This window comes from Bacteroides uniformis (genome assembly GCF_025147485.1).
Lineage (GTDB): Bacteria > Bacteroidota > Bacteroidia > Bacteroidales > Bacteroidaceae > Bacteroides > Bacteroides uniformis.
On the sequence record NZ_CP102263.1, the window covers coordinates 1,312,573 to 1,370,243 of the forward strand.

Below are 57,671 nucleotides of genomic sequence, written 5' to 3' on the forward strand. Positions count from 1 at the left end.
TTCGGGTACGAATATAGGTTTCTCGCTGCTTGATAGCTTGAATTGTTCGGTGGCTACCTCGTAGTCGGCTTTTGCCCATTCGGTATCTCTTTTTTGGCAGAAACTGAAATTGATAAAGTATTCTGCTCCGGGTACCTTCGTTGCGGGTATGTCTGGCAGGGTGATGACTTTGCTTGCCTGTGCTTCCAGCTTCAAATCTTCCAGATTGCCTGAGCAGACGGTCCTTCCATCTTCCGTTATTTCGTATCTCCCGTAGAGGTCTTCCATATTGGCATGGAATCGCTTGTTGCTGATTCTATATTTGCCATTCCCTAATGCTTCTATGCGGATGGGTTGATGTATCTTCTTCATTTCATAGGATTTGGCAGATAATGTACGGTCGGAGAAGATGACGCCGTTGGTACAGAAGTTACCGTCGTTGGGCTTGTCACCAAAGTCACCGCCTACGGCCATGTAGAAGCCTTTGCCGTCGGGAGTGGGCATACGCAGGCTTTGGTCCACCCAATCCCAAATGAAACCTCCGATGAGTGCCGGATAGCGTTCGTAGGTTTCCCAGTATTCCTTGAAGTTTCCTATGGAATTTCCCATGGCATGGGCATACTCGCATACTACGTGAGGTTTCACGATCTCGCCCTTTTGTATTTTCTCCAATCGTTCACGGCCTACGTTTTCCAGCCAGTCCACACTTGGGTACATGCAACTGGTCACGTCGCAGAAGGAACTGTTTCCCTCGTAGTGGGTGGGGCGGGTAGTATCCAAACGTTTGATGGCCTTTTCAGCAGTGGAGAAGTTGTTTCCGTTTCCCGATTCGTTGCCCATGGACCACATTACGATGGAAGCGTGGTTACGGAAACGTTTCACTTGGTTCTCGTTGCGCTCGGTGAATGATTTTTCCCACTGTGGCTCGTGTGAGAGACGCATTTCGCCGTGGCACTCTACATTGGCTTCTGCCAATACATAGATGCCATAGCGGTCGCATAGGTCGTAAAAGTAAGGGTTGTTGGGGTAATGGGAGGTACGGACAGCATTTACGTTCAGCGCTTTCATTAGTTGTACGTCCTTTTCCATCTCTTCTTTGGAGACGGTACGGCCATTCAATGGGCTGTGATCGTGGCGGTTGACACCTTTGAAAAGAGTGGGTTTGCCGTTAATCAGCAGTTGTCCGTTTTTGGCAAACTCTATTTCGCGGAAGCCTACCTTTACACTACGTAGGTCTGTCACTTTTCCCTTCTGTTTTAGGGTCAGGGTCAGGTTGTAGAGGCTGGGTGTTTCGGCTGTCCATTTCAGTGGGTTCTTCACATCGAATTCCAGATGGGTACTACCTATTTTTGTGGCGTGGATAGTGCGTGATAGCACTTCCTTTCCTTCTGTGTCGGAGAGCTTCACTATGAGTTCGGCAGAACTTTTCTTACCGGTGATTTCCACGTCCAAAAAAACTGTAGCATTACGATAATCTCCGTCCAAGTCGGTTCGGAAGAAGAAGTCCCTAATTTGCGTGCGTGGTGCTGACCATAGGAATACATCGCGGAAGATACCGCTGAACCGCCAGAAATCTTGACATTCAAGAAAACTTCCATCGGTGAAACGGTACACTTCAACTGCCAATGTGTTTTTTCCTTCTTGTAAATAGGGAGTCAGATTGAACTCGGCAGGTAAGTAGCTGTCTTCTGAATAGCCCACTTTTTTACCGTTCAACCAAAGATAGAAACCTGCTTCCACTCCATTGAAGCGAATAAATACATCTCTGCCCTTCCAAGATGTGGGCAAAGTGAATTCACGTCGGTAACTGCCTACGGGATTGGGCATGTTGGCGAAAGTATAGTCTGCCGGGCGAGGTTGGATGACGTTGGGCCATTGTACTCCTTTACTGTAATCACAGAAAGGGTAAATGGTATTGCAATACAAAGGCTTGTCCCAGGGCTTGTTATGGCGTACAGCCTCTATCTGCCATGTGGCAGGCACTTTGATGTTGTCCCAGTCACTTACGTCGTAGTCGGGCTTGAAGAAATCCTTCGGCCGTTTTTCGGGGTCGGCCACCCAATGGAATTTCCATGTACCGTTCAGAGTTTGATAATAGGGGGATTCCTCGATGCTCAGGCGTAGGGCTTGTCCTTCGTCGGCAAAGGGAATGGCGGTTTGGCATGCCGTTTCTTTGTTCACTCCCGAAATGTTCAGGTCATTTCATTCGGGCTGTTCGTGAGTTTGTGCTGTTGCGGCTGCGGTAGCAAGCAGCCCGGTGAATGCGATACTCAAAAAAGAGCTTCTTTTCATAAATGCAGATGGTATAAGATGATTAAGTATTAGTGATTTCCTGTCCTTCCCTCACGTTCTTCTTTTGCCGTTCGCAGTATTGACGGGGCGGCATTCCGTAACGTTGTGAAAAAGCTTTATAGAAAGTGCTTCGGTTGGTGAATCCCGTGCGGTCCATCAGCTCTTCGATGGTGAAGTTGCTGGAGACTAACAAGCGTTCCGCCGTGGAGAGGCGGTATTCTTTGATGATGTCGGCAGGCGATTTGTCAGTAAGTGGTTTCAGTTTGCGGTAGAACTGCCGGCTGCTGTAGCCCATTTCCTTACTCAAAAGTTCTACTTGCAGGTCTGGATTGGCTAAGTTCTTTTCAATGACTTCTGTCATTTTCTCTAAGAATTCTTGTTCTTCTTTGTGCAAGCAGCTTCCTTCTTTCCAGGTAAAGGTGCTGAGTGCCGAACTATAATATTCCTTCAGGTTTTCTTCGCGGCGGATGAGATGATAGACCATCTTTTCCAAATATTTCACATTGAAAGGCTTGGTGACATAGGCATCCGCCCCCGATTCCAGTCCTTTTACTTGGTCGTCTTCGTGATGCAGTGCTGAGAGCAGGATTAGGGGGATATGGCTCCACAGCTTGTGTTGCTTGATGGTGGAGGTGAAGGATAGCCCGTCTATATCGGGCATCATCACGTCTGAGATGATGAGGTCTGGCTGTCGTTGTTCCAAGCTGTCTAATGCCTTTTGGGCATTATTGAAGGAGAGTACGTTGTATTTCTCTGTGAATATTTCGGATACGAACCACAGCATGGAAGGGTCATCATCTATCACCATGACCGTCTGCTTGTTTGCGTCGAATTCTTGGGTGTATTTTTCGGGCAATTCTTGCACCTCTTCGGTGGGAATGCTTGGAGAAGCCGCTTCGTATGCAGTTTGCGGTACTTCTTGTCCGTTGGGGGGGAGCGAGGGAAGGCTTACAGTGAAGGTGGTCAGTTCGCCCGGTGTGCTTTCGATGTTTATGTCTCCTTCCAACAGTGTCACCATGTTTTTGCAGATGGCCAACCCCAGTCCGTTTCTTGAGTTTTTGCCGTTCATCTCCACGGAGTCGAGAATCTTATAGCGGTCGAATATCTTTCCGAGATTTTCCGGTGTGATGCCTTTGCCGGTATTGGCTATCTTCAAAATAAGACGTTCGTTTTTCGTGTACAATGTTACGCTGATGTTCCCCTTGTCGGGTGTGTACTTGAAAGCGTTGGATATGAGGTTTCCGGCTATTTTGTTGAAGCAGCTCAGGTCGGTGTTCCATGTCAGTTCGGGGGCGATGTCAAGGCAGTAGTTCATTTCTCTGTTTTCCGCCATGTCACCGAAGGATTCGGCGATGTCCCTTAACTTTTCGGAAACAGGCTGCGGCTGTATGGAGAGCATTTTGTTTTCCGTTTCCAGTCTTCTGAACTCCAGCAACTCCACGATGAGACCATTCAGCTTTTCCACATTTTGCTGAATCATTTTGGCGTAGCGGTGCGTGTAGATATCTGTCTCCTTGTGGGTGAGTATCTTCTCGCACGGTCCCTGAATCAGGGTGAGGGGGGTGCAAAACTCGTGGGTGATGTTGGTGAAGAAGCGTAGTTTTGATTCATAGACTTCCTCTTTTTTCTGTCGTTCCATTTTCTTCATCATGTGCTGCCGCTTCAGGCGGTAGGTATAGAATGCATAGGCGACTATGCCTGTACATAATAGTAACCCTAACAAAAAGTAGCCCACATAGGCCCAGGTACTGAGATACCAGGGAGGAGCGATGTAAATGGTGAAGGCTTGCGGATGGCTTTCTTTACCGTTGATGTTGTTGCGGTATTTCACAAACAGCGTATATTCTCCGGGGGAAAGGTTGGAGAAGATGGCATTGGGTGAAACTCCGTTTTCTATCCATTGGTCGCTTGCTTCCTTTAGTTTATAGGAGTAGAAATAGTCGTTTCCGTTAATGTAGTCTGTTATCCGGAAGTTGAGCTGGAAGAAGTTGTGTTTGTAGTCCAGTTGTAGCACGGGCTTCCCGTCTTTGTAATGTAGAAAATCATGCAGGTTGTATTCCTTACCGAAGATGGAAAGTCCTTTCAGGCTGATTTCGGGCATATAGTCCGTGGTGATGTAAGAATCGGGCTTCACGGTGACGAAGCCGTTTACACCTCCAAAGAAAAGGATTCCCGTAGCATTGTCTTTGTAGAAGGCTCCATCACTAAATTCGGTCACGGCCAGTCCGTTTCCGTTGTTGTAGGTCTGCTTGGTCTGTTCTTGGGGATTGAGTCTCATCAATCCTTGATTGGTACTCACCCAGAGATTGCCTCGGTTGTCCTCCAAGATACCATGTACGGTGCTGTTGGTGTAGAGCTTTGCACTGATGCTGTCTGGGTTTCCGTCTTCGTTTGAGTAGAAGCGGAGAAGCCCTGATCCAGTGCCCAGCCAGTAGCCTTGCTCGTTTTTGTGTATGGCGAACACATCGTTGGCGGTTTGGCTGTTTACCAAGTTGTTGAAGCGGAACTGTGCCATTTCTCCAGTACGTACATCAATGCGGTAGGCTCCGAGCCCTCTGTTCCCGAACCACAGCGTAGAGCTGCTTTCACGGTAGGAGGTGAAAAAATAGTTTGATGCCATATGTCCGTTACTCACCAAAGTCCGTGTAGCATGCTTCACAATAGGATCTTTTCTCTGATTTTCTAGTGTCACCTTTACGATTCCTTCGCCCACGGTGGAAATCCAAAGTGTACTGTCATTGGTTTGATCAATGGAGTGCACATATTTCACTTTGGTTCCATTGGCTTGTACCGCCAGTTCTTTCAATTGGTGGGTAGAGTAGGAATAATAATTGATTCCGTTTTCCGTACCTATCCAAAGTCGGTCTTTTCCACCGGGTGCAAAACAGTAGACGGAGTTGTCGGTCAATGTGCTGTTACCGGTGATGAGACGATCATGTTTTTCGGGTGTATTGTTGACAAGATAATTCGGTATACGCAATATGCCACTGCCTTTGGTTCCTATCCATAAGGTTTGCTGTGGGTCGAGGTAAAGGCTGCGTACCGGGTTGTTCACCTGATATGCGGGAGTGTTGAGCAGGGTGTTGGTCATGGTGAATGTGTCATTGTAAAGCATGTATAACCCTTCTCCGTCGGTAGCTACCCATACGATATCTTGAAATTTGTCTTTCATCAGACAGAAGATGCCCGACTGTATTTCAGTGTATTCTATACGGTATTTAATCTTTTGGTTTGCTTCATATTTCAGTACTATCAAGCCGCTGCTTTTGAAACCGATACAGAAGTCATTTTCTCGTTTGATGATGGAAGATACTTCACCTCGTTTTTCTATTTCGTCTTTCAGGTCGGCAATGTAGTAACACTGTCGGTTGCTGAAACTATATTCGTAGAGGGCATAGGTTTCATCAATGAAGTAGGCTGAATCTTCTCCGATGAAGGCATGCTTCAAGCCGTGATGTCCAAATGGCTTTTCCGGAATCAGTGTCACGCTTTTTCCCGTGTGGTTCAGACGATAGCAACGAGTGTTGTTTCCAGTTGCGAATATCCAAAGCAGGTTGTTGGAATCAATGGTCATGGACAGTACTTTATTAAAATCCATGGAAGAGATGTTTAACTGGAGAAATTTCTGGTTCTCTTGTTGGTAGTGATACAGATTTCCGTCATCTTTCAGCACTAACATGCACTTGTTTTTGCTTCGTGCCAAGAAGATGTTGTCCTTGAATTCGGTAAAGGTCCGGCAGGTCTGTCGGTATGTATCCAATCTGTCTAACCCGTAGTTGGTTTGTAACCACAGTATGCCTGGCTCTGATTCTACGATCTGGCTGATAATGTTGCCTGACAATAGGTTGCGTGACACATCAACGGGCGTATATAGGTGGATATTGTTGCCGTCAAACACGTTCAGTCCGTCGCATGTTCCTATCCATAGTACACCTTGGCTATCTTGGTAAAGGGATTGGATGGCACTATTGGAAAGACCGTTTTTATTGGAGAATTGCCGTAGGCTGTAAGCGTACACAAAATCCGGAAAACAGCATAAGAGGCTGATAAGCAATAAAATCGTATGGCCTTTCCAGTATATGTCTTTCATGTGGCTTGTTGTATTGATTTTAAGTTGCAAAGATATATTTTAAGGTGGAAACAGTCAATATTTGCAATATATTTCTTTAGTTGTAGGCTTACAGTTTGCTTTGTATCTGCTCCGTATCCTTAGAAATGTATTTGTACGGAGCAGATAGGTATGGATATGATTAGCGAATGACCGCAGCGAATCCACCGTTGCGTGCCAAACGGACTGTGATATGGTTGCCTTTCTTCAAGGATTGTTCTTGCTTGCGATAGTCCATGGCTTGGTGGTCAGCGTTGATGCCGTCTTCAAAAGAGGTCATGAGATAATTTTTTCCTTCTTGCAGGAAATCAAGGGAGATGTTAAAGACCCGTTCACGTTCGCGGTTGTTGGTCATGCCTCCTATATACCATTGTTCTCCTTTGCGTTTGGCCACGATGGCATATTCTCCTGCTTTGGCTTCGAGAGCGATGGTTTCGTCCCATGTTTGGGGTACTTGGGTGATGAAACGTGTACACTCGTCGTTGCGATAATAGAGGGTAGGATTGTCTGCCATCATCTGCAGGCCGGTTTCAAAAAGAACAAAGAGTGCCATCTGATAGGCACGTGTGCCGATGCTGGCAGAATTGGGACGTTCGGAATGGTAGACTTCAGGCTGCATGCTAAGCATGGCGCCGGGAGTATAGTCCATGGCTCCTACTGCGTTGCGTATGAAGGGGAAATAGACACTGTTGTCGGGACGGCATCCGCCCATTTGCTCCATACCTCTTACGCCTTCGTAGGAGAGTACGTTTGGGTATTTGTATTCTAATCCGGCAGGTTTGAAAGCACCGTGAAAGTCAACGAAGAGATGGTGTTTGGCGGCTTCATGTGCTACGCGTTCATAGAAGTTTACCATCCATTGGTCGCTACGATCCATGAAATCTATCTTTACGCCTTTCACACCCCACTTTTCGAAAGTTTCGAATAGGTCAAAGTGGTTTTCTACCGTAAGCCAAGTGAGCCATAACACAATGCCTACGTTTTTTTCTTTGCCGTAGCGGATGAGTTCGTGTATGTCTACCGAGGGATTGGGTTTATAGGGGTTGCGGGTGTTCATGGCCCAGCCTTCGTCCATTACTATATATTCTACGCCGTAGTGGGATGCGAAGTCGATGAAGTATTTGTAGGTGTCAAGGTTGCAACCTGCTTTGAAGTCCACGTCGGGGCCGTAGGGTGTGGCTCCGTTCCACCATTCCCAGCTGGCTAGTCCTGGTTTAATCCAAGAGGTGTTTTCTATGACATTCTTTTCAGCGAGGCGATAGGATAGAGTGTTTTCTATAAGTTTGCGGTCATCGTCGGTAATGACGAAGTAACGCCATGGATAACTGCGCTTGCCTGCGGTACGGGCTATGCAGTTGGCTTCTTTCAGAATCTTGAGACTGCGGTCACCGTCTTCTCCGAATTCAAGAGGCAGACGGGGGAAGACGGCGGTAATGCCGCCTTGTCCATCGTTTTTCAGAAACATGGCGGGATAGTCTGTCAGATTGGTTTCACTCATGAGGATTTTGTCACCTTTGGGTGTGCTGGCTAAAAGGGGAAGCAGAGCCATGCGATTGGAGTTTTTCCACTCGCTGCTTGTTTGGTGGCGATATTCTTCTTCATAGGAAGTCTTAAAGCCGTCAGGTTGCTGAAGATGTAGCAGGCAATCATCCACAAAGTTCAGGCGGAGGATTTCATTCATTATTTCTTGCTCGCCTTTCAGGTCAGTAAGGAAGCGGTAGGCGAATCCGTCATCAAAGGCACGGAACTCTACTGAATAGCCTCCTTTAAACTTCAGTAGCAATTGGTTGTAGCGGTTGGTTATAGTAGAGAATTTCAGGGGTACGATGGGAGTCAGTTCCTCGTTTACATTTTGGCGTACTACTTTGTTTAGTTTAGGATGGATGCCCAGCTGGTGGTTGGCAGTTTCCAGACCAATGACACAGTTGTCCATCAGTGTTTGATTTCCTTGGGTTACATCATATTGGATTTGATCGGTCAGCTCCACCGAGATGCGGATGTTTCCGCTGGGTGAGGCCAGTTGATGTACTTTCTGTCCGAAAGCGGTCAGTGAGAGGCAGAGAACTGCCGAGAGTAGGAATTGTTTTTTCATGTTCTTAGCTTTTGGATTTTTACAATATACAAAAGTAGTTTGTATTCTGTAGGAAATGTATGCTATTTATGACATAAATATATAAAATCATGCCACAGACGACTTTTTACATATCTATGTCGCGAATCTGTACAGTATGAGAGTGAAGGATGGGCTATTTTTGTTACCAACATTCCACATGTCAGAAAACTATTGTTGCCGGATGGAGGCTAAAGAGAGAAGGTGAAAGAGCGGTTTGCGGTTAGAGGAGGCAGCACATTTATAACAAAGAATGCGGTGGTTTATATCGAATTGACATTATCTTTTACGAAAAAACAATAATAACAAAACCATGAAAAAGAGACGAATACTGATGGGGAAGACCCATCTGATAGCGGGAGCCGTGATGTTGGCCGTTGCAGGAGGACAATTATCGGCTCAGACCGTTGCACCGAAGAAAGCAAAAGCGTACATGGTGGCAGATGCCCACTTGGACACGCAGTGGAACTGGGACATTCAGACTACTATTAAGGATTATGTTTGGAATACCTTGAATCAGAACCTTTTCCTTTTGAACCAGTACCCCGACTATATCTTTAATTTTGAAGGTGGAGTGAAATATGCTTGGATGAAGGAATATTATCCTCGTGAATACGAACTGATGAAGGCTTTTGTAAAGGCAGGTCGATGGCATGTGAGTGGGGCCAGTTGGGATGCTACCGACACTTTGGTGCCGTCTGTTGAATCGTTTATTCGCAACATTATGCTGGGGCAGGAGTTCTATCGTAAGGAGCTGGGGGTAGAAAGTACCGACATCTTCCTTCCCGATTGCTTCGGATTCGGTTGGACATTGCCTACTGTTGCTGCCCATTGTGGACTGATAGGTTTCTCTTCACAGAAGCTGGATTGGCGTAACAATCCTTTCTACGGTAAGAGCAAGCATCCCTTTACCATCGGACTGTGGAAAGGAGTGGATGGAGCGTCCGTCATGCTGGCTCACGGATATGATTACGGTCGTCGTTGGGATAATGAAGACCTTTCAGAAAATAGATATTTGATGGAACTCTCCAAATGCACTCCCCTGAATACCGTTTACCGCTACTATGGAACAGGTGATGTGGGCGGTTCACCTACCATCGCTTCTGTGGCTTCCGTGGAGAAAGGTATCAAGGGAGACGGTCCGTTGAAGATTATCAGTGCAGCCAGTGACCAGTTGTTCAAGGATTACCAGCCCTATGGCAGCCATCCCGAGCTCCCCGTATTTGACGGTGAATTGCTGATGGACGTTCATGGAACCGGCTGCTACACTTCACAGGCTGCTATGAAACTCTATAATCGTCAAAATGAACTTTTGGGTGATGCCGCTGAACGTGCTTCTGTGGCTGCTGCCCTTTTGGGGGTTGCCGAATATCCTGGCAAGAGTCTGACGGAGTCTTGGCAGCGCTTCATATTCCACCAATTCCACGATGATTTGACTGGTACCAGCATTCCCCGTGCCTATGAATTTTCTTGGAACGATGAACTTCTCTCTCTGAAACAGTTCTCCAGTATCCTGACTCATTCTGTGGGAAGTGTGGCAGGCAAGCTTGATACTCGTGTCAAGGGGATTCCCGTAGTGCTCTATAACGCTTCGGGCTTCAAGGCTACAGATGTGGTGACCATCGAAGTGGAGGCTTCCCGTTTTCCCAAAAGTGTGGCTGTATATAACGAACAAGGCAAGTTGGTGGTTTCTCAGTTGGTTTCATATACTGATGGAAAGGTCCGCTTGTTAGTAGAAGCCACTGTACCCGCCAATGGATACGCAGTTTACGATGTCCGCCTCTCCGGCGAAGGAAAAGAGATGTCTGCTGTTGAAGCTGCAAGTGTTGAAAATTCGTTCTACAAACTGACATTGAATGAGAACGGTGACATTACTTCACTGTTCGACAAGAGAATCAACAAGGAATTGGTAAAGGCTGGTAAGGCTATTCGTTTAGCCCTCTTCACTGAAAACAAGTCATTCGAATGGCCGGCATGGGAGATATTGAAAGAGACTGTGGACGCTACTCCTATCTCCATCACCGAGGATGTGAAAGTGACTCTTTGCGAAAACGGTGCATTACGTAAGACTCTCTGCGTGGAGAAACGTCACGATGATTCTTTTTTCCGCCAGTACATCCATTTGTATGAAGGTGTATTGGCCCACCGCATTGACTTTACTAACGAAGTGGACTGGCAGTCTACCAACGCTCTGTTGAAGGCTGAGTTTCCCCTCAATTTGAATAATGAGGTGGCCACTTACGACTTGGGCGTAGGCAGCGTGCAGAGAGGAAACAACATCTTGACCGCTTACGAAGTATATGCTCAATATTGGGCAGATTTAACGGACGCTAACGGTTCTTATGGCGTTTCCATCATGAACGACAGCAAATATGGCTGGGACAAGCCTGATAACAACACCCTGCGTCTCACTTTGCTGCACACTCCGAAGACAAAAAAGAACTATGCTTATCAAGATCGTCAGGACTTCGGTCACCATACCTTTACTTACAGCTTGGTAGGTCATGTGGGCGCTTTGGACGTAGTTCAAACCCGCGAGAATGCTGAGTTGCTGAACCAGCGCATCAAGGCGTTCGTTGTTGGAAAGCATCGCGGCGAATTAGGTAAGAGCTATTCATTGGCTTTTTCCGATAACCGGAATGTACTTATTAAAGCCTTAAAGAAAGCCGAAAGTTCAGATGAATATGTGGTACGCGTGTATGAAGCCGCAGGCAAGCAGGCGCAGAAAGCCTCGATTGTCTTTGCCGACAACCTTGTGGCTGCTGTAGAAGCAGATGGTACGGAAAAGACCATCGGTAAGGCTACATTCAGTGGAAATCGCTTGGAAGTGTCAGTCAATCCAAACAGCATTAAGACCTACAAGGTACGTTTTGCTTCCAATAAAAAGGTGCAGACGGTGGCCGAACCATTGCCCCTTGTTTATGATAAGAAGTGCTTCAGTTGGAACGAGTTCAAGGCTGCTGCCAACTTTGAGTCTGGTTATTCTTATGCTGCTGAATTGATACCTGCCGAGATGAATGTGCATGGAGTGCCTTTCAAATTGGAGACACGTGAAGAGCTGAATGGTATGGCTTGCAAGGGCAATGTACTGAAACTGCCCGCCGACTGTACTTATAACAGACTCTATATCCTTGCTGCTGCCGCTTCTGATAAAGATGTGAAGGGGATATTCCGCGTAGGCAAGTATGTGCAGGAAGTCATTGTTCCTTCTTATACTGGCTTCATCGGTCAGTGGGGGCACACCGGACATACGGAAGGTTATCTGAAAGATGCTGAAGTTGCCTATGTGGGTACGCACCGCCATTCCGGTGAAGGCGATCAGCCGTATGAGTTCACTTACATGTTTAAGTTCGCAATAGACCTGCCAGAAAAGGCTACTGAGGTGGTATTGCCCGATAATAAGGATATTGTTATTTTTGCCGCCACTTTGACTGATGTTGCTGCTACTTCTGTTTGTCCCGCTTCCGAACTGTTCCGTACGGCAAACAAGTGCAATCGCTATCAGACGGAAAGCTCCACAGAGAGAGTGAACATTCTGAAGCAGGACATGGTAATGGGCTATTCAAGCTATGTGAACGAGAAAGAGAAGCCGGCTTTCATGGTAGATGGCGACGAAAACACAAAGTGGTGTGCTATTGCTGAAATGCCCCACTACGTAGACTTTGATTTGGGCGGTGAAAGAAGCATTAATGGCTGGAAGTTACTGAACGCTGCCGGCGAAAACCATTCCTACGTCACTTCCTCCTGCTTTCTGCAAGGTAAGAGCGACAAGAATGGTGAATGGCGCACACTGGACTATGTTTCTGGTAATGGTAAGAATGTACTGAATCGCACGCTAAATAAGTCTGAAAGTGTTCGCTACCTGCGTCTTTTAGTGACACAGCCCATGCAATCGGCTTCTGGTAAAGATGTGCGCATTTATGAAATGGAAGTATACGAATAAACAGTTATTATATTCCCATTTTTCAGATCCTTGTGTCTGTCACCACAGACACAAGGATCTGATGATTCTCAGGTGTAAGTGCTTAATGTGAGTAAGTTAACAACTCTATTGAAGTAAATTTATTGGAAATAACAAATACCTTGAAAAATGAAAATTAAAATATTTGCTGTTGTATGTTTATTAGCTGCTAATCTCTTTACAATATCTGCTCAAAAGTGGTTTACGCCTGAGGCGGAGAAACAAGTGGATGCTCTTTTGAGCCAGGTAGTAGAAGGAAACTACAAGAATAATCGCTATCCTCTACTCCGTAAGCCCTTAATGGAACTTCCTTTAGGCAGTATCAAACCTAAAGGCTGGTTGCACGAAATGCTGGTTCGTCAGAAAAATGGCGCCAGTGGTCAGATGGATGTTCTTTACCCTTCGGTTATGGGCAAACGCAATGGTTGGTTAGGTGGTGATGGAGACCAGTGGGAACGCGGTCCATACTGGATAGACGGTCTACTTCCTTTGGCGTATATACTGGATGATGATGTCTTGAAAGCCAAAGTGCAACCTTGGATAGAATGGGCTTTGCAGAGCCAGCGTGAGGACGGATTCTTCGGTCCTGAAAAAGATTATCCGGGAGAGCCTGGACTGCAACGTGATAACTCGCAAGACTGGTGGCCGCGTATGGTCGTGCTGAAAATCCTACAGCAGTATTATTCGGCAACGAACGATAAGAGAGTCGTCGCTTTTATGACAAAATATTTCCGTTATCAACTGAATACCTTGCCGCAAAAACCTTTAGGACACTGGAGCAGTTGGGCAGAATTCCGTGCTTGTGACAATTTGCAAGCTGTATATTGGCTTTATAATCTTACGGGGGAGGATTTTTTGCTTGAATTGGGGCATTTGCTGCACCGGCAGAGTTTCAGTTTCATAGATATGGTAGATAGGGGAGACTTGCGCAGACCCTGCACTATACACTGTGTTAATTTGGCACAAGGCATCAAAGAACCGATTATTTATTATCAGCAAGATACCGACCGGAAATATATTGATGCTGTCAAGGAAGGCTTTCGAGATATTCGCCGGTTCCACGGACAGCCGCAAGGCATGTATGGAGGCGATGAGGCTTTGCATGGAAACAATCCTACACAAGGCTCGGAGTTGTGTTCGGCCGTAGAGTTGATGTACTCGCTGGAAAAAATGGTGGAGATTACAGGAGACATAGACTTTGCCGACCATTTGGAACGCATTGCTTTTAATGCTTTACCAGCCCAAATATCCGATGACTTTATGACTAAGCAATATTTCCAGCAACCGAATCAGGTGATGGTAACACGCCATCGTCGCAACTTCGACCAGGATCATGAAGGGACAGACCTTGCTTTTGGCACTCTGACCGGATACCCATGTTGTTTTTCGAATATGCACCAAGGTTGGCCAAAATTTACACAGCACCTATGGTATGCCACACCTGATAACGGCATTGCAGCCATTGTCTATTCTCCGTCGGAAGTAACAGCCAATGTGGGTGATAATGTACCGGTGGTTATCAGTGAAGATACTTACTATCCGATGGATCATCAGATAACTTTTACCATTAAAGAGGTGAGGAATAAGGTGAAACAAGTGAAATTTCCATTTCACCTGCGTGTTCCGAAGTGGTGCAAGCAAGCTGAAATACGGGTAAATGGAAAGATGGAGCAAACTGTCAAAGGTGGGAAAATAGCTATCGTAGACCGTATATGGAAGCGGAATGATAAGATTGAACTGTATCTGCCCATGGAGGTCTTTACTAGCACTTGGTATGAAAACGCAGTATCTATTGAAAGAGGTCCGTTGGTATATGCCCTGAAAATGGAAGAAAATTGGGAAAAGAAAGAGTTTAAGGATAGTTGGTATGGTTCTTATTATTATCAGGTGACTTCTTCGGATCCATGGAACTACGGATTGGTGGATTTTGACCGTAACAGAATGAACGAGGTGGCCCAAGTAAGTATCAATAGCCAAAAACAGCAATTGGACTTTCCTTGGAATCAGGAAAATGCACCGGTTGAAATAAAGATGAAGGCTCGTCTTATCCCTACTTGGACAGTATATAATGAAATGGCAGGGCCCCAGCCTTTCTCTTTCTGTGGCAGTGCCGAAGGAGGAGAGCAAGAAATCACGCTGATACCCTACGGTTGTACAACCCTGCGTATTTCAGAATTTCCAGTTGTTGGGAAATGATGTTTCCGAAGTATGGGGGAAACGGTGTGTCTGTTTTGTGACAAACTTGTTTTAGAATTCTGCCATGTCCGGAATGTGGACGGTTATGTCACGGATTTATAGTTGGCTTTTAACCTTACTGTCTATTTTTGCAATCGTTTTTAATAGGGTTTATATATTATATAAAAGAAGACTCCTGCAACGGAGTGAAAAACAAGTCGAACAATTTAATGCCGTAGAAAAAAGATGAAAAATTCCAAGAAAGCACTCCTCTGCCTATTGGCATGCGCCTTGGCAGTAACCGGATGCAAGACACAGAAAGAACCGGCTGTGGCAGACAACGCAATGCTGGTCAGATCTACACAAACACTTGATTCCTTATATGCTCACTATTCCGCACCGGGCACTTGTCTGTTGCGTGAGAATTATCCTTCGGACGTGGAAGGCTATACCGCTACTTATCTGGCTTCCGAGGAACAGAAGAACCGTCCCAATCTCTACTCTTATTTGTGGCCTTATTCCGGTACCTTCTCCGCAGTGAATGCGTTGATGGAGGCCACTAAAGATAACAAGAAAGATTTCGGGAACTATCAGAAGTTGCTTGATGAGAAAGTGCTTCCGGGACTTGCTGAATATTTCGATACTCGTCGTATGCCCAAAGCGTATGCTTCTTACATCAAGGACGCTCCGTTGTCCGACCGCTTTTACGATGACAACGTGTGGCTCGGCATTGACTTCACAGACGTCTATCTGATGACTAGCCAAGAGAACTATCTGCAGAGCGCCAAGCTTATCTGGAAGTTTATAGAAAGCGGTATGGACGATTGTTTGGGAGGAGGTATCTATTGGTGCGAACAGAAGAAGGAATCAAAGAACACTTGTTCCAACGCCCCTGGTTCCGTCTTTGCCCTGAAACTTTTCAAGGCTACGCAAGACAGCTCCTATTTTGAGAAAGGGAAGAGTTTGTACGAGTGGACTAAAGCAACATTGCAGGACACAACAGACTGCCTTTACTTCGACAACATGCGTTTGGACGGTGAGATAGGACGTGCCAAATTTGCCTATAACAGCGGTCAGATGATGCAGTCGGCTGCTTTGCTCTATCAGCTTACCGGTAATGGGCAGTATCTGAAGGATGCGCAAGCGATTGCTGCTGCTTGTCATAATTATTTCTTCATGGAATTCACCCCCGGACAAGGAGAACCGTTCCATATGCTGAAGAAGGGTGATGTGTGGTTCACCGCCGTTATGTTGCGTGGTTTTATGGAACTCTATCAGGTGGACGGTAACAAGGTTTATCTTGATTCCTTTGCCCGCAGTCTGGACTATGCTTGGACGCATGCCCGTGAAGATAACGGCCTTTTCAATACTGATTTCACCGGCAAGAGCCGCGACAATCGTAAATGGCTGCTGACACAAGCCGCCATGGTAGAGATGTACGCGCGTTTGGCCGTGTTCGCTAATCAGTCTTTATAATTAAAACGAATCAGACCAAATGAAAAAGAGAAACATTACCTTGTGCGCTGTTGCCATGCTCTGTATGCAAGGCTATGCTAAGGCAGACACTTTTATCCTGAAAGGTGACAACACTTGTGTGGAGAACTATGCTCAGATGACTGCTGCTTACAAGAGCAATCGTCCAAAAATGAAGAAACGCCTTTTCACCTCAAAAGCGGTGGAAGCTGAGATTGTTCGCGTGAAGAAACTGCTTACCAATCCTAAGTTGGCGTGGATGTTTGAGAATTGCTTTCCTAATACGCTTGACACTACTGTACACTTTCGCATGCTGGACGGTAAACCCGATACTTTTGTTTATACCGGTGACATCCATGCTATGTGGCTGCGTGACTCCGGTGCGCAGGTGTGGCCATATGTGCAGTTAGCCAACAATGATGCGCAATTGAAAGAGATGCTCGAAGGTGTCATTCGCCGTCAGTTCCTTTGCATCAACATTGATCCGTACGCCAATGCTTTCAACGACGGACCTACGGGTGGCAACTGGATGACTGACTTGACAGATATGAAGCCCGAACTGCACGAGCGCAAATGGGAGATAGACTCTCTTTGTTACCCGCTTCGTCTGGCTTACCAGTATTGGAAAGTAACTGGTGACAGCAGTATCTTCGACGGTGAATGGATGAAGGCAATTACTGCTATCCTGAAGACTTTCAAGGAACAGCAGCGTAAGGACGGTGTAGGCCCTTACCGTTTCCAACGTAAGACGGAACGTGCTCTGGATACGCTGAATAACGACGGCTTGGGTGCTCCGGTCAAACCGGTGGGACTGATTGTTTCCGCTTTCCGCCCATCGGACGATGCCACTACGCTTCAGTACCTGGTCCCTTCCAACTTTTTCGCTGTCTCTTCTCTGAGAAAGGCTGCTGAAATTCTGACGGAAGTAAACAAGGAAACATCCTTGGCCAAAGAATGCACCGATTTGGCAGCCGAAGTGGAGGCAGCCCTGAAGAAATATGCCACTTACAATCATCCTGAGTTTGGGACAATCTATGCATTTGAAGTAGATGGATTCGGCAATCATCTGTTAATGGACGATGCCAATGTACCCAGCCTTCTTGCTATGCCTTATTTGGGTGATGTGGACGTAAACGATCCTATCTATCAGAATACACGCCGCTTTGTGTGGAGTGGCAGCAACCCTTACTTTTTTAAAGGTAAAGCCGGTGAAGGTATCGGAGGTCCGCACATTGGTTATGATATGGTATGGCCTATGAGTATCATGATGAAGGCATTCACCAGCCAGAATGATGAGGAGATAAAGATTTGTATCAAAATGCTGATGGATACGGATGCCGGTACGGGATTCATGCACGAGTCTTTCCACAAGGATGACCCCACTAACTTTACCCGTGCATGGTTTGCTTGGCAGAATACGCTGTTTGGAGAATTGATTTTGAAATTAGTGAACGAGGGTAAAGTGGATTTGCTGAACAGCTTGTAAAAACAGGAATTATTTAAAATCAATAAAGTGCGCTGGAAGGAGGATTAGGATACAAATTGCATGAATTGGTTGTTAGTTGGTATTATTTGTGTTCTTTTCCTTTTTTTATCGTGATTTATTATAATGTTTAATCTTAAAGAATATGAAAAAGAATCGAGTGTACACAGTAAATTCATTGCTGGCTCGGATAGGTGGGAACTATAAGTTCTGGCTTATTGCCTTGCCTGCTGTGACTATGCTGGCGCAGGCTCCTGCGGTTTATGCACATGCGGAGACTATTACTGTGGTGCAGCAAAACAATGCCACGGTGAGAGGTTCCGTTAAGGATGCCACAGGTGAAAGCCTGATTGGAGTGAGTGTTACTGTTAAGGGTAAAGAAGGTGTGGGTACCATTACAGATGTGGATGGAAACTATTCCATTGTTTGTAGTGCCCAAGATGTTCTCGTCTTTTCCTATGTGGGATATGCCACTCAGGAAATTGCTGTGAAAAATCAAAAACAATTGAATGTTGTCTTAAAGGAGGATACCAAGGTGCTGGATGAAGTTATTGTCATCGGTTATGGTACTACTACCCGCAAGAGTGCCGTAGGTGCTGTAGACCAGGTAAAGGCTTCCATGATCGAAGACCGTCCCGTGGCTAACATGACAGATGCTTTGCAAGGGGCTGCGCCCAACGTGGTTATCCAGCAGCGCAGTAGCAATCCTAATGATCGTAAGACTAACTTTAATATTCGTGGTATCAGCACTGTGAATGACAATAGTCCGCTTTTTGTCATAGACGGATTGGTAGCTGATGGCGGTAGTTTCGATAAATTGAATCCCAATGATATTGAGAACATTTCCATCTTGAAAGATGCCGGTACAGCTGCTATTTATGGTTCACGTTCTTCCAATGGTGTAGTTTTGGTTACTACTAAGAAAGGTAAGAAGAACCAGCGTGCGACAGTTCGGTTAAGTGGTATGATGGGATGGCAGAATCCGGATATCTTGTTTTCTCCGGTGAAAGGCTATCAGAACGCTACTTTGCGCAATTTAGCTGCCACCAATGCTGGAGAGGCTCCTTTGTATACACCCGATCAAATCCGTGACCTGGCTGCCCATCAAAATGAAGAAAGCTGGTTTTTTGATCAGATAGTCCGCACAGCCTTACAGCAGAATTACAATCTAAGCGTATCTGGAGGTAGTGATAAAACTACTTACATGGTGTCCATGGGTTATTATGACCAGGAAAGTAATTATGTGGGCAACAGTGATTTTGGCGTGCAGCGTTATAATTTTCGTACCAATGTTAGCACGGAAGTGGGACGTTTGAAACTGAATGCTATTTTGGCTTATACACGTAATAATAGTGTAAGTACCACCGGTGGGAGTTTGGAAGTGGATGCCGCCCGTGTACCTACTTATTATTATTACAAAATGAAATCGGAAGATGGAAGATATTTGTTAAATGATGTATTGACTGAATTTAACCCATTGGGAGCATTGGAAGCTGGTGGCCGTAACAAGTATCGTAACAATTATCTGAACGCTAATGTCAATGCTGAATTCCGGCTTATTGACGGATTGAAGTTGCGTGGAGTGTTGGGTGCGGATGTGATAAACGACATGCGTTCTACCCGCAATTTGGGCGTATCCTATTACTTGAATGAAGAGGCTACCGAACCACGTCCAGTGAAAGATACTGACTATCGGACCAGTAACTGGAATCATACGGCTTACCTTATTAATAGCCAACTTTTGTTGGATTACAACAAGACATTCGGTAAACACAATGTCAGCGGGCTTTTTGGAGTAACCAATGAATCGTTTACTTCGTCTAGCAATGAGATTGAGAAGAAGGGGGTAGATCCCGACTTGGGTATCGGTACAGACATTACCAATAGTACTGTGGGAAACATCACAGGAAAAACATTTGTAGATGAATCCAACCGTACCAGTCTGACTTCTCTGTTGGGACGTGTGGGGTATTCTTACGCTGACAGATATTATACAGAATTCAGCTTCCGTTATGACGCTTCTTCCAAGTTTCATAAAGACTACCGATGGGGTTTCTTCCCTTCTGTTTCATTAGGCTGGCGTTTGAGCGAGGAGAACTTTATGCAGGCTTACAAGGAACGTGTGGGTGACTTGAAACTGCGTACTTCTTTTGGTATCTTGGGTAACCAGTCTATTGGTACTTATGACCGTTTTACTGTTTACGAACTGTACAACAACTCTTACGCATACAACAACCAGACAGTATCGGGCGCAGGTTTTAAGTTAGGTAAGGATAATTTGACTTGGGAAAAGACCAAAACCTTCAACGTGGGTGTAGACGCTTCGTTCTTCAATAACGCTTTGAATGTGACGTTCGACTATTTCTACAAGCGTACGAGCGACATTTTAATGAAGCCCCTTGTGCCTTCGGTATTCGGTACGGATATGGCGATGGACAACATTGGTGAGATGCAGAATCAAGGTTGGGACCTCTCTATCAACTATCGTTTGAAAACGGGAGCTGCAAATCATAACTTCAACTTCAATCTTGGTGACTCTTGGAATGAAGTGCTGAAGTACCCTGGTCACGAAAGAATCTCACAAATAGAGGAGTTGAGCCGTATCACCCGTGAAGGATGTCCGTTGGAGTCTTACTACGGTTACAAGATGGACGGCTTTTTCCAAAGCTACGAGGAGATTGAGGCATCGGCTATTCCTGTAGGTGGAAAGGTACAGCCGGGTGACGTGAAGTTTGTAGACCGTAACGAAGATGGTGTCATCGACTCGAAGGATAAGTTTATCTTGGGTAATGCCTTCCCTCGTCTTACTTTCGGTTTCAACTACAATGTAGAATGGAAAGGATTCGATTTCGGTATGTTCTGGCAGGGTGTGGGCAAGCGTGACATGATGCTTCGTGGTGAATTGATTGAACCGTTCCACGCCAATTACTCTTATAATATCTATAAGCATCAACTGGATTTCTGGACTCCTACCAACACCGATGCACGTTGGCCGAGACTTACTGCTCCGGGTTCTACTTCCAACAGAAACAACTACGGAAACGGACAAGGTTCCGACCTATTCTTGATGGATGGAAAATACCTGCGTCTGAAGAACTTGCAGATTGGTTACACATTCCCCAAAACATGGAGCCGCAAGGTGGGCATGGAAAAGGCACGTATCTATGTCAACGGACAAAACTTGCTGACTTTCAGTAATAACTCGTTTATTGACCCTGAATCTTCTGAGTTCGACTCTAAGATGGGTAATAGTGGCGCCAATTCTGGTAGAAACTACCCGACGCTCCGTTACTATGGTTTCGGTATAGACATTGAATTCTAAAAACAACAGATAACTATGAGACTAAGAAAATATATAGCTTTTGCCGGAATGGCTGTTCTGATGCTTTGCAGTTGCAACGAGATGGAGAACGCACCGACAAACAAATTTACGGATAACTCTTATTGGACTTCCACCACCAAAGCCCAGTATGTGGTGAACATGGCTTACAGCCAGATGTACAATGCAGGCCGTATGTGGAGCGATGAAAGTTTGAGTGACAATGCTTACGACGGTCGCAGTGTGGACGACCAACGTGCCATTCGCAAAGGTATGGCTACTCCCTCGCTCGACATCTTCAAGAATGAATGGAAAGACCTTTACGGAGGCATAAAGACCTGCCACGTGTTCCTTGAAAAGGTGGATCTGGTACCCAACATGGACGCATCTGTTAAAGCACGTATGATTGCCGAGATACGCTATATCCGTGCAAGCCTCTACTTCCGTCTGACTAACCTTTATGGTGCAGTACCTTTCTTTACGGAGGACATCACGCTGGAAGAATCGCGGAGTGTAAGTCGTACAGACCGCGAAACCATTATCAGCTTCATTCACCAAGAATTGGAAGACATCAAGGATGCGCTTCCCACTCGCGACCAATTGCCCGAAGAAGACAAGGGCAAAATTACTAAAGGTGCCGTTTGTGCTTTGCAGGCTCGTGTCTACTTGATGGATAGCGACTGGAACAATGTGATGCTTTATTGCGACAATCTGATGAACAAACAGGGCGAATATGGTACTTATGCCTTATTTCCTGATTATGCCGGGCTTTTTGATGAAGCCAATGAGTATAATGAAGAGATTATCATGGACCGTTCTTATGTACCCAATTTGATTACTTGGGGTGAGATGGTAGACATGATTCCTTTGTCAAGAGGCGGACGTGCCGTGAACCGTGTGCCGCAACAATCATTGGTAGATACTTATCTGATGCTTAGTGGAAAGACTATCAGTGAAGCCGGGACAGATTATAACCCTGCTTATCCTTACGACAACCGTGACCCACGTCTCACCGCTACTATCATTTATGATGGCTATGACTGGAGTGGCAATGTGGACGATGGCAGTAAAGACGTAGTCATCAACATTCGTCCGGGTTCGGGAACCGATGCCTACGATGGTGGTGGAAACGGCACTTCTACCGGTTATTTCACCCGTAAGTATTATAATCCGCAGGCTTCCGGTGATCAGAATTCCGGTATGAACATCATCACTATGCGCTATGCTGACATCTTGCTGATGTATGCTGAGGCTGTTCACGAAACAAGCGGTATGACTGAAGCGGTATGGAACAAGACCATCCGTCCCATCCGCGAACGTGCCGGATTCACTGCCGATGCAGCCTTGAACTTTCCTGCCGGAAAGAGCAAGGAAGAGATGAGGCAGATTATTCGCGACGAACGTCGTGTAGAAATGGCGATGGAAGGTTTGCGCTGGTATGATATTAAGCGTTGGAAGGCTGGCAACGAATACTTGTCGGGCAAGGTGCGCGGTGCAAGCTTCGTGGACGAGAATAAGCTTGACACTCGCAAGTTCGAAGAGGCAAGAGATTACCTTTGGGCAGTTCCTATCAGTGAAATCAATTTGAATCCCAATCTGGCGCCTAACAATCCAGGATATGGAAATTAACGTGTATCTAAACTCATTAAAAACAATAGAACAATGAAAACAATATTCTCAACAATAGCTCTTTTTTCGGCAGTCCTCTTTGCTACGTCTTGTACGGAAGACATGGAATACAAGGATTCCAAAGTTTCCTCAGTAAATCAGTTGTATGAACCCACTGACGGCAAGGAAGTAGTCTTGCAATCGTCGGCCAGCGCCAGCCTGTTCTTTGAATGGGAGTCGGCCAAGGCTGAAGATAGCGGTGCCCCTCTTTATGAAGTGGTATTCGATAAAGAAGGTGGAGATTTTTCTAAGCCTATTTACAAAGTGCTTTCTGACAATGGCGGTTCTTTGAGCTATGCTACCATCAGCCACAAGACATTGAACAAGGTTGGTGCGGCTGCCGGATTGAACAGTGGTGAGACGGGTACACTTGTTTGGACAGTAATGGCTTCCAGAGGTTTGAATTCTGTAATGGCAAAGGAAAGCAAGAAGCTCACCATCACTCGCTTGGTGGGATTTGAAGAGATTCCGGCACAGCTTTACTTGACCGGAAGTGCTACTGAAGGTGGTATGGATGCTTCTAAGGCTGTGGCGTGTGCTTCACCCGAAAAGGATAAGTTCGAAGTCTTTACGAAGTTGGAAGGCGGAAAGACTTACAAACTGGTAGATAGAGCAGCCGAAGGTGCCAAGGTGTTTTATATCAATGGCAATAAGATTATGGAAGGCGAAGGCGAGACAACCGTAGAAAAGACGGGAGTTTACCGCATTGAGATGGATTTCTCCATTGCATCTGTAACCGTCAGGGAAGTAAGTAAGATGGAATTCTACTTCTGTCCGAGTGGTGCCGCAACTTTTGAATTGCCTTATGTTGGAAACGGTGTGTTCTGCGGTCAGGATAAAATTGAGTTCAAGCAAGAAGGATGGGGGCGCGACCAACGCTATAAGTTCTTGATGACTTATGCTGATGGTAGTATACAGTATTGGGGAACCAAGAATACTACAGACTCTAATCCTGGTGCGGCTACTCCCGAAGATCCTTATTTCTACATTATGGAGACTCCTGATAACCAATGGGATCAGAAGTGGAAACTGAACGATGAATTCGATGGTGCGGCCGATGGCCACAATCCGGGTGCCATCACCAAGATTAGTGTGATATTCAATGTGGAGAACTATACTCATAAAGTGGAATTGGCCAACTAATTTAAGGAGAGATTATGAAAAAAATATTATTTTGTCTGCCCCTGCTTCTTTTGGCACTTCAATCGTGCGAGATAGAAGATGAGTATATGTATGATAAGGGGCTTTACACCATAGATTGGGATGCGGCTGCCGATAGCAGTTCTGTGACCCTGATAGATCGTTTCTGGAATACGGAAGAGAATTATTTCAACTACGGGAATGACGGTTCAATCAAGGATTTCCATTATTGGCCGCAGGCTCATGCTATGGATGTGATGATAGATGCTTACAATCGTACCGGAGATAGCAAGTACAGCGACTTGTTCGACAAATGGTATGTCGGTATCAAGGCAAAGAACGGTGGCAGTTATTGGAACAACTTTTATGATGATATGGAGTGGATTGCTCTCACCATGATTCGCTTGTACGAAGTTACTGATGAAAACAAGTATCTGGAAACTTCTCAAGAGATGTGGAATGAAATCAAGACCGGTTGGAACGATTACGCAGGTGGTGGCATTGCTTGGACTCACGACCAGCTATGGAGCAAAAATGCTTGTTCCAACGGCCCTGCTGCTTTGATTGCTGCTCGTCTTTACCGTATTAACGGGAATCAGGAGGATTTGGATTGGGCTGTCAATATTTATAAATGGGAGCGTGAAAATTTATTTAACCCTGCTACCGGCGCCATCTATGATAATGTGAACGGTGAGACGGGTGAGTTGAGTACACTTTCTCTTTCTTATAACCAAGGTACATTCTTGGGTGCTGCTTATGAACTGTATAAGATCACAGGAGAAGAGTCCTATTTGAAAGATGCTCGTAAGGCTGCCAATTTCGCTATCAGTAATAGCAGCATGATAGATACTGGAAATAATTTACTTCGTGATGAAGGCGATGGTGACGGAGGTTTGTTTAAGGGTATTTTCATGCGTTATTATGTGCAGTTGATTATGGAACCGAATTTGGACCCCATATATAAGAAGAAATTCATCACTTTCTTTAACAATAATGCTGAAATCTTGTGGCGAAAGGGAATCAATAAACTTGATTTGCTGTATAATACTAACTGGGCAATGAACAATAGCGGCAACAACCATCTGACTACGCAGACAAGTGGTTGTACTTTGATTGAAGCCAAAGCTCTCTTTGAAAAGAGCCTGAAATAAGTTAGCAATTAAAAGTGTGTCGAAACTCAATCTGGTTATTGGGTTTCGGCACATTTTTTTTTAGAGCCAGTTTTAATTGGCAGTTATTTTGGAAATAATGTTTTTAGAGACAACAGTTTTTTATATAAAATAAACACAAAAGATGAAACAGAATCAATATTTATTTCTACTGTTCACCCTGATTGTTCTGACGGGCTGTGGCGGTACGCAGAAGAAATTAACCGAATATGTCAATCCTTTCTTGGGTACGGCTACTTTGTGGGAGCCTGAGGACTTAGGGTATACGCGCAAAATAAAGTCACGTACATGGGGTGCGGAAACTTATCCGGGTGCTACCTTGCCCAACGCAATGGTGCAGCTCAGCCCCGTTACACAGTTTCGTAGCGGTGCGGGCTATCAATATGAGGACACTGTGATTTATGGTTTTTCACATACTGCTAAAGGGCATTGGAACTTGTTGCATGTCCCCATGTTGCCAGTGGTGGGAACTATCGCTCCGGGTAATTATTGCTCCGGGTTTAGTCACGAGAAGGAATCTGCGCATCCGGGGTATTACCAAGTTTATCTGGAACGCTATAAAGTGAACGCCGAGTTGACCAGTACCTTGCGTTGTGCCTACCATAAATATACTTTCGCCAAGGGCGACGATAAGTCGTTATTGGTAGACATCCGCCGTTCTAATAATGATGTCCGTGATTGGAAGATTGAGAAGGTTGACGATAATACGTTCACGGGTTATCAGGATGGCGACGGTAAAATCTACTTTTACGCTAAGACCAACTATAAAATAGGCCAAGTGGAAATGGTAAAAGACGACAAACATGAGGTGGCTGTGCTGCGTTTTATCGACAGCAAAGGTGTTGAACCTTTGGAAGTGAAGGCTGGTTTCTCGTTTGTGAGTATAGAGAATGCTCAAATGAATTTGAAGGCCGAAATGTTGAACAAAAGTTTTGCACAAGTGGCAGAAGAAGCTGATGCGGCTTGGGAAGCACTCCTCTCCAAGATTCAAGTTGCAGGTGGCACGGAACGTGAAAAGAGATTGTTTTATTCTACTTTCTTCCATGCTTTTAAATGGCCGGCTTTGCGTAGTGATGTGAATCATGAATATACTGATGTCCGTGGCGAAGTAGTGAATAACGGCTTCCACTATTACACTGACCCTTCTTTTTGGGACGATTATCGCAACAAACTGGTACTCATAGGTATGATTTCTCCCGATGTGACTACTGACATCATTAGGTCTATTATTGACAAAGGTGAGAAGCGTGACGGCTACATGCCCACCTTCTTCCATGGTGATCACGCTTCCACTTTTATTTCTGGTTCTTGGTTGCGTGGTTTGCATGATTTCGATCTGGAGCGTGCTTATAAGTTGATTCTGAAAAATGCTACGGTGCCCGGTAAAGGAGGACGTCGCTATTTGGATGAGTATATGGAGCGAGGTTGGATTGCTGAAAAAGACACAGTGAATGTACCCACATGGGACGAATACAAAGGGGCTGTGACCAAGACCCAGGAATATGCTTACGATGACTATGCCGTAGCCTTGGTAGCCAAGGAGCTGGGAGATGAAGCCAACTACAAGCTGATGATGGAACGCTCCAACAACTACAAGACGCTATTCGACCCCTCTACCGGCTTTTGGAGAGGTAAGATTGACGATGGTAGCTGGATTCAGGATTTCGATCCGTATTATCCCTATTACCAGTACATGTACCGTGAGGCCAATGCATGGAACGCCCTCTTCTTCGCCCCCCACGACCCCGAAGGCATGATTAAGCTCTATCCCAGTAAAGAGGCGGTGGAGGCTAAACTGGATTCCTTATTCAGCGAACCGTGGAGAGGTTACGAGGCCCACAACCTGACCGGATTCATCGGAAACTATTGCCACGGAAACCAGCCGGGACACAGCATTCCTTACACCTATTATTTCATAGACAAACAAGAGAAAGCCCAATGCATTCTCGACAGCCTGATGAACCACTACTATGACATGGGTGCCGACAAGCTGGCTTATGCAGGGATGGATGATGCCGGCGAGATGTCTTCGTGGTATGTGCTCAATGCTATTGGACTTTACACTTATTCGCCTGCCGATCCTGAATATATTGTTACTGTTCCCTTGTTCGATAAAGTGACGTTCAATCTGAATGGCCGTCCCTTTACGATTGTGAAGAAAGGAAGCGGCAAGAAGATTATTGACATTACTTATGACGGTAAAAAGATTGACGGTTACTTTATCACCCATGACCAACTGAGGGAGGGCAAGGAACTGGTGATTACTACGGAATAGATAAACAATGGAGTTATGAAAAGAAATATACTGCTTCTATTCACATTCTTTGCTTGCATTACTGTACAAGGGCAGACTCCGGTTCGTTTGGTTGATCTGAGGAGCGAACATCTTGACAGACCTATAGGTTTGGATAATCCCGTTCCACGCCTTTCTTGGCGGATGGAAGATGGTAGGCAGGGAGCTGTGCAGACTTCCTGGCGGATTGTGGTAGACGAAGACTCGTTGAATGTGGCCAATGGCTGTGGCAGGATGTGGGATAGTGGAAAGAACGATTCCCGTAATCTGCTTGTGGCCTATGCGGGCAAAAAACTGCAGCCTTTCACTAGATATTATTGGAAAGTAATCTGCAGTGACATGAAATATAAGGAGACTGCTTCTCCTGTCTCTTACTTTGAAACGGGCATGATGGGGATGCAACATTGGCAAGGTGCTTGGATTGGCGATGGCAAGGATATTCATTATGGGCCTGCCCCTTACTTCCGAAAAGAGTTCAAGACCGGCAAAAAGGTAAAGTCAGCGCGTGCTTATATTGCCGCTGCTGGACTATATGAGCTTTACATCAATGGCGAGAAGGTAGGAGACCACTGCCTTGCCCCTCTTTATACCCGCTTTGATCGCCGCAACTTGTATGTGGCTTATGATGTGACTTCACAATTACAGAATGGTGACAACGCTATTGGCGTACTTTTGGGTAACGGCTGGTATAACCATCAATCCAAAGCAGTGTGGGACTTCGACCGTGCCCCTTGGCGCAACCGTCCCGCTTTCTGTCTGGACTTGCGCATTACTTACACCGATGGAAGCGTGGAGACTATTCCCACCGATCTCAGTTGGCGGACAGCGTCGGGTGCAATCACTTTTAATAGTATCTATACTGGCGAGCACTACGATGCACGTCTGGAGCAGAAAGGATGGAGCACTCCGGAATTCGATGATTCCAAGTGGCGCGGAGTAGCCTATCGGAGTGTACCTTCTTCCAATGTCACTGCCCAGCAAGTACATCCCATCCGTAATGTAAAGATTTTCCCCGCCGTCTCTTTCCGCAAAGTGGACGAGAAAACATACATCTATGATTTCGGGCAAAATATGTCCGGTGTGACTTGTATTCATGTTTCGGGTGAACGGGGAACGGAGGTCAGAATCAAACATGGCGAACGCTTACATCCAAATGGCCGCCTCGATCTCTCGAACATTGATGTCTACTTTCGAGGCGATAAGGAGAAAGACCCTTTTCAGACGGACATTCTCATTCTGAGTGGAGAAGAGGATGAGTTCATGCCCCGATTTAATTACAAGGGATTTCGTTATGTGGAGGTAGTGGCAGATAAGCCTATTGAGCTTGACCAAAACAGCTTGATTGCTTACTTCATGCACAGTGATGTGCCGGCAGTAGGTAGCTTGGAATCTTCGAGCCCACTGATAGGCAAGCTGCTCCATGCTGCCAATCACTCTTACCTTTCCAATCTGATGGGCTACCCCACCGATTGCCCTCAGCGCGAGAAGAACGGTTGGACTGGTGACGGTCATTTTGCCATTGAGGCAGCATTTTATAACTTTGATGGAATTACCGTTTACGAAAAATGGTTGGCCGACCATCGTGACGAACAGCAGCCCAACGGAGTGCTGCCCGATATTATTCCAACTGGTGGATGGGGATATGGTACAGACAACGGGCTGGACTGGACTAGTACTATTGCCATCATCCCTTGGAATATCTACCTCTTCTACGGTGATAGCAAGCCCTTGAGCGATTGTTACGAGAGCATCAAACGTTATGTGGATTATGTGGAGCGTATCTCTAACAATCATCTCACTACGTGGGGGCGCGGAGACTGGGTGCCGGTGAAGTCAAAATCCAATAAAGAGCTGACTTCCTCGGTCTACTTTTATGTAGATACCAAGATTTTGGCCGCTGCTGCCAAACTCTTCGGCAAACAGGCCGATTACGAATATTATAATGCCTTGTCGGAGGAGATAAAGCAAGCTGTCAATGATAAGTTCCTGAATCGAGAAACAGGCATCTATGCCGAAGGTTCACAAACCGAATTGAGTGTTCCCTTGCAATGGAAGATTGTGCCCGAAGAGTTGATAGGAAAAGTGGCAGCTAACTTGGCACATAAGGTAGAGGAGGACGGTTTTCACTTGGATGTGGGTGTATTAGGAGCTAAAGCTATTCTGAATGCACTCAGCGAAAATGGTTATGCTGAAACAGCTTATAAGGTGGCTGTACAGGACACTTATCCTTCATGGGGTTGGTGGATGGTGAACGGTGCCACTACGCTGCTCGAGAACTGGGATTTGCAGGCTACTCGTGACATCTCGGACAATCATATGATGTTCGGTGAAATAGGTGCTTGGTTCTACAAGGGGCTGGGAGGTATTTTCCCTGATCCCGTGCAACCTGGTTTTCAAAACATTCTGCTCCGTCCCCATTTCATAAAGGGATTGAAACGGTTTGAAGCTCGTCATCGGTCGCCTTACGGTGAAATTGTTTCTCGCTGGGAATGGAAAGGGAAATGTGTGCATTATGAAGTTACAGTGCCCGCTAACAGTACAGCTACACTCACTTTACCTGACAAGGCCGAGAATGTACGGGTGGTGGAACTGGCGGCAGGAAGATATGAGTTTATTGTAAAGTGACCTTGTACTTCATTTATGCTTGCAAATATGTAATTAGCGGGTTTGCCACGTTGTTGTGGCATAACTCGCTAATTTTTATAGTCGGTATGTTAAGGGATGGCTTTTTCATTCTTATAGCCTGATCTTTCCCTCCAACCGTATATCTTCCGATGAAGCCCCTATCAGCAGCTTCACCGTTCCGGGTTCTACAACGAACATCTGCTTTCCTTCGTTCCAATAGCCGAGCTCTTCTTTGGGCACGGTAAGCGTCACTTTCCGGGTTTCGCCGGCCTTGATGGGGATACGCCTGAAGGCGCGCAACTGCTTGGAAGGACGTTCCACTTTGGAGTCCGGATAGCTGGCATAGAGCTGTACGACTTCTTCTCCGTCGCGTCCGCTGGTATTCTTCACTGATACCGTCACGCGGATGTTCTTCTTGTCTTGCTTGACGGATTCAATCTTCTCGTACGTAAAGTCGGAATAGCTCAGACCATAGCCGAAAGGATAGAGCACAGGGCCTTGGTGGTACATATACGTACGTCCGTTGCGGATGTCGTAGTCCATTATGTCGGGTAGGTCAGTGATGTCTTTCACCCACGTCTGTACGGTACGTCCGGCTGGATTCACCTTGCCGAAGAGTACGTCGGCCAGTCCGTTGCCCTGCTCCTGACTGCAGTGGGTGATGTGGACGATGGCAGGCACGTGCTCCTGGCTCCAGTTGATGGTGTAGGGGAAGCTGCTGACGAGCACCAGTATGGTATTGGGATTGGCCTTGAGCACCAGCTTCACCAAGTCTTCATCGGGCAGCATCAGCGATTTGCGGTCCACGGCTTCGCGGCCGTCACTGGGGACGGGAGAGAACTTCCAGTCCGCACGCGTGCCGTAAGGATGGTTTCCTACACACACGATGGCAACGTCGGCGGCTGCAGCAGCCTTTTCTGCCTGGCCCATGCGGTTGTCTTCGGCGTGGATGATTTCGGTTCCTTCTTTCACAGCATTGCGTATGCCACTCAGAATCGTTGTTTCGTAAGGCGGGGTACCACTATACCAGTCTTGCACGATTTTGTCCGAATACGGGCCTATAACGGCTATTTTACGCAGCTTTCCGGCATCGAGTGGCAGGAGTTTTTTGTTTTTCAATAACACCACGGACTTGGCGGTGACTTCCCGTGCCAGCCTGCGGGCTTCTGCTGTCATGAAAGGCGGTGTCTCCGTACTGTTCTTTCCGATAGAGAGATAAGGGTTACGGGAGTTGTCCCCGTCCAGCAAGCCGAGCTTGAGGGCGACGAAGATGTTCCCGCGGATAGCCTTGTCGATGTCGACTTCGGTCAGTAATCCCTTTTCCAGAGCTTCCTTGACGTAAGGAACGTATGCGTCGAGAAATTGTCCTGTGGTGGCTTTTACTACGGCAGCAGCACCCTCCGCAAAGCTCGGAAAACTCTTGTGCGCTTCAATCAGCAGTTTCAGGGCACCGCCGTCCGTACAGATGATACCGTTGTTGCCCCACTGCTTGCGGGTAATCTCTTCGAGGCAGGGATGGATGGACATGGGGATGCCGTTCCAACTGTTGTAGGCGGCCATGAAGGCACGGCTGCCTCCCTCGGTGATGCCTTTATAGAAAGGATAAGCGTAGTATTCATGGAACAGCCGCGTGTCGAAGTCGGAGGAAGTGCTGTCCCGTCCGTCCTCGTTACTATTAGCAAGGAAGTGTTTCATCAGAGAGGCAGTTTTCCAGTAGCGGGGATGATTGCCTTGCAGGCCGCGTACGCTGGCAATGGTGAGTTGGGCGGTGAGGAAAGCATCTTCTCCGAAACTCTCCTCGGTACGTCCCCAGCGCGGGTCGCGGGCAAGGTCGGCATTCGGAGCGCGCATCACGAGGGCATGACGCTTGTTACCGGTGGTCTGCATGTAGTAGCGGGCTTCTTCAGCGGCTTGTTCCGCTACTTTCTGCACCAAATCGGTGTCCCATGTGGAGCCCAGACCGTAGGACTGGGGGAATATGGTGGTGGGGCAGTCGGTAGGGACTACTTTCCCGTCTTCCGTTCTTTGGCGTCCGCCCCACATGGCAGGCCCGCCGAGGGTCAGCCCGTGCAGTCCTTCGTAGTGTCCGCAACGGGGAATGTTGAGGCGGGGGACACCGAGGTCGGTGGAAAGAAGGTTTATCTTTTCATCCAATGTCAGGATGGAAAGAAGATGTTCCACGCGCTGTTCGTCGGTGAGCGTGGTATCTTGAAAGGCTTGTGTGTGTTGTGCGCTTGCCTGTAAGCCGAATAGCAGGGGCAAGGCGAGGAACAATAACTTGTTTCGCATGGGGTATTAGGGTTTAATGTGTTTGATATATCGGTTATGGGATTGATATCCGTTGTAACTGTCCGTCCTGCGGCAGGCAGAGCAATCCTTCAGCTTTCTTTTCGTCTGCCAGATACTTCTTCCACGTAATCTTGTCCCACTTCATCTGGTCTGTGCATTGTGCCACGGGGATATGGGGGATGGCCGAACCGTCCTTTACAAGAATGACGATGGGCAGGGTGCCGCATTCAATATGGTTCCATCCCGGAGCATACACCTTTCCGGTCTGGTAGTCTATCCATTTCTGCCGTCCGGGGAGGTAGACATCCCGTCCGCTGCCCTCTTCGAGCATGGGGGCCACGAGGAGATTGGAGCCGAACATGTACTCGTCCTCTACCAGCCATGCACCCGGGTCGTCGGGATACTCCAGCAGCAGGGCGCGGAGCATCGGCCAGCCGTTCTCGGTGCACTCTTTGGATTGTGCGTATACATAGGGCATCAGTTTGTACTTCAGCTCGGCGCAACGGCGGAAATAGTCTGTGAACTCTTTCCCGTAGTACCACGGCTCAGTGGGAGGTGCTCCGTGCACGCGGCTGTGGCTGGTGAGGAAGCCGAAGGGCAGCCAGCGGCGGTAGAGGCTTTCGGGGCTTTGGGTCACGAAGCCGCCTATGTCATTGCTCCAGAAGCAGAATCCGCTCAGTCCGATGGAGAGGCCGCTGCGGATGGTTCCCTCGAAACCGGTTTCGGTGGTTGCGGCGTCACCGCCCCAGTGCAATGGATAGCGTTGTGAGCCTGCCCATGCGGAACGTGCCCAGATAATGTTTTCACCGTGTATCTTCTTGATTACCTCGGCCACGGTCTTGTTGTAGCGCAGGGGATAGAGGTTGTGTTCGTATAGTCCGCTACGGCCGTTGGCATAGATGGCATCCAGCGGAGCACCTTCACCGAAGTCTACTTTGATGGCGCCTACACCCATTTCAATCAGGTTGCCGAGCTTCTCTTGATACCACTGTACGGTTTCGGGGTTGGTGAAGTCCAGCACCACGTCCTCGTAGGGGAGCTGCCCCTTACCGTTGCGTACGTACAGACCGCGTTCCACCAGCTCGGGGAAGAACTTGTTTTTCGGAGTGAAGTAGGGGAGTTGCCAGAGGCAGGTGCGGAAGCCTTGTGACCTTAGGTCGGTGAGCATCTGCCGGGGATTGTCGAAGCGGTCGGCGGCAAAGGCGTAGTCGCACTGCCAGTCCACGCCGAACCAACCGGTATCGAAGTGGATGACGTCGCTCGGTATCTTGTTCTCACGCAGTTTCCGGGCTACATCGCGGCCCTCTGCTTCGCTGAAGTAGGTGATGCGGCTCATCCAGGTGCCGAAGCTCCACAAGGGGGGCATTTCGGGCCGTCCTACCAGTGCGGTGTATTCGCTCAGCATCTCCTTCGGCGAACCCAGGAAGATGAAGATGTCCATCGCTTCGTCTGCCATGAAGAGTTTGGTGGCTCCGATGTAGGAACAGCCGAAGTCGCAGGTCACGGGGGCGGAAGTGTGCATGAACATGCCGTAGCCGCGGTTGCTGAAGAAGAAGGGTATGGGCTTGTACATATCCGGGGTTTCGGGCCCTTGTGGGTCGGTGACAAAGAGGTTGACTTTCTGTCCGGCCTTGTTCAGTGCGGTGGCAGACTCGCCGCAACCGTAGATTTTCTCGTTCGGCGCGAGGCTGAATACAGGATTGATGCTGCGTGAGTTGTCCGAGCCGCGCTTGATAAAGCTGAATGGAGGTACCTTGACCTGTGTGGAGTCGTTGTCGCTCCAGCAACGAGTCTGTGTCAGCAGGCGTCCGTCGGCATCTTTCAGCACCAGGCGCCAGGGGTAATTCTCGATGAGCAGGCTGCCGTATCGGGAGGTGTACAGGGTACCTTTATCCGTCTTCTCGGCTTTCCAGAAGGAGCGTCCGTCGGCAGGCTTTCCTATGAGCATGGGGTCATCGGCATCTTCTTTCGGTACGATGGGCGAGGTAAGCATACGGATGCGGAGGGTACGTTCGCTGACCGGTTCGACGGTGAACGTCAGTTGTGGATTGTTGTCGTAGGCCGTCTCCGGGAAGTCCAGCGACTGGAGGGGCTGGTGCAGGTAGGTGTTTGCATTGAATGCCTGGCGGGGCATCAGTTGCTGGCGTTTCCACTGGACAGTCCCCTTGCCGGTGGAGGTGTCGAACGATACCAGGCTGTCGGCAAAGAAATAGGTGTTGCTGAGGTCCAGAAAATCCTGGCTCATGTCTTTCGACTGGGAAAGCAGGTATTGCACGCCGGCATTTGTTTTCAGTTGGGCATGTGCGGGCGGGATGGCAGTTGCTGCTAGCAGCATAAAAGCTGCCCCTTTCATCAGTTGTTTCTCTTTCATGATAAATATATGATTTACGGTTGTTGTTTCGATGCCGTAAAAGTAGAGAAATCTACACAGATGAAAGGGGTAGGTATGTTGCTTATGTAGGGCCTAAATGTTTATTTGGAAGCTTTCTTTCCGTAGAAACACATAAAATACACCCCGATAATGACAAATGGGATGCTGAGCCATTGGCCCATGTTCAGCGACATGCTGTCTTCAAAGTTCACCTGGTTTTCTTTCAGGAACTCGATGAAGAAACGGAAGAGGAAGATTTCCGTCAGGCAGAGGCCGAAGAAGAAACCGCGGTGATAGGGTAGGGAAGCCTCGGCTTGCACGGCGGTTGATTTCCGCTTGGTGGTGCTGAAGTCTGTTTCAAGTTTGGTTTCTTGTTTTTTCTGTCCGCGTTTGTATAGCCAGACCATCCCTAAGAAGAAGATGAAGTAGGCGATGGCTTCGTAGAGCTGTGCCGGATGGCGGGGCAGCATGTCTTCGCGTTCAAAGATGAATGCCCAGGGCATGTCGGTCGGTTTGCCGATGATTTCGGAGTTCATCAGGTTGGCAAGGCGGATGCAGCAGGCGGTGATGGGAGTGGCAACAGCTATCATGTCGAGCACGTCCATGTAGTGCATCTTCGTCTTGCGGCAGTACATCCAAAGGGCGATAATCAGGCCCAGCGTGCCGCCGTGGCTGGCAAGGCCGGTGTAGCCCGTCATCTTCCAACTGCCGTCCGGCAGGATTTTTATGGGGAGAATCATCTCGAGGAAATGGTCCTGGTAGTAGGCCCAGTCGTAGAATATGCAGTGGCCCAGTCGTGCGCCTATCAGTATGCCGAAGAAGCAATAGAAGAAGAGAGGTTCGAATTTCTTTTCGTCTATTCTGCGGTCGCTATACTGGCGTTGCACGATGAAGTAGGCAAGAGCAAGACCGATAATCCATAACAGTCCGTAGTAGCGGATGGATATGCCGAAGAACTTGAACAGTTCGGGGTCGGGATTCCAGTTGATGGTGAGTAATGATAACATATTTATGAAGAATTAAATTACTGAATTACGGGGTTGTTCGGGACAAAGGTATGAAATTATCTCGTTTGGCAGTTCATCGTGGCAGTTTATTTGAATTTCTCCGCCACCATCCTATACGTCAGCACCTCAATCCCTTGTTCCTCTGCAGCCGTAATCATGTCGAACAACAAGCCTTGTACTTCGCTCTGATGTCCTTTGGCCATATCTTTCTGCATGGAGGCGGTACTTTCAGGGGCGAGTTTGTCTATTACTTTGAGGTTGTACTCCACGATGTCTTCCTTGAATTCTATACCCAATTTTCGGCCCAAAGCTGCGCTCTCTTGTGACAGTCCGATGAAGGTATCGCGCACCTTCCCCGGTTTCTGTACTTCGCCCATAGGCACGTCATAGTAGGCTCCGGTGACTGCCATAGCGGAGATGAACGACCACTTGACGAATGTGTCCCGATCGATGTCGTCGGAGATGTCGGCTTTGATGCCGCTTTCCTGCAAATCGCGTTGCACGGCTTCCAATGTTTCACGGGAAACAATCGTGCTGCGGTGTGCTCCGTAGACGAGCCGGAAAATCTTTCCCATCTGCGTGATTTCTCCCCGTCCGGATACGAATCCTACGATGTAGATGCAGCCGTCGAGCACCGTGACGCCGGGGACCAACCGCTGGATACGGGGACCGGTTCCGTAAACATTCAGGATGGGGATTACCACTGTACGCTCGTGTGAGGCACGTTTGATGAGTTCCGTAATGGAGTCTACGGAATAACCTTTGACGCAGACGAAGATAACATCCGCTTTGCCTTGGAATTCTTCTGCGGTAAATGCCGCCACTTTCAGACAATGTTCACCTTTCAAATCGGAGTGCAGTTGCAGACCGTTCCCGCGTATGGCGGCAAGGTGTTCGCCACGTGCAATGCAAGTGACGTCTTTGCCGGATAATGAAAGAAAGGCGGCGATGCTTCCGCCTACGCCGCCGGTACCTGCTATGAGGTATTTCAGATTACTGTTTGCCATTTGTTGTGTATGGTTTATTGAACGTAGTTTTCCTTTTCCATATAGTAAAGTCCTTCGCCCCGGTCACCGTTTTCCATGTCTTCCAGCTCTACTTTGAAGATACGGTAGGGAAGGTCTTTTTTGGGATGCTTGGGCATGTCTACTGTCAATAGATAGGCGTTGCCATATTCGTTGCTGTCGAAATATTCTTTTATTTCCTGCTTCATCAGCACGGGGACTTTCTCGCCGTCTATCCAGACGGTGACTTTCAGTTGCCCGGGGCGGGGAGCCATCTGGCATTCTCTGGCTTCTTTGTTTTGTTCTTGTTGCTCAATGTCACTCAGGTTTTCACCGTGTACCAATGACTCGGGCTTTGTTTCTTTCATCCATTGGTAGGTACGTGTCAAGCTCATGGGACGGACGTATATCTGATAAGTAGGCATGGCTCCGGGGATGCAGAAAGCACGCAGGCCATAAGCTTCCATACGATGATAACGTATGTCGAGTGTAGTGTCGCGGTCGGCGATGAAATCCCAGGCCCAGAACTCCAGGCGGTGTTCAGTCTCGGGCAGCCCGCTTTTCATGGCAATGTGCGCATAGGAGGGCAGATAAATAGAGGCTGCACTTTGATATTTCCCTTTGGGTATACGGGCCGTGTAATGCCCGTCTTTGTCGGTTATGGCTTCTATGATGTCATTGAACTGCGGGTTTTGCCACCAGACGCTGGCACTGTCTATCGGCTGTCCGTTGTAATCAGTCACCCGTCCGTGAATGGTTACTGAGTCTTGCTGTTGTGCATAAACGGCAGTACAGGACAATAAGAATAAAAGGAAGATAATCTGTTTCATATTGTTATTGTATGGAGTTTATTAGAAAATGGCAATGTACAAAGAAAGTACATTGCCATCTGGAATGAATATCATTACACATTGAACCTGAAGTGCATGATGTCCCCATCCTGCACCACGTATTCCTTACCTTCCACACCCAACTTTCCGGCTTCGCGCACGGCTGTTTCGCTGCCATACTTGATATAATCCTCATACTTGATGACCTCTGCCCGGATAAACCCTTTCTCGAAATCCGTATGGATAACGCCGGCGCATTGCGGCGCTTTCCATCCCTTGCGATAGGTCCATGCCTTTACTTCCATCTCTCCGGCAGTGATGAAGGTTTCGAGGTTCAGCAGGCTGTAGATAGCTTTAATCAAACGGTTGCAGCCGCTCTCTTTCAGTCCCAGGTCTTCGAGGAACATCTGCTTTTCTTCGTATGTCTCCAGTTCGGCGATGTCGGCTTCGGTCTGGGCGGAGATGATGATGAGTTCCGCATCCTCGCCCTTAATGGCTTCGCGCACCTGCTCTACGTACTGGTTGCCGCTGGCGGCACTGACGTCATCCACGTTGCAGACGTAGAGCACAGGTTTGGTGGTGAGCAGGAACATCTGCTTGGCACATTGTTCCTCGTCGTCGTTCTGTGGGATGACGGTGCGGGCGCTTTGTCCTTGTTCCAGGGCATCCTTGTAGCGGAGCAGGAGTTCGTACTCTATCTTTGCCGCCTTGTCGCCACCCACTTTGGCAATCTTCTCTACACGCTTGATGCGGTTTTCCACCGTGTCGAGGTCCTTCAGTTGCAGCTCTGTGTCGATGATTTCCTTGTCGCGCACGGGGTTCACCGAACCGTCCACGTGGACGATGTTGCCGTTGTCGAAGCAGCGCAGCACGTGAATGATGGCGTCGCACTCGCGGATGTTGCCCAAGAACTGGTTGCCGAGTCCTTCACCTTTGCTGGCGCCCTTCACCAGTCCGGCAATGTCGACGATGTCGCACACGGCAGGTACGATACGCCCCGGGTGAACCAGCTCGGCGAGCTTCGTCAGTCGTTCGTCGGGTACGGACACTTGCCCCATTTGGGCGTCGATTGTACAGAACGGGAAGTTTGCCGCTTGTGCCTTTGCGCTGCTCAAGCAGTTGAAAAGAGTGGATTTTCCTACGTTGGGAAGGCCCACGATACCAGCTTTTAATGCCATAGTGTTATCTTGTTTTTTTAGTTATTGTTCAGTTAATTGGATGCAAAGATAGTGCAAACCGAATGCAGAATAAAATGAACTCGTTCATTTTTTATGCTGAGGTGCAGCCTATCTTCGCTTTTTTAAGCAAAGATAGTGCAAACCGGACAAACTTACTGAAAAATAGCTGATTTTTGCATACACCAACGAAGAAAGGAGGAGATGGGAGAGCCGCCGGAACGGTATTTAGAAATTCGTATTGAACGTGTTAATTTGCATTAAAAGCATGACGATGAAACGATAAATTGATAGTTTTGTCGCAATTATAATTTAAGTATCATTCTATAAATCAATGCGATTATGAAAAACAAAGTAAGAAAAATTCTGATGATTTTATCATGTCTCATCAGCTTGTCTTTTACATTATCTGCACAGAATCCTTATCTGCCGCTTTGGGAATTTATTCCTGATGGTGAGCCCTATGTGTTTGAGGATCCTGACTGTCCCGGCAAGTACCGTGTCTATATTTATGGTTCGCACGACAATCTCAAGTGGATGTATTGCGGACGTGACCAAGTGGTGTGGTCGGCACCCATAGAGGACCTGACCCGTTGGAGATATGACGGCGTGATATTTAAAGTCAATGAGTCGCCCGAGCTGTATAAACTGAATGCTGATGGAACCGACGACGTGCTTTTTGCCCCTGACGTGACAGTAACTACCGATACCGATGGTAAGAAAACTTATTACCTCTTTCCGAATAATCAAGGTAGTGGACGCAATTCCATGATTGCCAAAAGCGACCGTCCCGATGGTCCGTTTACAGTATGCAATTGGAACAAGGAACGTCCTCGCGAGACTTTCGGTTGTTTGGGATTCGACCCCGCAGTGTTTGTCGATGATGATGGACGTGTGTATGGTTATTGGGGATTTGGCATTTCGCATGGCGCGGAGTTGGACCCTGCTACCATGTGCACGGTAAAGCCGGGTACCGAAGTGGTGGAGAACATGATTTCAGGCTATCGGCAGGAAGGTATATTCCGCTTCTTTGAGGCATCCTCCATCCGCAAGATTGAGGATAAGTATGTGTTTATCTATAGCCGTACTACCGCTGAGGGTGAAGATGGCTTGCCGAACGCCAGCAACTATACGCTGGCATACGCTTATAGCGAGCATCCTCTGGGTCCCTGGACCTATGGCGGAACAATCATCGATGCCCGTGCGCGCGAGTATGATGAAAAAGGCAATGTGATAGCTTCGGCCATGCCCGGTGGAAATACGCATGGCAGTATCTGCAAGATAGGAGGGCAATGGTACGTGTTCTATCATCGCCAGATAGGTACTGATTGCTATGCACGCCAGGCTATGGTGTCGGCCATTGATGTAAAGGTGGAAAAAGGAAAAGGTGGGAAAGTCGTGATTTCGCGCGGGGAATTCAACTCTGAGGGTTTCCTTCTTGAAGGGCTCAATCCTATGCAGCGCATCTCGGCCGGGTTGGCTTGTTGGCACACCAATCCCGGAGGTATCAAAGAGGTCTATCCCCATTATGTCTACACGGGGTCTTACATCCGGCCTGTGTACCGGGATAATAATCCCTATGCCGGCGATAACAACCACAAAATCCCGTTCGCTCCGGTGGTGAATAATACAAGTGGGTCGATTGTAGGATATAAATACTTGAATATGAATGCCGTTCCGCGAGATAAGTCTTTGCAGATGCAGTTAAGGTTGAAGGCTGAAGATACCGACGGACGCATCCGCATCATGCTGGGTAGCCCTTGGACAACAAAAGGCGGTGTAGAGATAGGACTTGTGGATGTGAAGGCTGGCAGCACTTGCAGAGAGTTCTATGCTCCGCTCTCTATTCCGGCAAAGCTGCATAAGGGAAAGCAGCCGCTCTTCTTTGTCTTCGAATCAGAAACCGAAGGCCAGTCCATCTGTGAGTTTTATGATTTCCTCATGTTGGCACGCCCATAAGTCTTTATACTTATGGAGGCGGATACTTATCTTGTGAGACCTTCTAAATAGAGCTATTGTATTAGTTCACAGTACTGAACACTTTGTTACACCCCGTCGGAACAGATTGTTTCTCTTGTATGAAACGACTTGTTTCGACGGGATAAAACGATTTGTTCCGTTATAGGAAACACTTTGTTTCCTTATAGAGAACACTCTGTTCCATTATAGGAAACAAACCGTTTCCATAGTCGGAAATGAAATGGGGCATATGCTTCATTGATACCGCTATTACTTTTCCTCCTCGAATATTCGGTTGAAAACTTGCCGCAGCTGTCCTTCGTCTGCGATAATGGCTTGGAGCTTCTTCAGCTGTTCCGCATTCTTGCCCTCGGGAAACCAGAGCTTCAGATAACCGCCGGGTGCATATTTTGCCATGAGATGCTGATGGAACCGCTGGTAGTGCCACTCCTTGTCGGCGGCAGGATTCTGTTTCAATCCGTACTGCACGGTGCGGCGCAGGGTGATGTCCGGGTCGATGATACGGTCCGCTTCGGCAACAATCTTGCCGTAGATGCTACGAGGTTCGTGGTCTGTAGAGGCGCGGTGGTCTTCTACGGCTTCTTTCATGAGGAGGATTTCCGTGTCGGAGAACCATTGCCGCAGGGTAGAGTCCGCCATCAGTATCTCGCCGGAGACAAGGTGGTGGGTGGCGCGGTCGCGGCACAGTCCCGTGTCATGGTAGGCGGCAATGACGTATGCCAGGCGTTCGTCCGCTTCGGGATATTGCCGGGCGAGGGCAAGGCTTTCTTCGATGACGGTACGGACGTGTGAGAGGTTGTGTGCCTTGTCAAACTCCTTGTACCGGGGAATGATTGCTGTCTCGATGTAGGTAATGAGGGTCTCGGGTATCATGTGGCATTCCTTTTTAGGAGGCGAAGATATAATAAAAGAGCCGGAATGTGCGAATCATTCCGGCTCTTTTATGAAAGGTTTCGGTTATTGTTGTTAGGAATAAGATTTCTTACTTTAAGAGAGAGTTTGTCAATTACATGTTAGGGTTGTCCATGATTACTGTCATCTCGGGAACCAGTATGTATTCGCCTTTCTTGTTGTTCCATTTGTAGTATGTGGTAGTCATCGTCTTGCCTTGGTATGCATAGCGGATGCACATGTCCTTGCCCCATGTATTCTTGGTGCTGTTCCATTTCAGGGCTTCGCTTTCCGTCATGCGGTTCTGGTCGTCGTACTTATAATTGTACTTCATATAGTTGGCAAGCGTGTTTCCGTCCATCTTGTATACGGTCTCTGCCACCTTCATGCCATTTACTTCTTCCGAATTGTAAATGAGGTTGCTCTTATTGTCGGCTGAGGCATTTAATCCGCAAACTAAGAGAAGTGCTGAAACAATCACTGTTTTTAAAGATACTTTTGCTTTCATGGTTTTATGTCTTTTTTAGTTTAACTTTCTATTTTCTATCAATATATCATTGATTTCGCTGCAAAGGTACGTATTAAATTGACATAAATATAAATATTGGATTAAATTTTATCAATATGTCAGTAGTGAGGGTTTCGGTATGCTTTCCTTTTGGCAAGATTGGTGAATAAAAAATATCCGGCAGTGAGGTCGCCGGATATTCTGATGAGCAAACTGTATTTGGAAAGGATTGCTTCTGTTGCTTTCTGATTGTAAGTTAAATAAAGTTATTGGGCTGTTTAGTGTGCCTGCAACCAGTTGTTTCCCCACCCACAATCGGCTTTCAGGGGTACGTACATGCGATATGCCTGCTCCATCTCTTCGATTACGATTTTCTGTACAAGCTCTTTTTCTGCCTCTGGAACGCTGAAATTTAGTTCGTCATGGACTTGTAAAATCATCTTTGCTTTCAGATTGTAAGCTTGGAAGCGCTGATAGATGTGTGCCATGGCTACTTTTATGATGTCGGCGGCACTTCCCTGGATGGGAGCGTTGATGGCATTCCGTTCGGCATAGCCCCGTACCACCCCGTTTCTTGAGTTGATGTCCGGCAGGAAGCGCTTGCGGTGGAAGATGGTTTCCACATAGCCGTTCTCGCGTGCCACCTGGATGCTTTTATCCATATACTCCTTCACTTGTGGGTAGGTTTCAAAGTAGCCGTCTATCAGCTCTTTGGCTTCCTGGCGAGAAACGCCCATGCGTTCGGCAAGCCCGAAGACGGAGATGCCGTAGATGATGCCGAAGTTTGCCGTTTTTGCCTTGCGGCGCATGTCGGCGGTTACGTCGTTTATATCTATCTTATATATCTTGGCAGCGGTGGCGGCGTGGATGTCGTGTCCGCTGAGGAAGGCGTCTATCATGTTCTTATCTTCGCTGAGGTGTGCCATGATGCGCAGCTCTATCTGCGAGTAGTCGGCAGAGAAGAACTCGCAGCCGGTGTCGGGGATGAACGCCTTGCGGATTTCCTTTCCGTCTTCGTCGCGGATGGGGATGTTCTGCAGGTTGGGATTGCTGGAGCTGAGGCGTCCGGTAGCGGTCACCGCCTGGTTGAAGGAGGTGTGTATGCGGCCCGTACGTGGGTTGATGAGCTGGGGCAGGGCATCTATATAGGTGCTCAGCAGTTTCTTCAGTCCGCGGTATTCCAGTATCTTCCCGATGATGTCGTGCTTGCTGCGGTAGCTTTGCAGCACCTCTTCGGAGGTGACGTATTGTCCGGTCTTGGTCTTTTTCGCTTTCTCCACGATTTTCAGCTTGTCGAACAGCACTTCGCCTACCTGCTTGGCGGAGCTGATATTGAATGTCTCGCCAGCCATCTCGTAGATTTCCTTCTCAATCTCCTGCAGACGGACGGTGAAGTGTTGGGACGATTGCTTCAAGGCTTCCGTGTCGAGCAGCACTCCGTTGCTCTCTATATTAACAAGTACGGGGACGAGCGGCATCTCTATTTCGTAGAACAGATGTTCGGCACCTTGCTCCTTCAGTTCCTTTTCCAGCACGTTTTTCAGTTTGAGGGTGACGTCCGCATCCTCGCAGGCATAACGGTAGACATCTTCGGGTGGAAGGTCGCGCATGTTCTTTTGGTTTTTGCCTCGCGCTCCAATTAGCTCATCGATGTGGATGGTCTGGTAGTGCAGGTAGATTTCCGCCAGATAGTCCATGTTGTGTCGCAGTTCGGGTTGAAGCACGTAGTGGGCAAGCATGGTGTCGAAAAGTTTGCCTTTCACCTGGACGCCGTAATTTTGGAGGATAATCATATCGTACTTGATATTTTGTCCCACCTTCATGGATTTCTCGTTTTCGAAGAGGGGACGGAACTCGTTTACAATTTTTAAGACTTCCTCTCGTTCGGCGGGAACGGGTACGTAGTATGCACGGTTTTCGGCATCACTGAAGCTCATTCCTACAAGTTCGGCGTCCATTGGCTCGGTTCCGGTAGTCTCGGTATCTATTGAGAGAATTTCGCTTGTAAGTAACTTTTGAATAATTTCTGCTCTTTTATCTTCTGTATCAATGAGTTGGTAGTCTATATCGAGCATTTCTAACCGCGTCAGGTTTGAATTTTCAGAAACGCCCGTCCCCTCGCCCGCAAAATTTGCAAACAAATCGCCTTGAATCGGGGCGCTGTTTTCGGGAGTGGAGGTTTGCGGCTGGGCAAACAGAGTCCCGGCAAAGAGGTCGGGTACCGGAGAGGTTGGAGTAGGGGAGGACGAATTGCCGCTTCCCTTTTTGAGTACCCGGTCGATGAGTGTGCGGAATTCCAACTCCTCGAAAATCTTGCGGAGTTCTTCTTCGTTCGGTTCTTCGCGGACGAGCGAATCCATGTCGAGCTGAATGGGAACATCTGTTTTGATGGTGGCAAGGAATTTGGAGAAGGTAATCATCTCGCGGTTGGTCTCCACTTTCGTTTTCAGTGCGCCTTTCAGCTGGTCGGTATGCTCCAGCAGATTTTCGATGCTGCCGAATTCGGCAATCAGTTTCTGTGCGGTTTTCTCGCCCACACCCGGACAGCCGGGGATGTTGTCGGAAGCATCACCCATCAGTCCCAGCATGTCGATGACCTGCTCGGTGGTCTGTATGTTGAACTTGGTTTTTACTTCTTCGGTACCCATCACTTCGAATCCGCCGGTGTGCTTGGGGCGGTACATGAAGACGCGGTCCGATACCAGTTGCCCGTAGTCCTTGTCGGGAGTCATCATATAGGTGGTGATGCCCTGCCGTCCGGCTTCGGTGGCGAGCGTGCCTATCACGTCGTCGGCTTCGTAGCCGGATACTTCGAGGATGGGAATGCGGTAGGCGCGGATGATGTCCTTTATAATAGGTACGGAAAGGCGGATGGCCTCGGGTGTCTCCTCGCGCTGTGCCTTGTATTGCTCGTAGGCCTCGTGGCGGAAGGTGGGGCCCGACGGGTCGAAGGCTACTCCTATGTGTGTGGGATTCTCTTTTTTGAGCACTTCTTCCAGGGTGTTTACAAAGCCCAGAATGGCCGAAGTGTTGAATCCTTTTGAATTGATTCTCGGGTTCTTGATGAACGCGTAATAGGCTCGATATATCAGTGCATAGGCATCGAGCAAAAACAGTTTATCGATTGAATTCATACATTTAATCCTTTTTTTCATGGTAAAAGTACAAAAAAATACCGTATTAACCGTTTTATTACTATTTTTGTAGGCAAATAGCGATGCATGGACAACTCATCATTGATAAAATCTCCGATTTCTGAGGAATTGGAGGACTTCAAGAAGCTTTTTGAAAGTACTCTCTCCAGTTCCAACCTTTTGCTGAACAGCGTAATTGCGCATATCCGGCAGAAGAACGGGAAGATGATGCGCCCCATTCTGGTGCTTCTGGCTGCGAAGCTTTTTGGCAAGGTATGTCCTGCAACCCTGCATGCTGCGGTTGCGTTGGAACTTCTTCATAATGCCAGCCTTGTGCACGATGATGTAGTGGACGAAAGTACTGAACGCCGTGGACAACTCTCCGTTAATGCCATTTTCAATAATAAAGTAGCCGTACTGGCAGGCGATTATCTGCTTGCAACAGCGTTGGTGCAAGTGGGCATGACCCGTAACCATGACATTATCGACATCGTCTCCTGCCTGGGGCAGGATTTGGCAGATGGTGAACTTCTGCAGCTTTCCAACGTCAGCAATCTCCATTTCTCCGAGGAAGTCTATTTCGACGTTATCCGCAAGAAGACGGCCGTGCTCTTTGCAGCTTGTACGAAGGCGGGCGCTCTCTCGGTGGGAGCCAGCGATGAAAAGGCGGAATCTGCGCGTCTGTTCGGTGAATATATCGGGCTTTGTTTTCAGATAAAGGATGATATTTTCGATTACTCCGAGAGCAAGGAAATAGGCAAACCTACCGGAAATGATATGGTGGAGGGGAAGTTGACTCTACCTGCGCTTCATGTGCTCAATACCGTGAAGGATAAAACAGCGGAAGAAATTGCCGTAAAGATAAAGAATGGGGAGGCAACGCCTGGCGAAATAGCCCATTTAATCGAATTTACCAAGCAGAATGGTGGTATAGAGTATGCTTCGCAAGTGATGTATGACTATAAGGAAAAGGCTCTTTCTTTGCTGGCTTCTTTGCCCGATACGGAGGTAAAAGCAGCGCTAGCCGGGTATCTGGATTATGTGGTAGAGCGGGAAAAATGACGGAACTGTTTCCGGTTGATAATATGAGAAAGCCTGATGGAACCCACTCCATCAGGCTTTATTTATAGGTAAATACAGCTTTCTCTTAGAAGAATTTCATTTCCTCGCCCTTGATTTCCGAAAGCAGCAGGTTGGCAAGACGACTGGTTCCCAAGCGGAACAGTTCGTTGTTCAGCCATTCTTCGCCGAGCACTTCCTTGACGATGGTGTAATAAATCAGTGCATCGTTCACGCAGTTGATTCCTCCTGCGGGCTTAAAGCCTACCTTGATACCCGTCAGCTCGTGATATTCCTTGATGGCCTGGCACATAACCAGAGCGGCCTCCGGTGTGGCGGCAGGCTGTTGCTTGCCGGTGGAAGTCTTGATGAAATCGGCACCCGAATATATGGAAAGGATGGATGCTTTTTTGATGTTCGAAGCCGTCTTCAAGGCTCCGGTTTCGAGGATTACCTTCATGTGGTGCTCTTTGCAGGTTGCTTTGAGTTCTTGTATCTCCTCGCACATGCCTTCATAGTCTCCCGCCAGGAACTTGCCCACCGAAATAACGATGTCTATTTCATCGGCGCCTTCCATCAGTGCCATGGCAGTTTCTGCCACTTTCACTTCAATGAAAGTCTGGGAGGAGGGGAAACCTGCTGATACACAAGCTATTTTTACATCTTCCACTTCCAGCGTGTCTTTTACGACTTCTGCAAAATTGGGGTATACACAGATGGCTGCCACATTCTTCAGGTCGGGGAACTCTTCGTCGAATTTATTCACTTTCTGGGTGAATTTCATGACACTTTCGTCGCTGTCCGTACTGTTCAGTGTGGTGAGGTCAATGCAGTTGAAAAGGAATTTCTTTACCTCCGGCGTGTTGTTTGCCGGCACTTTCTCTGCAATGATTCTGGCAGCTTGTGCAGCTATTTCCGCATCATCCAGTTGGGTGTTGTACTTTGCCAGGGCGGCGTCATACTTACTCTGGGTAGGCTCATTCTTCTCCATGGTCTTTCAATTTAGGGTTATTGATATGTCTTGTCTGGTCACGTCTGGTTTTCTTCTCGAAGTTGCGGCAGAAGGCGTCTGTCAGGTTCACTCCGGTCTGGTTCGCAAGGCAGAGAAGTACCCAAAGAACATCTGCCATCTCATCGTCGAGATTGTCTTTTTCTCCTTTCTTGAAGGATTGGTCGCCATACTTGCGTGCCATGACGCGGGCAAGTTCGCCCACTTCTTCGGTCAGTATCGCCATATTGGTGAGTTCGCTGAAATAGCGCACTCCGTATTCCTTTATCCAGGAATCCACTTGTTTCTGTGCTTCTTCTAACGTCATTATTCCTTGTTTTTTGTATCTATACAGATGGTCACGGGGCCATCGTTCATCAGTTCTACTTTCATATCGGCACCAAATTCGCCGGTACCTATTTCTTTACCTAATGCTAAACTCAGTTCCCGGCAGAATTGTTCGTACAGCGGGACGGATATTTCCGGCCGTGCTGCCCGTATGTAGGAGGGACGGTTGCCTTTCTTGGTGGAGGCGTGGAGGGTGAACTGGCTGATAACCAGTATCTCGCCGTCTGCTTCAAGAATGGATTTGTTCATTACGCCGTTTTCGTCATCGAAAATGCGCAGATTGACTATCTTCTTGCAAAGCCAGTCAATATCTTCTTTTCCATCGGATTCTTCGATGCCTACGAGTATCATGAGGCCCTTTCCAATGGAGGCTTTGCAGGTTCCGTTGATGGTGACGGAAGCGTGTCCGGCACGTTGTATCACTACTCTCATGTTGTTTTTGTCTTTTTGAGGGGACAAAGTTACGAATTAATTCGTTGTGTGCATGGCTTTGCAGGCTGATTTATCAGTCATTATTTCTCTGAGAAATAGGTCTGGATGATTTTGGCTTTCGCTTCTCCCACCACGGCGGCAAGCTCCTCGGCAGATGCTTCGCGGATACGCTTCACGCTTTTGAACTCCTTGAGCAACGCGCTTTTCGTCTTTTCACCGATACCTTTTATCTCGTCCAGTGCGGAGGCAATCTGCCGTTTGCTGCGCTTGTCGCGGTGGAAGGTAATGGCGAAGCGGTGCACTTCATCTTGAATCTGCGTCAGCAGTCGGAAGAGGGGGGTGTTCTGTTTCAATCCGATGGTCTGGGGAGGGTAGCCATACAATAGCTCGGAAGTGCGATGTTTGCCATCTTTGGCAAGTCCGGCGATGGGGATGTTCAGGCCAAGCTCGTCTATCACCTCTTTTACGGCGCTCATTTGCCCTTTTCCACCGTCGGTGATAAGAAGGTCGGGCAGGGGTGCTTTCTCTTCTATAGCGCGCTGATAGCGCCGTTTTACGACCTCTTTCATGGAGGCATAGTCATCCGGTCCCTCTACGGTCTTGATATTGTACTTGCGGTAATCCTTCTTGGAAGGTTTCCCCTTGACGAAGACCACGCACCCGGCCACGGGGTCGGAACCCTGGATGTTGGAGTTGTCGAAACATTCTATCTGCATGGGCAGGCGGTCCAGGTGTAGCTCTTGCTGTATCTCTTTCAGCAGGCGCACGGTCCGTTGCTCCGGATTCAGCTTTTCGGCTTGCTTCAGGCGGTCGGCTTTGTACTGCTTCACATTGAGGATGGAGAGTTCCAGCAGTTTCTTTTTGTCTCCCCGTTGCGGGATGGTAAAGACGACATCTTTCAGCTCCATATCCAGTTCAAAAGGCACGATGATTTCACGAGAAAGGCTCTTGTATCTTTCCCGCATTTCGATGATGCCGAGAGAGAGCAGTTCTTCTTTGCTCTCATTCAATCGTTTCTTGTATTCAAAGGTGAAAGCCTGGTTGATGGCACCGTTCGTAATGTGTAGGTAGTTGACGAAAGCGGACTTTTCATCGCTGTCTTCCTCGATGGAGAACACGTCGATATTGTGCAGCACGTTGCTTACCACTTCCGATTTCGCCCGGTAGTTTTCCAGCAGCAGGTATTTCTTCTTTATCTTCTGTGCTTCTTCAAACTTCATTTCGGCTGCCAGTTCCTGCATTTGCTGGAAAAGCATCCGTTCTATCTCCTGGGTATTCCCTTTGAGTATTTCCTTGATTTCAGCGATGTTTTTCAGATACTCTTCCTGGCTTTGCTTCCCGATGCAAGGTCCTGCACAGTTCTTGATGTGGTATTCCAGGCAAACATTGAACTTTCTGGCACGTATGTTTTCCGGAGAGAGGTTCAGGTGGCATGTACGCAAAGGGTACAGATGCTTGATGAGGTCGAGTAATGCGTACATGGAAGGTATATGGCTGTAAGGGCCATAATAGGAGGAACCGTTACGGATTATCTTCCGGGTTCTGAATACACGTGGAAAGTATTCGTTCTGCACGCAGATGCTGGGATACGTCTTGTCGTCTTTCAACAGTACGTTGTAGCGAGGCTTGTATTTCTTGATAAGATTGTTTTCCAGCAATAGCGCGTCTTCTTCCGTATTCACCACGATATATCGGATATCTGCAATCTTGCTGACCAGCACCCTCGTCTTTCCCGGTTCGTGCTCCCGGTTGAAGTAGGAAGACACTCTTCGCTTCAGATTCTTTGCCTTTCCTACATATATAATAGTCCCTTCGGTATTCAGATATTGGTAAATACCGGGACTTTCGGGAAGGTTGGATACAATCCCTTTGAGGTAGTCGTTAGTTCTGAGTTCTTCCATAATACCGACGTTTCACCACAGATTACACAGATTAGCGCAGATTTCTCTTTGATAAAACTGTGTTTTGTGGTGGATAAATAATCTGTGTTAATCTGTGTAATCTGTGGTGAAATATGAAATGGCTAAAGCGACAGCACAGCCTCCACTTCCACATCATCTCCAAACACATCCTTGCCATGAAGCTCTTTCAGCTCGATGATGAAGTTTACATACACTTTCTTGGGGTTCATCTGTTTCACCAGTTTGCAGGCGGCTTCCATTGTTCCACCGGTTGCCAGCAAGTCGTCGTGTAGCAATACTACATCGTCTTCATTGATGGCATCCTTGTGCATCTGCACGGTGTCTTTGCCATATTCTTTATCATAGCTTTCTTCAATGGTTTCTGCAGGAAGCTTTCCCGGCTTGCGGATAGGTACGAAGCCTGCCCCCAGTCTGGTGGCGAGAATGGGGCCCATAATGAATCCTCTTGATTCTATACCCACTACTTTGGTGATGCCTTTGTCTTTATACATCTCGTATAGTGTGTCCGAGAGTTCCTGCAAGGCGGTAGGCTCCTTGAACAAGGTAGTTACATCGTAGAATAGAATTCCCGGAATGGGGAAGTCGGGTATTTCTCGGATGCTTTTGGTAAGAGTTTCTTTGCTCATAATCAGTTTATTTAATACGTTTATTGAATTCTTTGTTTCACGTGGAACTTTGCGCTCTATCGTCCGCAAAGTACCAGTAGCACGTTGATGTCGCTTGGAGATACTCCCGGAATCCGACTCGCTTGGGCTATTGTTTCCGGATCTATCTTCATCAGCTTCTGTCTAGCTTCGGTAGAAAGGGATTGAATGGAATTATAGTCAAACTTACCTTTTATCTTGATGCTTTCCAATCTTGCCAATTTATCCGCAATAATCCGTTCGCGTCCGATGTATCCCTCGTACTTGATGAGTATTTCTGCAGCTTCTACAATTTCTTCCTTTCTATCGGATATTTTATCCAGTTCTCGTTTAAAGGCACTGACGTGTTCGGCAATGTTCTCAATCGTTATCTGCGGACGGTTTATCAAATCTATCAATTTGCATCCTTGGCGCAGTGGAGTTGTGCCGAGCTGCTCCAATACCGGATTGATTAATGCCGGTTTCATCGAGTAATTCCGCGCGAAGTCTATAATCCGGTTCACGGCTTCACGTTTTTCTGTCAGCAGCTTGTACCGCTCTTCCTTGGCGAGTCCCAGCTTCCAGGCTTTTTCCGTGAGTCGCATGTCCGCATCATCCATACGGAGCAGGATGCGATATTCGGCACGGGAAGTAAACATACGGTAAGGCTCGTCCACACCTTTTGTTACCAAGTCATCGATTAAAACGCCGATATATGCTTCATCCCTTGCAAGGGTGAACGGTTCTCCACCGTGGCAATTGATGTGGGCGTTGATACCTGCCATGATTCCTTGTCCAGCTGCTTCCTCGTAACCGGTTGTTCCGTTTACTTGTCCGGCAAAGAACAGATTCTTTATATTCTTCGTTTCCAGCGTATGTTTCAGTTGGGTGGGGTCAAAGAAGTCGTATTCGATGGCATAGCCCGGGCGGTAGATGACGAGGTCTCTGAACGCCGGTATCTTTTTCAATGCTGCAATCTGGATGTTCATGGGCAATGAAGAAGAGAATCCATTCAAGTAGAGCTCTTGGGTTGTTTCCCCTTCGGGCTCCAGGAAAAGCTGGTGCTGCGGTTTGTCGGGGAAAGTCACAATCTTGGTTTCTATACTGGGGCAATAACGTGGGCCGATACTTTGGATTTGTCCGTTGAAAAGGGGAGAATCCGGCAGACCTTCCTGCAGGATGCGGTGTGCTTCTTCGTTGGTGAAGCAGGTCCAGCAAGGGAGCTGTTTCAAATGGCGTACATGAGTGTCCATGAACGAGAACTTGTGGAAGTCACATTCTCCGTCTTGGATTTCCATATCCTCATAATGCACGCTGCGTCCATCTATGCGTACGGGGGTTCCCGTCTTCATGCGTCCAAAGGTGATGCCATGCTTTGCGATGGATTCGGTTAATTGGTAGGATGCAGGTTCTGCCATACGTCCACCTGGAAGCATGGTACGTCCCACGTGCATCAGTCCATTGAGGAAAGTTCCTGCGGTGAGTACTACACATTTGGCATGGAACGTTACTCCCCATAATGTGACTACTCCCGTAATCTCACCGTTTTCAACGAGGATTTCCTGCACGGTATCCTGCCAGATATGCAGGTTGGGGATATTTTCCAGTATCTCTCTCCATGCCCAGATGAATTTGTTGCGGTCGCACTGCGCGCGCGGACTCCACATAGCGGGACCTTTGGAACGGTTCAGTATACGGAACTGTATGGCTGTCTGGTCTGTCACCAATCCCATATATCCTCCCAAGGCGTCTATTTCGCGTACTATCTGTCCTTTGGCGATGCCTCCCACTGCCGGGTTACAACTCATCTGTCCGATTTTGTTCATATCCATTGTGATAAGACAAGTCTTCGAACCCAGGTTTGCAGCAGCGGCAGCGGCTTCGCATCCTGCGTGTCCGGCGCCGATTACAATAACGTCATACTTAAACTCCATTCGTTCAGTGTATTTTAAAACTGTGCAAAGTTACGAAAAAAGTTGTATGCCGGGACGTGTCATATCTTAAAATCCGGATATATCTTCTTTGGCATTGCTTATATTTCCGTATCCAGCATCATACTTATTGCTTGGAATGCTTAGACTATAGACATATTGCTTGTATTTGGCTTAAAATACAATCAAAATGAAGCTTTTTGAATACTATTGCTTTTCTTTTTGAAAAAGATACATACCTTTGCAGCGTTTGGATATTAAAAAGTGTTTTGATTGACTAATTTTAAGGAAGAGAAGCATGAGAAAGAAATTCTTCTTGTTAATCATTGTCTGCCTGGTTATGGGGGCAGGAGTGATGGCTCAGACGTCTACGGTCTCGGGAACAGTATTTGCCGAGGACAACAATGAGCCGATTATTGGGGCATCGGTATTGGTGAAGGGTACAACGCTGGGGGCCGTGACCGATATCGAAGGTAAATTTACAATCTTGAATGTGCCGGGCACGGCAAAGACAGTGATTGTCTCTTTTGTAGGTATGCAGAAAGTAGAAGCTGCCATAAAGCCTGCTATGAAGGTGGTGCTGAAATCGGATTCGGAACTGCTGGATGAAGTGATGGTGGTGGCTTACGGCACGGCCAAAAAGAGCAGCTATGCAGGTTCGGCTTCTTTAGTGAAAGCGGATGCGCTGAAAGACATTCCGACGACCAGCTTTGAAAACGCGTTGAACGGTAAAGTGGCGGGCTTGCAACTGACGAATAATTCCGGCCAGGCGGGTTCCGCACCGGCCATCCGCATCCGTGGCATAGGTTCTATGAATGCCGGGAATGAACCGTTGTATGTAGTGGACGGTGTTCCGGTCTCTTCGGGCAATACGGGGCAGATGAGCGGTGAGCTCTATTCTACCAACAACATCATGAATACGTTGAACCCGGAAGACATCGAATCTATTTCTGTATTGAAAGATGCGGCGGCCAGCTCGCTTTATGGGTCGCGTGCGGCAAACGGCGTCATTCTGATTACTACCAAAAAAGGACAGATTGGCAAGCCGGTGGTGACGCTGAAAGCCGAAGTGGGCTTCACGCCCTGCTGGGCAACGGACAACTATGAAACGGCCAGCGTACAGGAGAATGTGAATATGCTCTACACCGTATTTCACGATGCCCGTACAAGCGGTAAGGGCGAAACGGACGAAAAGGCGGCAGCCTATGCCATAGGCCAGTTGAACAGCCGTTTCAACAAACATGGCTACCAATTTACCACAAATGGTACGGGAGCTTACGAGAACGTCAATATCCTTGAGTACGACAACTCCGGGCGTGGAGGCAAATACTACGATTGGGACAAGGCATATTTCCGTACCGCCATTTATCAGACCTACGATATGTCCGTCAGTGGTGCTACGCAGAATACCAACTATTACACTTCCCTTTCCTATACCCAGGACGAAGGACGTTTGAAGATGAACAGCTTCGACCGTGTTTCCGGTCGCCTGAACCTCACCCAGAAGGTGGGGAAATTCCTTGAACTGACCACTAATGCCAGCCTGGCGCGTACCAAGAAAAGCGGTTATAATGATACACGCAACACGGGCAGCAATTACTTCATGCAGACCCGTAACTTGCTGTGGGGACTCTACTGGCCCACTGATTACAAGACCGGCGAGCTCTGGACCGAACGTTACGGTAGCTACGCCTACAATGGACTTTATTATGACAAAGAGTGGGAGAACGGTTCTACCAGTACCAAAATCATGGCTGCGGAGACGCTCACCCTGCATCTGATGCCGGGCCTGGACCTTCGTTCTATCTACTCTTACGACAATACTACTGTAAAAGACCATATCTATTACAGTGCCAATCACTATAAAGGCTCGGCAGACAATGGGAATGTCAACGAATACCGTACTACATACGAGAAGATGGTTACCTCCACTACCGCCAATTATACCGGCACCTTCGACAAACACACAGTTGGCACCATGGTGGGTTTCGAAGCGGAGAAGAACAAGACAGACTATGTGCGTGCCACAGGAAGCAATCTTGCGGTCAGCACCATTCATACAGTTTCTACTGCCGGAACGCAGACTTCTGCCGGATATTCCTGGGGAAACTCGATGGTGTCCGTGCTCTCCAAGTTGGATTATAATTACGATGAACGCTACTTCATTTCCGGTTCTTACCGCCGCGACGGTTCTTCCCGGCTCAGCAAGCAGGAACGTTGGGGAAACTTCTGGTCAGTGGCAGGAGCGTGGAACATCATGCGCGAGGGTTTTATGAGCAAATATTCTTTCCTGAGCAACCTGCGTATACGTGCCTCTTATGGTATTAACGGTACGCTGCCTTCGGACAATTACGGCTATATGAGCTTGATGAGCTATACCAGTAAGTACATGGGTAACCCGGGCGGTACAATCACTACCGTCACCAATGACAAGCTGTCTTGGGAGACGAGCTACAACACGAATGTGGGTATCGACTTCGGCTTCTTCGGCCAGCGTCTGCGCGGTACGGTGGAATACTTCAACCGTGATTCGAAGAACCTGCTCCAGGATGTTCCCATTTCGATGGTTACGGGATTTTCCTCTACGTTGCGGAACGTAGGATGCATCAACAACCATGGGGTAGAGGTGGAGTTGAGTGGTGACATCATTGATAGTAAAGGATGGTTATGGAGTGCCGGTGTCAACGCAACCTTCCTCCGTTCTGAGGTGAAAGAGTTGTATGGCGGTGCGGACATTATCTGGTACGACCCCACCAGTAGCGACAGCCGTGCGCAATATGTATACCGGGAAGGTCAGTCCACGCTGGCTTTCTATGGATACGAATGGGCAGGTGTGGACAAGACCAACGGCAAGAACGTCTACTATGTAAATGACCCCAAGAATGGCAAGGCCGGAGATTTTGAGTATAACGGACGCGGAGCTACTTATGACTATAACAATGCCAACTACACCATCATCGGCAATGCCGTTCCCAAAGTGTATGGGGGCATCAATACCTCGGTCTCCTACAAAGGCATAGCCCTTTCGTTGGGCTTTACCTATAAGATAGGAGGAGACTTGTACGATGGAGCCTACATGGATGTGGCCGACGACGGTTATTATTGGGAGCGTATCCGTGCTAAAAGCTACTACAACAACCTTTGGACGCCAGACCATACGAACGGTACAGAGCCCCGTATTGAAGGTGTAGACCTCGATGACCCGCAACAATACAGCAGCCGCCACTTGTTCAATGCCAGTTATCTGCGCTTGAAGAATCTCTCATTGGCCTATACGCTGCCCAAAGCCATGACCCGCAAGGCTTTCATCGAGAATGCCCGCCTTTTCTTCACTGCCAGCAACCTTTGGACAATAGCCAAATACAAGGAGGCAGACCCCGAAGTGAGCGAATACGGCACACGTGGTTGGGAAACCCCTATCGGAAAAACGTTTGTCGTTGGCGTTGAATTGAAATTTTAATGAACTGGAGGAACTAACAATGAAAAAGATATATCATTTATTGGCACTTGTGATACTTGGTGCCTTTACATTCACTTCGTGTGACGATTTTCTGGATATGCAGCCCACCAACTCCGGAAATGCAGAAGGTGCTGTCGGTACGGTAGCCGATGCGCAGGTGGTTATCAACGGTGTGATGAGTGCGATGACCTCATCGTCCTATTACGGCAGAAACCTTTTTATGTACGGTGATGCCAAGGGCGGTGACCTCACGATTTTTGCTGCCGGACGCGGACTGGATGCATTCTATACGTTCAACCACACTTCCAACAGCAATACTTATTCCGGTTTCTGGAGCCGTGGATATTACTGCATTCTGCAGGTCAACACCTTGTTGAGCAACATTGAGAAGCTGGAAGAATCGGGCAGTATGGAAGACTTTTCCGAAGCCAAAGGGCAGGCGTTGACTCTGAGGGCGCTGTTCTATTTCGATTTGGTCCGTCTCTACGGGCTTCCTTACAATTACAACAAGACCTCTTATGGAGTTCCCAATGTAACCGAGCCGCTTACGGTGAACGCCCAGCCCACCCGTGCTACTGTGGAGGAGAACTATCGCCAGATTCTGCAGGACTTGTCGGACGGGGCGGCCCTGCTTGCCAAGAAGAAGACAAAGCAGAGCGGATATGCGGACTATTACACCAACATAGCCCTGCAAGCGCGTGTGAAACTCTATATGGAAGATTATGACGGTGCTTTGAACGCTGCCTGGGAGATTATAGAAAGCGGTGTGTACAAACTGTATGAGCCTGCCGATTGGACGGCTTCCTGGAGCAAGCAGTTTGGTTCCGAGTCCATCTTTGAGCTGGGCATCACCACTGAGGAATCAGACCTGGGAACTTCTTCTTTGGGCTTTTACCTGATGCGCTACGGACAGTTGAAGAATGCCATGGGCTGGTATCTTGCCAGCGATTATTTCTTGAACCGTCTGGGTGAAGACGAGACGGATGTGCGTTGGGGAATCATGGACAACGATGAATACTGGGTGGACAATGAGATTGAACGCAAGGGAGCCTGCTACAAGTATATGGGCAGTACCACTCTGGCAGGTGACGGCAAGGCAACCAATACAGCCGTCAATATCAAGATAATCCGTCTTTCCGAGATATATCTGATTGCCGCCGAAGCAGCCTTGCACTCCACGAAGCAGGAAGCAGGCGCAGATGCCGCCGCCGGTTACCTGAATGAAATCCGCAGGCGTTCTCCCGGACTGGCACCGGCCACTGCCGCTACCATTACCGATGATATGATTCTGGACGAGCGCAGCAAGGAGCTTTTTGGTGAAGGACAACGCTTCTTCGACATGATGCGTATGGGCAGAACCATCGAATTCAACGACGATTTTCAAGATATTCCGGTGAGTCACCGTGGAAAAACAATCGACCGTACTTTCGAGAAGATTGTGCTTCCTATTTCGCAGGATGAGATAAATGCCAATCCGGCATTGGAGAACCAGCAGAATCCGGGATATTAGTCATTCCCTGCTGTCTATTGTTTGCTACTCCTTGTATATCAGGGAGGTATTTTGCCAACAAGTTGTCACTGCCTTGGCAAACTTTTGCCACGCCTATGGCAAAGTTTTGCCAACGCGGTGGCAAAGTCTTGCCAATGGGAAGGCAAAACCTTGTCATAGGCGTGGCAAGAAAAGCGGAAAAAGGTGCCTTTGATGAATTTCTTTGATAAAATGAGATGGTAATACCTTGATATTCCACAAAAATACTATTTATTGGTTCGAAATTTCTATTCTTTTTTTCTGAATCGGCTTATCTTTGCTTTCGTAGAAACCAATAAAAAGTTATAATACTATGAGAAGATTTTTCCTCATATCGTCATTCTTGACGTTGTTTGCAATCGGAAGCTCGGCGCAATGGAAGCCGGCAGGTGATAA

General features: G+C 47.7%; 32 protein-coding genes and 1 pseudogene (2 of these 33 only partly in view). 15 read left to right on the plus strand and 18 right to left on the minus strand.

Going from position 1 to position 57,671, the window contains the following annotated elements; genetic code table 11:
• From NQ510_RS05000 to NQ510_RS05010, 3 genes and pseudogenes are all read right to left on the minus strand, one after another.
• Window positions 1-2,271 (minus strand): annotated as a pseudogene (locus NQ510_RS05000) (glycoside hydrolase family 2 TIM barrel-domain containing protein); it reaches 1,977 nt to the left of the window's first position.
• A 22-nt stretch (window positions 2,272-2,293) separates the two neighbouring features.
• Window positions 2,294-6,361 (minus strand): hybrid sensor histidine kinase/response regulator transcription factor, encoded by a 4,068-nt coding sequence (locus NQ510_RS05005; RefSeq protein WP_005824829.1) that lies wholly within the window; start codon window positions 6,359-6,361, stop codon window positions 2,294-2,296.
• Window positions 6,362-6,521: 160 nt separating this feature from the next.
• Window positions 6,522-8,471 carry a glycoside hydrolase family 97 protein gene (locus NQ510_RS05010; RefSeq protein WP_005824831.1) on the minus strand — a complete coding sequence of 650 codons (1,950 nt, stop codon included), beginning with the start codon at window positions 8,469-8,471 and terminating at the stop codon, window positions 6,522-6,524.
• Window positions 8,472-8,802: 331 nt separating this feature from the next.
• Between NQ510_RS05010 and NQ510_RS05015 the strand changes: the two genes are divergently transcribed.
• From NQ510_RS05015 to NQ510_RS05060, 10 genes are all read left to right on the plus strand, one after another.
• Window positions 8,803-12,432, plus strand: coding sequence for a glycoside hydrolase family 38 N-terminal domain-containing protein (locus tag NQ510_RS05015; RefSeq protein WP_005824833.1), 3,630 nt, complete (start codon window positions 8,803-8,805; stop codon window positions 12,430-12,432).
• A gap of 147 nt (window positions 12,433-12,579) precedes the next feature.
• On the plus strand, window positions 12,580-14,646 hold the full coding sequence (locus NQ510_RS05020; protein WP_005824835.1) for a beta-L-arabinofuranosidase domain-containing protein: 2,067 nt from the start codon (window positions 12,580-12,582) through the stop codon (window positions 14,644-14,646).
• A gap of 225 nt (window positions 14,647-14,871) precedes the next feature.
• A complete protein-coding gene (locus tag NQ510_RS05025) occupies window positions 14,872-16,101 on the plus strand; it encodes a glycoside hydrolase family 76 protein (protein ID WP_005824838.1) in 1,230 nt (409 codons plus the stop codon).
• 19 nt (window positions 16,102-16,120) lie between these two features.
• Entirely contained in the window at window positions 16,121-17,584 is a 1,464-nt protein-coding gene (locus tag NQ510_RS05030) for a glycoside hydrolase family 125 protein (RefSeq protein WP_005824841.1), read from the plus strand.
• 142 nt (window positions 17,585-17,726) lie between these two features.
• The gene (locus NQ510_RS05035) at window positions 17,727-20,903 is read left to right on the plus strand and encodes a SusC/RagA family TonB-linked outer membrane protein (protein WP_005824843.1); all 3,177 of its coding nucleotides are present in this window, start codon (window positions 17,727-17,729) and stop codon (window positions 20,901-20,903) included.
• A 15-nt stretch (window positions 20,904-20,918) separates the two neighbouring features.
• Window positions 20,919-22,529, plus strand: coding sequence for a RagB/SusD family nutrient uptake outer membrane protein (locus NQ510_RS05040; protein WP_005824845.1), 1,611 nt, complete (start codon window positions 20,919-20,921; stop codon window positions 22,527-22,529).
• A gap of 33 nt (window positions 22,530-22,562) precedes the next feature.
• On the plus strand, window positions 22,563-23,711 hold the full coding sequence (locus NQ510_RS05045; RefSeq protein WP_005824847.1) for a SusE domain-containing protein: 1,149 nt from the start codon (window positions 22,563-22,565) through the stop codon (window positions 23,709-23,711).
• Window positions 23,712-23,725: 14 nt separating this feature from the next.
• Window positions 23,726-24,859 (plus strand): glycoside hydrolase family 76 protein, encoded by a 1,134-nt coding sequence (locus tag NQ510_RS05050; RefSeq protein ID WP_005824849.1) that lies wholly within the window; start codon window positions 23,726-23,728, stop codon window positions 24,857-24,859.
• A gap of 142 nt (window positions 24,860-25,001) precedes the next feature.
• The gene (locus NQ510_RS05055) at window positions 25,002-27,152 is read left to right on the plus strand and encodes a GH92 family glycosyl hydrolase (protein ID WP_005824851.1); all 2,151 of its coding nucleotides are present in this window, start codon (window positions 25,002-25,004) and stop codon (window positions 27,150-27,152) included.
• A gap of 15 nt (window positions 27,153-27,167) precedes the next feature.
• Window positions 27,168-29,795 carry a glycoside hydrolase family 78 protein gene (locus NQ510_RS05060; protein WP_005824853.1) on the plus strand — a complete coding sequence of 876 codons (2,628 nt, stop codon included), beginning with the start codon at window positions 27,168-27,170 and terminating at the stop codon, window positions 29,793-29,795.
• Between the two features lie 111 nt (window positions 29,796-29,906).
• On the opposite strand, the gene NQ510_RS05065 is transcribed toward NQ510_RS05060, so the two are convergent.
• The 6 genes from NQ510_RS05065 to ychF all read right to left on the minus strand — a co-directional run bounded on the left by NQ510_RS05065 (window position 29,907) and on the right by ychF (window position 38,474).
• The gene (locus tag NQ510_RS05065; protein WP_005824855.1) at window positions 29,907-32,084 is read right to left on the minus strand and encodes a glycoside hydrolase family 3 C-terminal domain-containing protein; all 2,178 of its coding nucleotides are present in this window, start codon (window positions 32,082-32,084) and stop codon (window positions 29,907-29,909) included.
• Window positions 32,085-32,118: 34 nt separating this feature from the next.
• Window positions 32,119-34,455, minus strand: a complete 2,337-nt coding sequence (locus tag NQ510_RS05070; RefSeq protein WP_005824859.1) for a glycoside hydrolase family 31 protein — start codon at window positions 34,453-34,455, stop codon at window positions 32,119-32,121.
• Window positions 34,456-34,556: 101 nt separating this feature from the next.
• Window positions 34,557-35,462 carry a prolipoprotein diacylglyceryl transferase gene (gene lgt / locus NQ510_RS05075; RefSeq protein ID WP_005824861.1) on the minus strand — a complete coding sequence of 302 codons (906 nt, stop codon included), beginning with the start codon at window positions 35,460-35,462 and terminating at the stop codon, window positions 34,557-34,559.
• Between the two features lie 86 nt (window positions 35,463-35,548).
• Complete coding sequence (locus NQ510_RS05080; RefSeq protein WP_005824862.1) at window positions 35,549-36,469, minus strand: ketopantoate reductase family protein; 921 nt, start codon at window positions 36,467-36,469, stop codon at window positions 35,549-35,551.
• Window positions 36,470-36,483: 14 nt separating this feature from the next.
• Window positions 36,484-37,296: a carboxypeptidase-like regulatory domain-containing protein gene (locus tag NQ510_RS05085; protein ID WP_005824864.1), complete on the minus strand. Its 813-nt coding sequence runs from the start codon at window positions 37,294-37,296 to the stop codon at window positions 36,484-36,486.
• A gap of 74 nt (window positions 37,297-37,370) precedes the next feature.
• Window positions 37,371-38,474, minus strand: coding sequence for a redox-regulated ATPase YchF (ychF, locus tag NQ510_RS05090; RefSeq protein WP_005824866.1), 1,104 nt, complete (start codon window positions 38,472-38,474; stop codon window positions 37,371-37,373).
• A gap of 339 nt (window positions 38,475-38,813) precedes the next feature.
• Here ychF and NQ510_RS05095 point away from each other — a divergent pair, with 339 nt between their 5' ends.
• Window positions 38,814-40,430: a family 43 glycosylhydrolase gene (locus NQ510_RS05095; RefSeq protein ID WP_005826184.1), complete on the plus strand. Its 1,617-nt coding sequence runs from the start codon at window positions 38,814-38,816 to the stop codon at window positions 40,428-40,430.
• Between the two features lie 270 nt (window positions 40,431-40,700).
• Here the strand turns inward: NQ510_RS05095 and NQ510_RS05100 are convergent, their stop codons facing one another.
• The 3 genes from NQ510_RS05100 to polA form a co-directional block, all read right to left on the minus strand.
• Complete coding sequence (locus NQ510_RS05100; RefSeq protein ID WP_005826183.1) at window positions 40,701-41,324, minus strand: HD domain-containing protein; 624 nt, start codon at window positions 41,322-41,324, stop codon at window positions 40,701-40,703.
• A 133-nt stretch (window positions 41,325-41,457) separates the two neighbouring features.
• Window positions 41,458-41,850, minus strand: coding sequence for a DUF3836 domain-containing protein (locus NQ510_RS05105; RefSeq protein WP_005826180.1), 393 nt, complete (start codon window positions 41,848-41,850; stop codon window positions 41,458-41,460).
• A gap of 278 nt (window positions 41,851-42,128) precedes the next feature.
• Entirely contained in the window at window positions 42,129-44,984 is a 2,856-nt protein-coding gene (gene polA, locus NQ510_RS05110; protein WP_034525482.1) for a DNA polymerase I, read from the minus strand.
• Window positions 44,985-45,071: 87 nt separating this feature from the next.
• On the opposite strand from polA, the gene NQ510_RS05115 reads away from it, so the two are divergent.
• The gene (locus tag NQ510_RS05115; RefSeq protein WP_005826176.1) at window positions 45,072-46,046 is read left to right on the plus strand and encodes a polyprenyl synthetase family protein; all 975 of its coding nucleotides are present in this window, start codon (window positions 45,072-45,074) and stop codon (window positions 46,044-46,046) included.
• Between the two features lie 85 nt (window positions 46,047-46,131).
• Here NQ510_RS05115 and deoC read toward each other — a convergent pair whose 3' ends face one another.
• The 6 genes from deoC to mnmG form a co-directional block, all read right to left on the minus strand.
• Window positions 46,132-47,034: a deoxyribose-phosphate aldolase gene (gene deoC / locus NQ510_RS05120; protein WP_005826174.1), complete on the minus strand. Its 903-nt coding sequence runs from the start codon at window positions 47,032-47,034 to the stop codon at window positions 46,132-46,134.
• A complete protein-coding gene (locus NQ510_RS05125) occupies window positions 47,021-47,359 on the minus strand; it encodes a nucleotide pyrophosphohydrolase (RefSeq protein ID WP_005826173.1) in 339 nt (112 codons plus the stop codon). The genes deoC and NQ510_RS05125 overlap by 14 nt, the downstream gene beginning before the upstream one ends.
• On the minus strand, window positions 47,359-47,811 hold the full coding sequence (dtd, locus tag NQ510_RS05130) for a D-aminoacyl-tRNA deacylase (RefSeq protein ID WP_005826171.1): 453 nt from the start codon (window positions 47,809-47,811) through the stop codon (window positions 47,359-47,361). Before dtd ends, NQ510_RS05125 begins: the two co-directional genes overlap by 1 nt.
• Window positions 47,812-47,891: 80 nt before the next feature.
• A complete protein-coding gene (gene uvrC, locus NQ510_RS05135; RefSeq protein WP_005826169.1) occupies window positions 47,892-49,712 on the minus strand; it encodes an excinuclease ABC subunit UvrC in 1,821 nt (606 codons plus the stop codon).
• 122 nt (window positions 49,713-49,834) lie between these two features.
• Window positions 49,835-50,359, minus strand: coding sequence for an adenine phosphoribosyltransferase (locus NQ510_RS05140; protein ID WP_005826167.1), 525 nt, complete (start codon window positions 50,357-50,359; stop codon window positions 49,835-49,837).
• 56 nt (window positions 50,360-50,415) lie between these two features.
• The gene (gene mnmG, locus NQ510_RS05145; RefSeq protein WP_005826165.1) at window positions 50,416-52,290 is read right to left on the minus strand and encodes a tRNA uridine-5-carboxymethylaminomethyl(34) synthesis enzyme MnmG; all 1,875 of its coding nucleotides are present in this window, start codon (window positions 52,288-52,290) and stop codon (window positions 50,416-50,418) included.
• A 295-nt stretch (window positions 52,291-52,585) separates the two neighbouring features.
• Here mnmG and NQ510_RS05150 point away from each other — a divergent pair, with 295 nt between their 5' ends.
• The 3 genes from NQ510_RS05150 to NQ510_RS05160 form a co-directional block, all read left to right on the plus strand.
• On the plus strand, window positions 52,586-55,747 hold the full coding sequence (locus tag NQ510_RS05150; protein ID WP_005826161.1) for a SusC/RagA family TonB-linked outer membrane protein: 3,162 nt from the start codon (window positions 52,586-52,588) through the stop codon (window positions 55,745-55,747).
• A 19-nt stretch (window positions 55,748-55,766) separates the two neighbouring features.
• Window positions 55,767-57,257: a RagB/SusD family nutrient uptake outer membrane protein gene (locus NQ510_RS05155; protein ID WP_005826159.1), complete on the plus strand. Its 1,491-nt coding sequence runs from the start codon at window positions 55,767-55,769 to the stop codon at window positions 57,255-57,257.
• 331 nt (window positions 57,258-57,588) lie between these two features.
• A protein-coding gene (locus NQ510_RS05160) for a glycoside hydrolase family 2 protein (RefSeq protein WP_005826156.1) crosses the window boundary here: on the plus strand, window positions 57,589-57,671 show its start. Its footprint extends 1,735 nt past the window's final position; only the first 83 of its 1,818 coding nucleotides appear in the window; its start codon is at window positions 57,589-57,591; its stop codon lies off the right edge, out of view.

What these genes read in the sequence shown, in the direction of transcription:
- uvrC (WP_005826169.1), bottom strand. Translation starts at nt 49,712, where the DNA reads ATGGAAGAACTCAGAACTAACGACTACCTCAAAGGGATTGTATCCAAC.
- NQ510_RS05020 (WP_005824835.1), top strand. Translation starts at nt 12,580, where the DNA reads ATGAAAATTAAAATATTTGCTGTTGTATGTTTATTAGCTGCTAATCTC.
- NQ510_RS05125 (WP_005826173.1), bottom strand. Translation starts at nt 47,359, where the DNA reads ATGACGTTAGAAGAAGCACAGAAACAAGTGGATTCCTGGATAAAGGAA.
- deoC (WP_005826174.1), bottom strand. Translation starts at nt 47,034, where the DNA reads ATGGAGAAGAATGAGCCTACCCAGAGTAAGTATGACGCCGCCCTGGCA.
- mnmG (WP_005826165.1), bottom strand. Translation starts at nt 52,290, where the DNA reads ATGGAGTTTAAGTATGACGTTATTGTAATCGGCGCCGGACACGCAGGA.
- NQ510_RS05025 (WP_005824838.1), top strand. Translation starts at nt 14,872, where the DNA reads ATGAAAAATTCCAAGAAAGCACTCCTCTGCCTATTGGCATGCGCCTTG.
- NQ510_RS05115 (WP_005826176.1), top strand. Translation starts at nt 45,072, where the DNA reads ATGGACAACTCATCATTGATAAAATCTCCGATTTCTGAGGAATTGGAG.
- NQ510_RS05010 (WP_005824831.1), bottom strand. Translation starts at nt 8,471, where the DNA reads ATGAAAAAACAATTCCTACTCTCGGCAGTTCTCTGCCTCTCACTGACC.
- NQ510_RS05005 (WP_005824829.1), bottom strand. Translation starts at nt 6,361, where the DNA reads ATGAAAGACATATACTGGAAAGGCCATACGATTTTATTGCTTATCAGC.
- NQ510_RS05060 (WP_005824853.1), top strand. Translation starts at nt 27,168, where the DNA reads ATGAAAAGAAATATACTGCTTCTATTCACATTCTTTGCTTGCATTACT.
- NQ510_RS05100 (WP_005826183.1), bottom strand. Translation starts at nt 41,324, where the DNA reads ATGATACCCGAGACCCTCATTACCTACATCGAGACAGCAATCATTCCC.
- NQ510_RS05035 (WP_005824843.1), top strand. Translation starts at nt 17,727, where the DNA reads ATGAAAAAGAATCGAGTGTACACAGTAAATTCATTGCTGGCTCGGATA.
- lgt (WP_005824861.1), bottom strand. Translation starts at nt 35,462, where the DNA reads ATGTTATCATTACTCACCATCAACTGGAATCCCGACCCCGAACTGTTC.
- NQ510_RS05030 (WP_005824841.1), top strand. Translation starts at nt 16,121, where the DNA reads ATGAAAAAGAGAAACATTACCTTGTGCGCTGTTGCCATGCTCTGTATG.
- polA (WP_034525482.1), bottom strand. Translation starts at nt 44,984, where the DNA reads ATGAATTCAATCGATAAACTGTTTTTGCTCGATGCCTATGCACTGATA.
- NQ510_RS05085 (WP_005824864.1), bottom strand. Translation starts at nt 37,296, where the DNA reads ATGAAACAGATTATCTTCCTTTTATTCTTATTGTCCTGTACTGCCGTT.
- NQ510_RS05070 (WP_005824859.1), bottom strand. Translation starts at nt 34,455, where the DNA reads ATGAAAGAGAAACAACTGATGAAAGGGGCAGCTTTTATGCTGCTAGCA.
- NQ510_RS05050 (WP_005824849.1), top strand. Translation starts at nt 23,726, where the DNA reads ATGAAAAAAATATTATTTTGTCTGCCCCTGCTTCTTTTGGCACTTCAA.
- NQ510_RS05140 (WP_005826167.1), bottom strand. Translation starts at nt 50,359, where the DNA reads ATGAGCAAAGAAACTCTTACCAAAAGCATCCGAGAAATACCCGACTTC.
- NQ510_RS05105 (WP_005826180.1), bottom strand. Translation starts at nt 41,850, where the DNA reads ATGAAAGCAAAAGTATCTTTAAAAACAGTGATTGTTTCAGCACTTCTC.
- NQ510_RS05045 (WP_005824847.1), top strand. Translation starts at nt 22,563, where the DNA reads ATGAAAACAATATTCTCAACAATAGCTCTTTTTTCGGCAGTCCTCTTT.
- dtd (WP_005826171.1), bottom strand. Translation starts at nt 47,811, where the DNA reads ATGAGAGTAGTGATACAACGTGCCGGACACGCTTCCGTCACCATCAAC.
- NQ510_RS05155 (WP_005826159.1), top strand. Translation starts at nt 55,767, where the DNA reads ATGAAAAAGATATATCATTTATTGGCACTTGTGATACTTGGTGCCTTT.
- NQ510_RS05055 (WP_005824851.1), top strand. Translation starts at nt 25,002, where the DNA reads ATGAAACAGAATCAATATTTATTTCTACTGTTCACCCTGATTGTTCTG.
- NQ510_RS05015 (WP_005824833.1), top strand. Translation starts at nt 8,803, where the DNA reads ATGAAAAAGAGACGAATACTGATGGGGAAGACCCATCTGATAGCGGGA.
- NQ510_RS05080 (WP_005824862.1), bottom strand. Translation starts at nt 36,469, where the DNA reads ATGGCAAACAGTAATCTGAAATACCTCATAGCAGGTACCGGCGGCGTA.
- NQ510_RS05040 (WP_005824845.1), top strand. Translation starts at nt 20,919, where the DNA reads ATGAGACTAAGAAAATATATAGCTTTTGCCGGAATGGCTGTTCTGATG.
- NQ510_RS05095 (WP_005826184.1), top strand. Translation starts at nt 38,814, where the DNA reads ATGAAAAACAAAGTAAGAAAAATTCTGATGATTTTATCATGTCTCATC.
- NQ510_RS05150 (WP_005826161.1), top strand. Translation starts at nt 52,586, where the DNA reads ATGAGAAAGAAATTCTTCTTGTTAATCATTGTCTGCCTGGTTATGGGG.
- ychF (WP_005824866.1), bottom strand. Translation starts at nt 38,474, where the DNA reads ATGGCATTAAAAGCTGGTATCGTGGGCCTTCCCAACGTAGGAAAATCC.
- NQ510_RS05065 (WP_005824855.1), bottom strand. Translation starts at nt 32,084, where the DNA reads ATGCGAAACAAGTTATTGTTCCTCGCCTTGCCCCTGCTATTCGGCTTA.